Genomic DNA, 55,762 nt, shown 5'->3' on the forward strand with positions numbered 1-55,762 from the left:
GGTGTTCCCCGCGAGCGCGGGGATGATCCGAACGGTGGTCATGTCGTCTCTCCGGGATCAGGGTGTTCCCCGCGAGCGCGGGGATGATTCGTGGTGGTAGCGGCGCACGCACCAGGCGCGGCCGTGTCCCCCGCGAGCGCGGGGATGATTCGAATGGCGGCAGCGGCCAGCCGAACTCCGGCATGTGTTCCCCGCGAGCGCTGGGATGATCCGTGGAACGAGCAGCTCGCCACCTGGCACGACTTGTGTTCCCCGCGAGCGCGGGGATGATCCGGCCGCCGGCAGGATTCGGGTCACCATGCGGAGGTGTTCGCCGCGAGCGCAGAGATGATCCGGTCTGGCTCGTGCCGATCGCGATCGTCGTCGGGTGTTCCCCGCGAGCGCGGGGTCCGGCAAGGACTTCACGATGCACACGCAGGGGTGTTCCCCGCGGGCGTGGGGGTGATCCGCCTCGCGCCGGCGCCTCCACCAGGTCGCGCAGGTGTTCCCCGCTGGCGCTGGGATGATCCGGTCGTTAGCGTCGTCCACGTCCACCGCTTCCGGTGGTCCCCGCGGGCGCGGAGATGATCCGTGCGCAGCGATGTCGGCGATGCTGCGGCCGTTCGTGTTCTCCGCGACCGCGGCGCGATCCGCCCCCGAAGCAGCGGACGAACGCCAGGTAGCAATGATTCATGTGAGTGCGCACGTGACTCGGCTGCCTCGGCTCTCGGAGCGCAGTGGCTGGTTTCCCGACGCGAACGGATTGGCTTTCACGTTCACCGCGTGCAGTCCATCGTGTTCACGTTTCTACGCCACAGCTGGCAGCGAGTTGCGATCTCCTCCGTCTGCTGCTGAGCTTTATCGACTACGCCGGCGATCGACTGTCGGCGGTGCAAGGAACGCGCGATATGCTGCGCTTTTGCTGCTCGAGTGCGACCAGGTCACCGCCGGGGAGCCGGTGGACAACGATGAACGACCAAGGGTTGATACTGGTTCCGGTCGTTGACGATGCGTCTCCCAGACCGAGGTGGACCAATGGCGAAACGGAAATCCCGCGACCCGATCACCTTCACCGCCGTGCTGCGACGCCCGGCCGAACCCGAACACGCCGACTGGGCATTCCTGCGCCTGCCCGCCGCGGCCAGCGAGGCGTTGCCGAGCCGCGGCACCGTCGGCGTCGAGGGCACGCTCGCCGGCGCACGCCTGCATGCACCACTGCCGCCGGACGGACAGGGCGGGCACTGGCTGAAGGTGGACGCCGCGCTGCTCGCCGCCGGCGGCGTCGGCCCCGGCGACACCGTGGAGGTCGTGGTCGCGCCGGCCGCCGACGAACCGGAGCCGGAGGTGCCGGACGACCTCGCCGCCGCGCTCGCCGCAACCACCGCCGACGTGCGCGCCGCCTGGACCGGCCTGAAGGCCGCCCACCGGCGCGACTGGATCGACTGGATCGTGCTGGCGAAAAGGGCCGAGACCCGCGCGAAGCGCATCGCCGCGGCGATGGACATGCTCGCCCACGGCAAGCGCAAGGTCTGCTGCTTCGACCGCAGCGGCATCTACGGCGGCGGCTTCGCGGCGCCCGAGGCCGCCGCCGACTGAGCGGCTCGGCGGCGGGCCCCTCGGCGAACGCGGCTGCCGCGCCGCGGCTAGACTTCGCTCATGCCCGAACCCACCAATCGCCCGCCCCCCTCGCTGCGCCGACCGCTGCTCGCCGGTGCGGCGCTGTTCGTCGCCGCGGCGCTGGCGGCGGTCTTCTTCACCCAGTGGGTGGTGGCCAAGGGCGAGCGCCTCGAGCGCGAACGCGTCATCGCGCTCGCGCGCACCCTCGCCGCGGTGCTCGACGGCGAGCGCATCGGCGACTTGCGCGGCACCCGCGCCGATACCGGCACCGCGATGCTGGCGGCGGTGCGCGACGAACTGCGCCGCGCCCGCGCCGTCAATCCGGATTTCCGCTTCGTCTACCTGATGCGTCGCGATCGCGACGGCACCCTGGTCTTCCTCGCCGATGCCGAGGACCCCGGCTCCGCGGACTATTCGGCGCCGGGCGACCGCTACGACGGTCCGTCGGCGCAGATCCTCGGTGTCTGGGAGAGCGGGGTGCCGGCGGTGGAGCCGCCCTCGCGCGACCGCTGGGGCTACTGGGTCACCGGCCTGGCACCGGTGCGCGACGGCGAAGGCGAGATCGTCGCCGTGCTCGGCATGGACGTGAACGCGCACGAATGGCTGGCGACGCTGGCGCGGTACCGCGCGTTCGCGCTGGCGATCAGCGGCCTGGTGCTGCTGCTCATCGTCGTATTCACCGTCGGCCTGCTGCGGCAGCGGCGCGCCGCCGACCGGCTGGCGCGGATGAACGAGGACCTCGCCGCCCATCTCGGCGAACTGCAGAAGGCGCAGGACCGGCTGCGCGCGCTGTCGACCACCGACGGCCTGACCGGGCTCGGCAACCGTCGCGCCTTCGACGCCGCGATCGAGCGCCTGTGGCAGCACGCGCTGCACCACGGCGAACCGCTGTCGCTGCTGATGGGCGATATCGACTGGTTCAAGTCCTACAACGACCTCTACGGCCATGTCGCCGGCGATCATTGCCTGCAGCAGGTCGCGGAAGCGCTGGCGACCGGTGTCGAGGTCGAGGATGCGCTGGTCGCGCGCTACGGCGGCGAGGAATTCGCGGTGCTGCTGCCACGCACCGATGCCGCGACCGCCCATGCCCTCGCCGAGCGGCTGCGTGCGCGCGTCGAGGCGCTGGCGATCCCGCACCAGGGCAATCCACTGCGCGGGGTCGTCACGATCAGCCTCGGCGTCGCCACCCGGCCACCGCCGCAGGCGCCGGCGCCGGACGGGCTGGTGCAGGGCGCCGACCAGGCGCTGTACCGCGCCAAGCATGGCGGCCGCAATGCGGTCGCCGTGGACTTCGCGGCGCCCTGAATACCTCAGGCAGTGAACCGGGCGACGACCCGGCGCACCAGCGGCGCCACGACCAGCACGGTCGGAAATGCCACCGGCCACGTGGTCGCGCAGGCACGCGCCCAGCGGTAGGCGAAACCGGCGGTGATGCCCTGGTTCGTCGCGATCACGAACGCGGAGACGATCGCGACCATGATCGCCGACAGCAGGGCGGCGAACAGGATCGGGGCGTGACGTTGCGGAATCTTCATCGGTAACTCCTGGTGTTCATCGGGTGAGTTGGAGGGCGGTCGCGGCGAGGTAGAGGCCCAGGCCGAAGACGGCGTGGTTGCCGAGGCTGTGCAGGCGCGCGTGCCACGGCCGCGGCGTGCGGCGCGCGAACAGGCCGGCGCCGAGCCCGGGCTGCAGCAGCAGGAAGGGCGCGAGCACCGTGGCGACACCGGCCGCGAGCGCCGGAAGCAGGGTCGGCGCCGCCAGCCAGCCGGTGCCCGCGACGGCGACGGGCAGGGTCGCGAAGGCGACGCCGGTGACGTAGTGCAGGCCCCAGCCGAGCACGGCCTCGTGCCGGAGCGGCGTCGCGCGCGCGATCGCGTCGTGGCGGAACACCCCACGGCGGAAATGCCCCAGCCAGCGCCCGACCAGGGCGTAGTCCGGCGCCGGGACCGCGAACAGCCACCGACGGGCCCAGGTCCAGGCATCCATCGTCGCGGTGGCGCCGATGCCGACGGCGGCGGTGTGCAGCAGCAGGTCCATCGTTCGCTCCGTGATTGCCCCGGCGGGGCGGCGAGCGCACGATCGCACTTCAAGTCGACTTGAGGTCAAGGGGAATCGGCATGGATATCGCGACGGTCGCGCAACGCTCCGGATTGCCGGCGTCGACGCTGCGCCATTACGAGGCCAAGGGCCTGATCCGCGCGGTCGGCCGCGCCGGCCTGCGCCGCGTGTTCGCGGCGGACGTACTCGAGCGGCTGGCGCTGGTGTCGCTGGGGCGCTCGGCCGGCTTCAGCCTCGACGAGATCGCCGCGATGTTCGCCGGCGGCCGCCAGCCCGCGATCGACCGGACCAGACTCGCGGCGAAAGCCGACGAACTCGACGCGACGATCGCCCGCCTCGGCGCCCTGCGCGACGGCCTGCGTCACGCCGCGCGCTGCCCGGCCCCGAACCACTTCGAATGCCCGACCTTCCGCCGGCTCCTGCGCGCCGCGCAGCGGCCGGCAGGGAAGCCGCGCCCCCGGCACCCGCTCAGTCGAAGGCGTCCCTGACCCCGGGCTTCGTCAGCACGATCAAAGTGAGCACGCCGAGCACGCTGCCGAACGGGACCTGCAGGCAGTTCACCGCCGCCGCGACGATGCAGAGCGCGCGTCGCCGGCGTTCGGGAAGGCCGCGCGCGGCGAGGACGTTCAGCACGATCAGCGCATGCAGGAACACGGCGCCGAAGACGTAGGTGACGATGAAGATCCACTCGAATCCCGGCGGCATCGGTTCGCTGCCCGGCGGTGGATCGGTGAGGAAGTTGCGCACCCCTCAGAAGCTGCGGTCGCCCGACAGGATGCCGCCGAGCCCGCCGAGCACCGAACCCTCGCCGCGGCTGCCGCCCTGCTGGTAGGCGGCCTGCATCATGCGCCCGGCCATCCGCGAGAACGGCAGCGACTGGATCCAGACCTTGCCCGGTCCGGTGACGGTCGCGAGGAACACGCCCTCGCCGCCGAACAGCATCGACTTCACCCCACCGACCGGCTTGACGTCGAAGTTCACCGTGCTGGTCATCGCGACGATGCAGCCGGTGTCGACGTCGAGGCGCTCGCCGGGCGCCAGCTCGCGTTCCATGATCGTGCCGCCCGCGTGCACGAAGACCAGGCCGTCGCCGGTGAGCTTCTGCATGATGAAACCCTCGCCGCCGAACAGCGCGGTCATCACCTTCTTCTGGAAGAAGATGCCGATCTGCACCCCGCGCGCGGCGCAGAGGAAGCTGTCCTTCTGGGCGATGATCGTGCCGCCGTAGTTGCCCAGCGTCATCGGCACGATCGTGCCGGGATAGGGCGCGGCGAACGCGACCTTCGCCTTGCCGCTCGCGCCGGTATGCGAGAACACGGTCGTGAACAGGCTTTCGCCGGTCAGCAGGCGCTTGCCGGCGCCGACCAGCTTGCCCATGAAGCCGCCGCTGTCGTTCTGGTTGCCGTCGCCGAAGATCGTCTCCATGCCTACGACCGCGTCCTTGTACATCATGGCCCCGGCCTCGGCGACGGCGCTTTCGCCGGGATCGAGCTCGATCTCGACGAATTGCATGTCCTCGCCGTGGATCGTGTAGTCGATGACGTCCGCGCGCGCGGGCACGCCTGCCGGCGGCCGCGGCGGCGCCACCGGTGCCGGCATCGGCGCCCCGGCCGGGCGCAGCTCGGCGCAGGCGGCGATCGGGATCCACTCCGCGAAACCCTCGCGCCAGCAGAAGCCGTTGGGATTGCGCGCGGCCTGGGCGACGGCCTGGGCCTGGTCCAGCGGGCCCGTGGACTGGCCGTTGTAGCTGAAGAACCACTGGTGCATGGCGACTCCCTGCGAACGACGAAGCCGGCATCGCCGGTCCCGGAGGATGGTGCGTTTCCGCTGCCGCTCGGGCAAGGGCCGGGGTCCCGGTTCCGGGGGGGGGCGGCGGATGTGGCAGAATGCCGCGGTTCCGCCACCGAGCCGTCCCGTGATGCCCGAAGTCCCGCCCCGTCCGTCGCGCCGCGCCGCCGACGCCCGTGTCGCCGGGATGGCCTGACATGGCGGACAGTTCGGGCAGTCACGCGCCGCGCAGTCCCTTTCGCGCCTGGAAAGCCTTCGTCTGGTCGATGCAGGGCCTGAAGGCGACCTGGCAGGTCGAGTCGTCGTTCCGGCTCGAGGTCTACCTGCTGGCCGTGCTGCTGCCGCTGGCCCTGTGGCTGGGCCAGGACGGCGTCGAGCGGGCGATCCTGGTCGGCTCGATGCTGCTGGTGCTGGTGGTCGAGGTGATCAACTCGGCGATCGAGGCGACGGTGGACCGCGCCGGTCGCGAACACCACGAACTCGCCGGCCGCGCGAAGGACATGGGTTCGGCGGCCGTGTTCCTGGCCGACATCAACGTATTGGCCTGCTGGGCGCTGATCCTGCTGCCCCGCTGGCTGCACTCCTGAGGCATTCGGACGATGGATTGGATTTTCAGCACCGAGATCTGGCTGGCACTGCTGACGCTGTCGACGCTCGAGATCGTTCTCGGCATCGACAACCTGGTGTTCATCTCGATCGCGGTCAGCAAGCTGCCGCCGGAGAAGCGGCCGAAGGCGCGCCGATTCGGCCTCGCGCTGGCCTGCGTCACCCGCATCATGCTGCTGCTGTCACTGGCCTTCCTGGCCAGCATGCAGAACAACCTGTTCAGCCTGTTCGGCATGGATTTCTCGGTGCGCGACCTGGTGCTGATCGCCGGCGGCCTGTTCCTGCTGGTCAAGGGCACGATGGAGATCCACGACTCGGTCGAAGGCCGCGGCGAGGAAGAGGACATCGGCACCAAACCCTCGGCGGTGTTCGGCTTCGTGATCGCGCAGATCGCGATCATCGACATCGTGTTCTCGCTCGACTCGGTGATCACCGCGGTCGGCATGGTCGACAACCGCTGGGTGATGGTCGGCGCGATCCTGATCGCGGTGGCGATCATGATCTTCGCGGCGAACCCGATCGGCGACTTCATCGACCGCCACCCGACGGTCAAGATGCTGGCGCTGAGCTTCATCATCCTGGTCGGCGTCGCGCTGATCGCCGACGGCTTCGAATTCCACATCGACCGCAAGTTCCTGTACTTCGCGATGGCCTTCTCGGCCGGCGTCGAGACCCTGAACATCCTTGCCGGCCGCAAGAAACGCCGGAAACCCCTGTAGGAGCGCCTTCAGGCGCGATGCCGTTGTTTTCGGGAATAGCATCGCGCCTGAAGGCGCTCCTACAGGGATGTGCCGGAGAACGAAGATGCGCATGATCCCGACCCTCCTCGCCGCGACCCTGCTCGCGGCCTGCGACCGCCCGGCGCCCGCGCCCGGCGCCTCTCCCGCGGCCCGCGGCACGCTCGAGTGCAAGACCGGCCCCGCCCGGCGCGATTTCGGCGGCAGCACCTGGTTGATCTACGCCTGTAGCGACGGTCGCAGCGTGGTGATCACGACCCCGGCCGACCATCCGGCGCATCCGTTCCACTTCATGCTGCTGCCCGGCGGCCGCCGGCCGCAGCTGGTCGTCGAGGGCTACGACACCGACCCGTCGATCCGCCCGGCCTGGGACGCGATCGACGCCGCCCTGACGACCGACTTCGCCGCCACCCTCCACCGCGAAGCCACCGCCGCCGCCGCGGCTCCGGTCGACTGAACGGCATCGACAACGGATCACACGGATCAATGCCGATGAGCGGCTTCACGAGGTCCGCCGCACGACTTCGCGAAACCCTTCGTCGGCCTTGTCCGCGGTGATCCGGGCGAATCCGTTGTCGAAAACCTCGCCGGTGGTGCTCGTTGCCCGACGGTGGCCCGGAAGCGGGGTGGTCGGGGATAATCGGTCGCATTCCCGCCGCGCGGAGCGCGCATGACCTGGCTGCACGCGATCGACCCCCTTGCCGTCCGCCTGCCTTTCTGGCCGTACGGCATCCACTGGTACGGGATCATGTACGTGCTGGGCTTCGGATTCGCGCTGTGGTGGGGCAACCGCCGCGTCCGCGCCGGGCGACTCCCCGGGGTCGACGAGGAAGGCTTCGGCGACCTGATCTTCCACGGCATGCTCGGCGTGATCGTCGGTGGACGCCTCGGCTACGTACTGTTCTACGGCATGGAGCACGCGCTCGCCGATCCGCTGTACGTGCTGAAGATCAACGAAGGCGGCATGAGTTTCCACGGCGGCCTGCTCGGGGTGATGGCCGGTGCCTGGCTGTGGTCGCGCAAGCGCCGGCTGCATTACTTCGACACGATGGACTTCCTGGCGCCGCTGGTGCCGGCCGGACTCGGCTTCGGCCGCCTCGGCAATTTCATCGGCGGCGAGCTCTGGGGCAAGCCGACCGGTGGCGACTGGGGCGTCGTGTTCCCGGCCGCGCTGCCGCAACCCTGGTACGGCATGCCGCTGGACGCGCTGCGCGAGGCGCATGCCAGCGGCGCGCTCGACGCTTATGCCCGGCATCCGTCGCAGCTCTACCAGGCCGCGCTCGAGGGCCTGGTGATGGCGGTCGTGCTGCTGTGGTATTCGCGGCGGCCGCGGCCGCGCTACGCGGTCGCCGGACTGTTCGCGATCCTCTACGGCCTGTTCCGCTTCCTGGTGGAGTTCGTGCGCGTGCCCGACGCCGACATCGGTTATCTCGCCTTCGGCTGGCTGACGATGGGCCAGGTGCTGTCGCTGCCGCTGCTGGCGGTCGGCGCGGTGCTGCTGTGGCTGTCGCGCTCGGCGCCGACCCTGCCGGTGGTGCCACCGCAACCCGCCGCGGACGCGGCCAAGGCGGCGGGCTGATGCGCCAGTATCTCGACCTGTTGCGGCACGTGCTCGAACACGGCGCGGAGAAGGCCGACCGTACCGGTACCGGCACCCGTTCGGTGTTCGGCTGGCAGATGCGCTTCGACCTGCGCGAAGGTTTCCCGCTGGTCACCACCAAGAAACTGCACCTGCGCTCGATCATCCACGAGCTGCTGTGGTTCCTGCGCGGCGACACCAACATCGGCTACCTGCGCGAGAACAAGGTCACGATCTGGGACGAGTGGGCGGACGAAAACGGCGAGCTCGGTCCGGTCTACGGCAAGCAGTGGCGGCGCTGGAGCGGCCCGGACGGCCGCGAGATCGACCAGCTGAAGAACGTGATCGAGGAGCTGAAGCGCAATCCGGATTCGCGCCGGCTGGTGGTCAGCGCCTGGAACGTCGCCGAGCTGCCGGCGATGGCGCTGCAACCCTGCCATGCGCTGTTCCAGTTCTACGTCGCCGACGGCGAGCTGAGCTGCCAGCTCTACCAGCGCAGCGCCGACATCTTCCTCGGCGTGCCCTTCAACATCGCCAGCTATGCGCTGCTGACGCACATGGTGGCGCGCCACTGCGGGCTCGGCGTCGGCGACTTCGTGCACACGCTGGGCGACGCGCACCTGTATTCGAACCATTTCGAACAGGCGCGCGAGCAGCTCACGCGCGCGCCGCGACCGCTGCCGCGGCTGGAACTGAAGGCGGCGGCGACGGACCTGTTCACGATGGGCTTCGACGACATCGCCATCCATGGTTACGACCCGCACCCGGCGATCAAGGCGCCGGTGGCGGTCTGACGATGCTGGTCCTGGTCGCCGCGCTCGACCGCAATCGCGCGATCGGCCGCGGCAACGCGATGCCCTGGCACCTCCCGGACGACCTGAAGCGCTTCAAGGCGCTGACCCTCGGGCATCCGGTGCTGATGGGGCGCAGGACCGCCGAATCACTCGGACGCGCCTTGCCGGGACGGCGCAACCTGGTGCTGACCCGCGCCGCCGCGGCGCCGTTGCCGGGCATGGAAGCGGTGGCTTCGCTCGATGCGGCGATCGCCGCGGTCGCCGGTGCGCCGCTGATGGTGATCGGCGGCGGCGAGGTCTACGCACTGGCACTGCCGCGCGCCACGCGCATGTTCCTGACCCATGTCGACACCGCGGTCGAAGGCGCCGATGCCTTCTTCCCGGCCTTCGATCCGGCGGCATGGGCGGTGAGCGCGCGCACGCCGCATCCGGCCGACGACCGCCATCCGTTCTCGTTCGAATTCGTCGACTACGCGCGCGCCTGAGCGCCCCGTCAGTAGGCGGCGTTGCGCTCCAGCGCGGAGACCATCTGTTCGAGCAGCAGGTAGCGCACGAGCTTCCCCGCCTCGACGCGGTTGCGCAGACGGCTGCGCACCTGCTTCTGCAGGTCGGCCTCGTCGATCTCGATCTGCACCAGTTCCTGGGCGATCTGGTCCAGGCGCTTCGCATCGGCGGCGGCGATCTCGGCGACCAGCTGCATGCGCTTCTCGCGCAGCTCCCGCACCGCGGTCTGGTAGTTGTCGTAGACCGGCCAGAAGTCGGCTTCCTCGGCCGAGGTCAGGCCGAGCTGGCGGGCGACCAGCACCTGCTTGCCGGGCGCGAGCGCCGCCGGCAGTTCGGCCATCGACGGCAGCGGCGCGGCCTGGGCGACGACGGGCCCGCTCGCGGAAACGGCCAGCAGGGCGACGGCGAGCAGGGACGGGGACAGGGCGGAGCGGATCACGGGCGGCACCTCCAGGGCAGCGGTTTCACGTCGCCATTATGGTCACCATGGCGGCGGGAAGGCCGTTTTCCCGGGTTCCAGCCGACGCGCGGCATGTTGCCGGCCTCAGCCGGTCTTGCGTTCCGCCGCCACGGCGCGGCCGGTGACCTGGTGCAGGCGCAGCTCCGGGCCGAGTTCCAGGGCCGTGAGCTGGCCGCCCCAGACCGCGCCGGTGTCGATCGCGTAGATGCCCAGGCCCATGAACAGGCCGAGCGTCGACCAGTGCCCGCAGACCACGGGAAGCTCGCGCGGGGCGTGGCCCGGCACTTCGAACCACGGGTACATGCCGGGCTTCTGCGTGCCGGGCCGGCCCTTGTCCTCGAAGCCGATGCGCCCGGAGGGCGTGCAGTAACGCAGCCGCGTGAACACGTTGATGATCGCCCGCCAGCGGTCGACGCCGGTGAGCTTCGGCGACCACGCCGGCTTGTCGCCGTACATGTTCTTGACCAGCTTGAAGAAGGCGTCCGAACGCAGCTTCTCCTCGACCTCGCGGGCGCGCTGTTCGGCGATCGCCAGCGTCCACTTCGGCGCCAGCCCGGCATGCACCATCGCGAAGCCGAGCTGGCGGTCGACGTGCAGCAGCGGCTGCCGGCGCAACCAGCCGATCAGGGTGTCGGCGTCGTCGGCGAACAGCACGCGCTGCAGGTCCGGGTTGACCTTGCGCTTCTCGCCCTCGCGGCGGGCCGAGATCGCCAGCAGCGACAGGTCGTGGTTGCCGAGCACGACGGTGCTGTGCGCGGCCAGCGAATGCACCAGCCGCAGCGTTTCCAGCGACTGACCGCCGCGGTTGACCAGGTCGCCGCAGAACCACAGGCGGTCGGCGGCGGGGTCGAAGCGGAGCTTCTCGAGCAAGCGCTGCAGCGCCTCGTAACAGCCCTGGACGTCGCCGATCGCGTAGGTCGCCATCAGTGCAGCGTCCGCGGAATGGTCAGGGTGAACGGCGCTATCGGCGCCTCGAAGCGGTGGCCGTCGTCGGCCAGCATCCGGTAGCTGCCGTGCATCGTGCCGAGGGGCGTGGACAGCACCGCGCCGGAGGTGTACTCGAAGTGCTCGCCCGGCTGCAGGTGCGGCTGTTCGCCGATGACGCCCTCGCCCTCGACTTCCTGCACGCCGCCGTCGCCGTCGGTGATGATCCAGTGCCGCGCCAGCAGCTGCGCCGCGACGTCGCCGGTGTTGGTGATGCGGATCGTGTAGGCGAACACGTAGCGGCCGTCCTCCGGGACCGACTGATCCTCGAGATAGCGGCTCGCGGCGGTGACTTCGATCGCGTAGGTGGGGGCGTCCATGCCGGCCATTCTAGTCGGCTCCGTCGCGTGGTCGCGTCGCGGCGAGGTGATTGGCCAGCTGCACGAACTCCGCGACCTCGAGCTGCTCGGCGCGTGCCTCCGGGCGCAGGCCGGCAGCGGTGATCGCGGCGGCGTCGCAGACCTGCTGCAGCGCGTTGCGGATGGTCTTGCGACGCTGGCCGAAGGCGTCGCGGACGACGCGCGCGAACAGCGCGTGGTCGGCGATGCCGACGCTGTCGGCCGCCTTCGGCACCAGCCGCACGACCGCCGAATCCACCTTCGGCGGCGGCCGGAACGCCCCCGGCGGCACGTCGAACAGCGCCTCGACCCGGCAATAGGCCTGCAGCATCACCCCGAGCCGGCCGTAGACCTTGCTGCCCGGGCCGGCGGCCATGCGGTCGACCACTTCCTTCTGCAGCATGAAGTGCATGTCGCGCACCACCGCCGCGTGTTCCAGCGCGTGGAACAGGATCGGCGAGGAGATGTTGTAGGGCAGGTTGCCGACCAGGCGCAGCGCACCCTCGTCGCCGGCGAGCTTCGTGAAGTCGACCTGCAGCACGTCCTTGTGGATCACCGTCAGCCGGCCGACGCCTTCCGAGGCCTCCATCAGCGGGGTGATCAGGTCGCGGTCGAACTCGATCACCGTCAGCTCGCCGTGCTTGCGCAGCAGCGGGAAGGTGATCGCGCCCTGGCCGGGTCCGATCTCGACCAGGCGCTCGCCCGGCTGCGGATTCACCGCCAGCACGATGCGCTCGACATAGCTGCGGTCGGCGAGGAAGTGCTGACCGAGGTTCTTTTTCGGTGGCGCCTTGAACCCGGACATCAGCGCCTTCCTCCTTCCGGCCATCCCGTAGGAGCGCCTTCAGGCGCGATGCCGTGGGCGCCTTCAGGCGCGATGCTCCTGGCGCCGGCAGGCGCGATGCCGTTCAAGAGCATCGCGCCTGAAGGCGCTCCTACGGGGGGCGAACTGGCGACGCGGCGCTGCGCGAGCTGGGTGCACAGGGCCGCGGCGGCGATCAGGCTCGACGGATCGGCGTCGCCGCGGCCGGCCAGTTCCAGCGCGGTGCCGTGGTCGACCGCGACGCGCGGGTAGGGCAGGCCGAGCGTCAGGTTCACCGCGTCCTCGAAACCGGCGTGCTTGAGCACCGGCAGGCCCTGGTCGTGGTACATCGCCAGCACCACGTCGCACTGCGCCAGGCGCGGGCGCAGGAAGGCGGTGTCGGCGGGGAAGGGGCCACTCAGGCGCAGGCCGTCGGCGCGCAGCGCCGCGATCACCGGCTCGATCACCTCGATCTCCTCGCGGCCCAGGTGGCCCTGCTCGCCGGCATGCGGATTCAGGCCGAGCACGGCGATGCGCGGCAGCGCCAGCCCGAAGTCACGGCGCAGCGCGGCGTCGATGATGCGGATGACCCGGGTCAGCTGCGGCCGGGTGATCGCGTCCGGCACCTCGCGCAGCGGCAGGTGGGTGGTCGCGAGCGCGACCCACAACGTCGGGTTCGCCAGCATCATCACCACCTCGACCCCGGCCTGGCGGGCCAGCAGTTCGGTGGTGCCGGTATAGGCGATGCCGCCGGCATTGATGCTGGCCTTGTTCACCGGCCCGGTGACCAGGCCATGGAACTCGCCGCGCAGGCAGGCGGCGCCGGCTTCGCGCAGGGCGCCGATGACCGCGGCGGCGTTGGCGGGATCCGCGTGGCCAAAGCGTACCGGCGTCGCCTGCGGCACCGGCTTCACCACCAGCTCGCCGGGGCCGGCGTGCTCGCCCGGGGACAGCAGTTTCAGCGGCAGTCGCAGCGCCTCGGCGGCGGCGGTCAGGGTGGCGGGGTCGGCGAAGGCGACCAGGTCGGCGTCCGGCGGCTGCTGGGCCAGCCGGACGCAGAGTTCGGGGCCGACGCCGGCCGGTTCCCCGGGAACCAGGGCCAGGCGCGGGCGCATCACTCAGCCCGCGGGCGGCGTCGCCGGCGCGGCCGGCGCCTCGAGGCGGCTTTCGAAATAGGCCTCGGAGCGCATCTGCCGCAGGAAGCGGTCGAACTCTTCCTCCGCCTTGCGCTGGGCGATGATCTCGCGCGCCTGGTTGCGGCGGTTCTGCTCGGTGACGTCGGCCTCGCGCACGCCGTCGCGGCGGATCACGTGCCAGCCGACGTCGCTGCGGAAGGGCTGCGACAGGCCGCCGTCCGGCAGCGCCTGCAGCTGGGCCGCGACCGCGGTGCCCCAGGCATTGACCGGGAACCAGCCCATGTTGCCGCCATCGCCGCGGCTCAGCGTGTCGTCGGACTCGGCCTTGGCGATCGCCGCGAAGTCCTCGCCGTTGGCGATGCGGTCGCGCAGTTCCTGCGCCTTCTGCCGCGCGGCCTCGTCGTTGAGGGTCGGGGTGACGCGGATCAGCAGGCCGTGCGCGCTGTATTCCTGGATGGTCTGCCGGCCCGGCTCGCGGGTGCCGGCGACATGGATCAGCTGGAAGCCGCTCGGGCCGCGGATCGGTTCGCTGGTCTGGCCCGGCTGCATCGACTGGATCAGCGGCGCGAAGGCCGGCGGCAGGGCGTCGTAGGAGCGCCAGCCGAGGTCGCCGCCGTCGAGCGCGTTCGGGGCGTCGGAGTAGCGGATCGCCGCGGCGGCGAAGTCCATCTCGCCCTTGCGCAGCAGTTCGACGATGCCGTCGATCTTGCGCTTGGCGGTGGCGATCTGGTCCGGGGTCGCGCCGTCCGGCAGCGCCACCAGCAGGTTCGCCAGCTGCACCTCGGTGCCGCCGACGTCGCGCACCGACAGCAGCTGGTCGATCTCGGTCTCGCTGACCTGCACGCGGCTGCGCACGTAACTCTGGCGCATGCGCTCGATGGTCATCTCGTCGCGCAGGCTGGAGAGGAACTCCTCGTACGGGATGCCGTCCTGGGCCAGGCGCATGCGCAGCTGGTCCGGGGTCATCTGGTTGCGCTGGGCGACGCTGAGGGCGGCCTGGGCCAGTTCGGCGTCGGCGACGCGCACGCCGGATTCCTGTGCCCGCGCCAGTTGCAGGCGCATCAGCACGAGGCTGTCGAGCACCTGGCGCTCGAGCACCGGCCGCGGCGGCAGCTGCTGCGGGTTGTCGGCGTAGCGGGCCATGATGTTGTCGACCGCGCGGTCGAGTTCGCTGCGCAGGATCACGTCTTCGTCGACGACGGCGACGATGCCGTCGAGGGTGGTCGTCTGCGCCGCCGCCGGGGCGAGTGCGCAGCACAGGATCAGGAGCCCGGCCAGGGCGGATTGCAGAACGGCTTTCATGCGGTCGGACGCTCCGGCGCCGGGGGCGGCGCGATGGGGTTCAGCGGGAATAGCGGGAGTAGTCGAGGATAGCATCATCGAGCAGGCGGACCGTGTCGCGGCCGAGCCCGCCGATGCCGTTCAGCTGCAGCTCGATGTAGATCCCGGTGCGCTGTTCGCCGGTGAATTCACGGACGTATTCGCGCGCCACCACCCGCAGGGCGACGCAGCAGCTGCGCCATTCGACGCCGAGCAGGGACTCCAGGCTGGCGTGGTCGCGCAGCGACCAGTTCCAGCGGCCGAGCACGCTCCACTGCTGGCTCACCGGCAGCACGAAGGACAGGTCGGTCTGCTCGACCAGGTCCTCGCGGTAGCGGTAGGAGGCGTTCACCAGACCGCCGTCGCCGAAGCGCCACTGGCCGCGGACGGCCGACAGCGGGGTGCGCTCGCCGTCCGGGTCCCACTGGTGGGCCAGGCCGAGGTTCCAGTTCCCCGAAGGCGACAGGCTGGCCTCGACGACCCAGGCCGAGCCCTCGTCCGACAGTGCCGGGGCGCCCGGGATCGTCACCCGCGGCGGCGTGAAGTAGTGCACGCGGCCGATGCTGGCGCTGAGCCACTCGCGCCCGTCGGCGGCGCCGAGGACGCGGCTGGTCAGGGCGACGGTCACCTGGTCGGCATCGGCCTGGCGGTCGCCGCCGCTGAAGCGGTTGCTGCGGAACAGGCCGGGCCAGGACAGGGTCAGCGGCTGGGTGTCGAACAGCGGCAGGTGGTCCTGCTCGCGGTACGGCGCGTACAGGTAGAACAGCCGCGGCTCGAGGGTTTGCACCACGCCTTCGCCGCGCCACTGGAACTCGCGCTCGAAGAAGGCGCCGGCGTCCAGGCTCATCACCGGCAGGCTGCGGCTCGGGCTGTCGTCGCCGCCCGGCGGCACCAGCGCGCGGTCGAGCGAATAATGGGTATAGCGCCACGAGAATTCCGGCATCGCGTACCAGGCCGGGCCGCCGAACGGCAGCCGCAGGAAGGGCTGCAGGTCGACGCGGGTACCGTCGGCGAGGGTGTCGTGGTCGAAGCGCACCGCCTCGCCGCGCAGGCCGACCTCCAGCCAGTCGTGCAGCGGCCGCGTCCACGCGCCGCGCAGCGCCGGCAGCTCCCGGTAGGGCTCGGCGCCCGGGGCCAGCCACGGCGAGGTGATCTGCCAGTCCTGCGCTTCCAGGCTCAGGTGCCAGCCGAGGCCGCGGCCGTACAGGCCGGCGCGGCTGTTGAGCAGGGACACCGAGGTCGCCGACAGCGAATCGCCGAAGTCCTCGAAGTATTCGTCGTCGCTGACGTGGTTGAGGTCGGCGCTGGCGTACCAGTGCGCGTCGAGCGACGAGAAGTGGCGCCAGCGGAACAGGCCGCGGTCGCGGTCGGCGCGGCGGTCGTCGGGCAGCCACAGCGCCTCGACCTCGCCATGGTGGCGCGGCAGCAGGTAGCGGAATTCGCCGCCGATCATCAGGCCGCGGCGGCCGTACAGGCGCGGCGTCAGGGTCGCGTCGTAGTTCGGCGCCAGGTTCAGGTAGATCGGCTGCTCGTACTTCAGGCCGTCGTCGTCGTTCCAGCCGAGGTTCGGCGCCAGCAGGCCGGTGCGCCGGCGCTCGTCGGTCGGGAAGCGCAGGTAGGGCAGCCACAGCACCGGCACGCCGCCGAGGCGCACGGTGGCGTCGCGCGCGGTGCCCATGCCGGAGGCCTGGTCGACCTCGATGCTGCCGGCGCTGAATTCCCACTGCCGCTGCCCGGGCGGGCAGGTCGAATAGGTCGCGCCTTCGAGGCGGCCGACCTCGCCCTGCACGGTGGCGACGTCGGCGCGGCCGTTGCCGAGCTGGTCGTTGAACTGGTACTGCACGTCGCGCAGGCGCAGCGAATCCTCGGCCTGGTTGCCGTGCACGTCGCCGGCGAGGAAGCGCATCCGGCGGTCCTGGTACTTCACCTCGCCGGCGCTCTCGAAGGTCTCGCTGTCGTGGTGGTAGACCAGCTCCTCGGTGCCCAGCCAGCGATCCTGCTGGCGCAGTTCGACGGCGCCGCGGGCGGTGGTGCGGTTCTCCTCGTAGACGAAGTCGCTGGCGTCGATGTCGACCTTGTTCGACACCGGCGCCGGGCCCGTCGCCAGCGGCTGGAACAGCGGCAGCGTTTCCGCCGCGGGGCACAGCGCCCAGTCGTCGCCCGCGGACGGCACGTCGTCGGCTCGTGCGTTGCCGGCGAGCGCGAGGGCGAGGCTGAGGGAGAGCAGGCGGACCTTGGGCATCTGTCACGGAGTCCGGCGGCGCTCGTGCTTCCACGTCACTTCCCCGGCACCACTGGCGCGGGCGAGGACACGGGCGAGGACGAACAGCAGGTCGGAAAGGCGGTTGAGGTAGCGAATCGCTTCCGGGCGCACGGCTTCCAGGCGCGACAGCGCGACCGTCTCGCGCTCGGCGCGGCGGCAGATCGTGCGGGCGAGGTGGCAATGCGCGGCGGCGGCGCCACCGCCGGGGAGGATGAATTCCTTCAGCGGCGGCAGGTCGGCGTTGAAGCGGTCGAGCTGCCGTTCCAGGTGATCGACGTCGGCCGCGGTGATCGCCGCGTGGCCGGGGATGCACAGCTCGCCGCCGAGGTCGAACAACTGGTGCTGCACGGCGACCAGCAGGTCGCGCACGTCGTCGGGGAGGTCGTTCGCGAGCACGATGCCGATCGCCGAGTTCGCCTCGTCGACGGTGCCGTAGGCGGCGACGCGCGGCGAGTCCTTGCCGACCCGGCTGCCGTCACCGAGGCCGGTGCTGCCGTCGTCGCCGGTGCGCGTGTAGATCTTCGACAGGCGGTTGCCCATCGGCTCAGCGCGCCGCGGTCTCGGCGACGCCGCGCGGCAGCAGCTTCATCGCGGCCACGTGGACCATCGCGGCGATGCCGACATAGGCGACCGTCACGCCGAGGTAGTGCGGATACCAGTGGCCGAAGTTCGCCGCCCAGCCGGCGACGGTCGGCTCGGCGACGACGCTGCTCAGCCAGTAGAAGCCGCCCTGCGCGAGGAAATGGCAGACGGTGGCGCTGGCCACCACCGCCGGCAGCGCGATCATCGCGGTGCGCCAGCGCAGCGGTTCGGCGTGCCGGCGCACGTAGCTGCCGGCGGCCCACAGGCTGAAGTGCGCCGGGATCAGGAACCAGTAGCCGGGCGACACGCAGTAGTGGCTCCAGAACGGAATGCCGGCGCTGCCGATCACCGCCCAGTCGACCAGCACCGCCACCGCCATCAGCGCCGGGAAGGCCCAGCGCAGGCTGTCGCGCAGCCAGAAGCCGGCAGCGAAGAACACCGCCCAGGAGGCGTCCGGGACGATGCCGAAGTGGTGCAGGCGGGTCGCCGCCATCACCAGCGCGAGCGCGGTGAAGACGGCCAGGCGGGAACGGGTCGCTCGGGTCATGTGGGGGCTTCCGTGAGGCAGGCCGGCATTCTAGCCGACGCGTGGGCGGCTATCATCGGCACGATGAAAGACGCGCGCGTGCACGACATCCTGGTCCTCGGTGGCGGTCTGGTCGGCAGTGCGCTGGTGTGTGCCCTCGACGGCAGCGGTCGCGACGTCGCCCAGGTCGAGGCGAGCCAGCCGGCCACCGGTGCGCCCGGCTTCGACGAGCGCAAGCTGGCGCTGGCGCAGGCGAGCCTGAACGCGCTGTCGGCGCTCGACGTGCTGCCGCGGCTGGCGACGCCGCCGGCGCCGATCCGCCGCATCCACGTCAGCCGCGCCGGCGATTTCGGCAGCGTGCGCCTGGACGCGGCCGCCTTCGGTCACGAACACTTCGGCGGCGTCGTGCTCGCGCGCGAGCTCGGCGCCGCGCTCGAGGCGCGGGTCGCGCAGGTGTCCGGGCTCGGCCGTTACCGGCCGGCGAAGGTCGTCGCGGTGCGGCCGTCGGCCGATCTGCCGGAAGTCGACATCGAACGCGACGGTGCGCTGACCACCTTGCGCTGCCGCCTGCTGGTCGCCGCCGACGGCAGCCGGTCGCTGGCGCGGGCCGCGCACCGCATCGACGCCCGTGAACACGATTACGGCCAGACCTTGTTCGTCTGCAGCCTGGTCGCCGACCGCGCGCCCGACGGCAGCGCCTGGGAGCGCTTCAGCGAACAGGGGCCGGTGGCGCTGCTGCCGATGCACGGCGGCCACTACGGCGCGATCTGCGGCGTCGCCAGCCAGGACGCCGGGCGCGTGCGGGCGATGGGCGACGACGCCTACGCCGACTATTTCCAGCAGCGCTTCGGCTGGCGCGCCGGCCGCATCCGCCGCGTGGGCACCCGCAGCGCGCACCCGCTGGTCGCCGTCATCGCCGAACGGCTGACGGCGCCGCGCTTCGTGCTGGTCGGCAATGCCGCGCAGACCCTGCATCCGATCGGCGCCCAGGGCTTCAACCTCGGCCTGCGCGATGCCCTGACCCTGGCCGAGGCACTGGCGGCGCAGGATCCCGCGCGTGCCGATCCCGGCCGCGCCGAGGTGCTGCAGCAGCACGAGGCCCACCGCCGCGAGGACCGCCAACGCACGCTCGCGTTCAGCGACGGCCTGGCGCGCGCCACCGCGAACCCGGCGCCGGCGATGCACGTGCTGCGCTCGCTCGGCCTGGCCGCGCTCGGCAGCGTGCCCGGGCTCGGCGCGGCGCTCGCCGCCGGCGCGATGGGCTACCGCGGGCAGGTGCCGGCGCTCGCGCGCGGAGCGGGCCGATGAGCCGCCGCCGCCCGCTCGACCTGGTGGTGATCGGCGCCGGCGTGGTCGGAACGACGGCGGCATTGGCCGCCGCGCGCGACGGCCTCGAGGTCGCGCTGGTCGAGGCGCACCCGCCGAAGCCGTGGTCGGCCTCCGACCCCGACCTGCGGGTATTCGCTTTCGCGCCCGACAATGCCGCGCTGCTGGCCGACCTCGGCGTCTGGCCGCAGGTGCTCGCCGCCCGCGCCCAGGCCTACCGGACGATGCGCGTCTGGGACGCCGCCGGTGGCGGCGAACTGGTCTTCTCCGCGGATGCGTTCGGCGCGCCGCAGCTCGGCCACATCGTCGAGAACGGCCTGCTGGTCGACCGCCTCTGGGCCGCGGCCGGGCAGGAAGCGCGGCTGCAGCGGCTGTGCCCGGAACGCCTGGCGGGAATCACCCAGGATGCCGAGGGCGTCGATGTCGAACTCGCCGGCGGCCAGCGCCTGCGCGCGCGCCTGGTGCTCGGCGCCGACGGTGCCGCTTCGCGGGTGCGCGAACTCGCTGGTTTCGCGGTCGATCGCCACGACTACGGCCAGCGCGGCCTCGTCGCCTTCGTCGGCACCGAACGGCCGCACGGGGACACGGCCTGGCAACGCTTCCTGCCGGGTGGCCCGCTCGCCTTCCTGCCGTTCGCCGACGGCCGCTGTTCGATCGTCTGGTCGCTGCCGGACGCCGAGGCCGAGCGCCTGCTCGCGATCGACGAGGCGGGCTTCCTGCGCGAGCTGACCCGCGCCTTCGACGCCCGCCTCGGCGAGGTCACGTCGGTATCGGCGCGGGCGGCGTTCCCGCTGCGCCGGCAGCTGGCGAAGGACTACGTCGCCGGCCGCGTGGTGCTCGCCGGCGACGCCGCCCACGTCGTGCATCCGCTGGCCGGGCAGGGCGTCAACCTCGGCCTGCGCGACGTCGCCGCACTGCGCACGACCTGGCGCGATGCCCGCGACCGCGGCAGCGATTTCGCCGCCGCGCACCGGCTGGCGCGCTGGGAACGCAGCCGCCGCAGTGAGAACACCGCCGCCGCGCACGCCTTCGACGGCATCAACCGCATCTTCAGCAGCGACGCGATGCTGCCGGTGCTGCTGCGGGGCCACGCCCTGGGACTCGCCGACCGCCTGCCGCTGTTCACGCGGATGCTGTGGCGGCGCGCCGCCGGGCTTTGAAGCGAACGGAGCGCGGCTGGAAAAGAAAGAGCCCGGGTTTCCCCGGGCTCCGAGTCACGCCACGCCGAAGCGATCAGCGGCGGTTCTGGCACTCGAGCAGGGCTTCGCTCGTGATGGTCCAGACCTTGTCGCCGCAGAGGCGCACGTTGCGCATTTCGCAGACGTCGCTGTCTTCGTCGATCAGCTTGATGTCGTAGTTGCCGCAGGACACGCCGTGCAGGCGCAGGGTGCCGCCGGCCTCGAGGATGTCGCTTTCCAGCTGGTCCGGACCCCAGTTCGGGTCGTTCGTCGAGGACAGGTACAGGTAGTGGATGTCCCACAGCGACTGGTTGCGGATGCGAAGCTCGGCGGCCGTCGCGGACGTGCACACCGCGGCCAGCGCCGCGGCGATGAGCCAACGTTTCATCTGGTGTTCCCCTGGTTCGGTGCCGCCGGCCGATTCCGGCGTCGCCGCCTATTGACGCACCGGGCCGGGAAAAAGACAACGCCGAGTTTCAGGCGGCCCCGGCAGGGCCGCCCGGCAGGATTTTCAGCGTTTCAGGCCGCCTCGGCCCGGGTCTTGCGCGGGCCTTCGCGCAGCGCAGTGCGGACCGCCGCGATCACCAGCTCGACTTCCTCTTCGGTCACCGCGAAGTGCGGGGTGAAGCGCAGCGAGTTGGTGCCGCCGTGGATCACGCCGATGCCGCGCTCGCGCATGTACTCCTCGATCGAGTCGCTGCCGTAGCACTTGAAACCGGGGTCGAGTTCGCAGCTGAACAGCAGGCCGGTGCCCTGCACCTTGGTGATCAGCCCGCCGAGCTCGTCCTTCAGCGCCAGCAGGCGCTGCACGAACTGGCGGCCACGCTCGCGGATGTTGCTGCGCAGCTCCGGCGTCAGCTGGCCGAGCACCGTCGCGGCGATGTCGAGTGCGCGCGGGTTGCCGGTCATCGTGTTGCCGTAGACGCCCTTGCGGTAGATCGCCGCGGCGCGCGGGGTCGCGGCGACCACGCTGAGCGGGTACTGGCCGCCGTTGAGCGCCTTCGAATAGGTCTCCAGGTCCGGCGCTTCCATGCCCTCGAAGCCCGGGTAGTCGATCACCGACAGCACGCCGTGCGCGCGCAGGCCGGCCTGGATCGAGTCGACAAGCAGCAGGCTACCGTGCGCCTTCGTCAGTTCGCGCGCGAGCGCATAGAACTCGACCGGCACCGCCCGGCCCGGATCGCCTTCGCCCATCACCGGCTCGAGGAACATGGCCTCGATGAACCAGCCGTTGGCATCGGCATCGGCGAACACCTGGCGCAGCTGTTCGAGCGAGTAGGGCTCGACGGTCAGCAGGCTGGTCTCGTCGCGGAAGCTGGCGAGGTGGTCCAGGTAGGCCTTGCGGGTGGAATCGGAATAGATCGCCGGGCGCTCGGTACGGCCGTGGAAGGCGCCCTTCACCGCGAGGCGCTTGACGCTGCGGCCGGCGTGGCGGGCGCCCGCCTCGGTCATCGCCTTGGCGTTGATGTCGACGATGCGGGCGGCCAGCGACACCGCCTCCGAGCCCGAGTTCAGCGCCATGAAGCGCTCGTAGGGGCAGCCGCCGCGGCTGTGGCCGATCTCGGCGCGCATCGCGCGGTCGAAGCGCAGCTGCGACAGCGACGGGGTCATCACGTTCGCCATCACCTGCGGCGCCGCCATCGCGGCGAGCACCGGCGCCGGCGTGTGCCCGAAGCCGAGCATGCCGTAGCCACCCGAGTCGTGCAGTACCGCGCCCTTCAGCGTGATCACCCAGGGGCCTCGCGCCGCCAGCGCGACGTACGGGTTCACCGCATCGTCCGGATAGAAGTTCACGAAGCCCGCCTGCACCGCCTCGATCTGCGCCTGCTCGTCGAGCTCCAGCAGTTCGGCGAACTCGCCGGCGATGCGCGCATGCGCCTCGACCGCGGCGGCGACGGCGTCGCGCAGGTCTGGGAAGCGCTCGCCGAGGCGCCGCACGGTGGCGTCGTCGAGGCCGGAAGTGCGGATCTTGCCCGCGTGCGAACGCAGGGGCTTGAGCTGGTCGATCAGGGTCATGGCGGGTCTCCGGGAGCGGCGCGAGCCGCAGTGGCGCAAGCGCAGTCGGCTCGCGCTCTGTGTAGTGAAATCAACGACTTGCGGCCGATTCTACCATCCTCGGGGGGGCGGGGCGAGGGGCGCCTGACGAATGTCACGCGAACCCGTGACGGCATCCACTGACCGCGAAAGCCGCCGAAGCCGAGAGTGCGCGGCCAGGAGGTGGCACATGAACGGGATGGATCGATCGATGCCGCTGGCCGCACTGCGCGGGGCCGGCAAACGTTACGGGGCGGTGCGGGCGCTCGACGGCGTCGGGCTGGAGGTGCGCGCCGGCGAGGTGCTGGCGGTGCTCGGCGCCAACGGTGCCGGCAAGACCACCGCGCTCGGCCTGCTGACCGGCCGCATCGGCTGCGACGAGGGTAAGGCCGAACTGTTCGGTCGCGACCCGCGCGACCCGCTCGCGCGCCGCGGCATCGGCGTGATGCTGCAGGACACGCAGCTGCCGGACACGCTGCGCGTCGACGAGCACGTGCGGCTGTTCTCGAGCTATTACGGCGATCCGCGGCCGCTCGCCGAAACCCTGGCCCTGGCGGGGCTAGAAGCGCTGGCGAAGCGGCGCTACGGCGCGCTGTCGGGCGGCCAGCAGCGGCGCGTGCAGTTCGCGCTGGCGATCTGCGGCCGGCCGCCGCTGCTGTTCGTCGACGAGCCCACGACCGGACTGGACGTCGAGGCGCGCCGCGCCTTCTGGCAGGTGCTGCGTGCGCTGCGCGCCGGCGGTACCGCGATCGTGCTGACCACGCACTACCTCGAGGAGGCCGATGCGCTGGCCGACCGCATCGTGTTGATGGCCGGTGGCCGGGTGCTCGCCGACGACAGCCCGGCGGCGCTGAAGGCGCGGGCGAGCGCCCGCCGCGTGCACGGATTCAGCGCGCTGGCGCCGGAAGATCTGCGCGCCTGGGACGGCGTGCGGACGGTCGCCATCGGCGATGACGGCCGCCTCGACGTGAGCTGCGACGATGTCGAGGCGCTGCTGCGCCGCTGGTTCGCCGCCGATCCGCAGCTGCACGGCCTGGAAGTCCGCCAGCAGAGCCTCGAGGACGCCTTCCTGCACCTGACCGCGGCACCCGCCGCACGCCACGACGAGGTGAGCGCATGAACGCCACGACCCTTGTCATCCCGGCCGGCGCCGGCCGCCCTTCGCTGCTGCGCATCCACCTGCTCGAGGCCTGGTACGAATTCCTGAAGGTGCTGCGGCAGCCGGCGTTCGCGCTGCCGACGCTGTGTTTTCCGGTGATCTTCTACCTGGTGTTCGCGGTGCTGGTGCCGGGCGAGTGGGGCGGGCTGCACAAGGCCGCCTACCTGATGGCGACCTACGGCGCCTTCGGCGTGATCGGTCCGGCCCTGTTCGGCTTCGGCGTCGGCCTCGCGATCGAGCGGCAGCAGGGCTGGCTCGAGCTCAAGCGGGTGTCGCCGATGCCGGTTTCGGCCTACTTCGTCGCCAAATTCGCGATGAGCATGGCCTTCGGTGCCGTCGTCACGGGGCTGCTGGCGCTGTGCGCGACCGCGTTCGGGGGCGTCGAACTGAGCGCGGCACAGTGGCTGAAGCTGCTCGCCGTGCTGCTGCTCGGCACGCTGCCGTTCTGCGCGCTCGGGCTGTTCATCGGCACGCTGGCGAAGGGCGAGGCCTCGGTCGCGATCGTCAACCTGGTCTACCTGCCGATGGCGCTGCTGTCGGGGCTGTGGATGCCGCTGTTCGTGTTCCCGGCCTTCGTGCAGAAGCTCGCGCTGGTCTGGCCGGCCTGGCACCTCGGCCGGATGGCGCTCGGGGTCGTCGGCCAGGCCCAGGACGTGGACTACGGCCTGCACGCCGGCGTGCTGCTGGCGACCGCGCTGCTGTTCCTGTCGCTGGCCGCGCTGCGGCTGCGCGCGAAGTGAGGGCCGGCCATGAGGCCCGCGAAATCAGTGGAAATCCGCTAAGGTCGCGCCGACTCCCGTGCCCCGCAGGACCCGCATGACCGCCCGCCTGAGCACCGAGAAGCCGGCGCCGCCGGCGCATCGCCCGGCGATCGAGCTCGCCTACCTGGTGTTCGTGTTCCTGCCGCTGTTCTTCTGGCCGCAGCATCCGGCGCGGGCGCTGTGGACCAGTCTGCTCGCGGTCGCGCTGTTCGTGCCGATGTTCGTGGCGTTCCATCGCGACCCGGTGCGCTGGCGCGGACTGATCGCGGTGGTCGCCGCGCTCGGCTTCGCGCTGATCCCGCTCAATCCCGGCGGCAACACCTTCGTGATCTACGCGGTGGCGATGGCCGGCGTCGTGCTGCGGCCGCGCACCGCGGTCGCGCTGGCGATCGCGCTGCTGGCGGCGACGGCGGCCGAGTTCGTATTCGTGATGCCGAACCTCGGCCTCGCGCTGGGCTACATCGTGATGATCTCGGTGATCGCGAGCCTGGTGCTGGTCGGCGTGCTGGTCGAACGCGATCGCACGCGCAGGAATGCCGAGCTCAAGCTGAGCCAGGAGGAGGTCGCGCGGCTGGCGGCGCTGGCCGAGCGCGAACGCATCGGCCGCGACCTGCACGACCTGCTCGGGCACACGCTGTCGGTGGTCGCGCTGAAGTGCGAGCTCGCCGGCCGTCTGGTCGGGCCCGATCCGGACGCGGCGCGCCGGCAGATCGGCGAGGTCGAAACGGTGGCGCGGCAGGCGCTGGCGCAGGTCCGCGAGGCGGTGGTCGGCATCCGCGCGGCCGGGCTGCAGGCCGAGCTGGCGGCGGCGCGGCTGGCGCTGCTGTCGGCCGAGATCCGCCTCGACCAGCAGCTGGCCCCGGTGGAGCTTCCGGCCGCGGTGGAGTCCACGCTGGCGATGGCATTGCGCGAGGCGGTGACGAACGTGATCCGGCATGCGGGTGCGCGCCGCGTCGAAGTCGAACTGCGCGCCGACGCCGGGGGTATGCGTCTGGCCATCGCCGATGACGGCCGCGGCGGCGTCGGCCGGGCCGGCAACGGTCTCGCCGGAATGGGCGAACGGCTCGCCGCGCTGGGGGGCGCCCTCGAAATCGACAGCCCGCCGGGCGGCGGCACCCGGCTGCTGCTGCGTCTGCCGCCGACGGCGCTGACCCTTGCCTCGGGGACGTACCCCGTAGGAACGGGGACGGACCCCGTAGGAAAGCCGTCGTGATCCGCATCGTGCTCGCCGAGGACCAGGCGATGGTGCGTGGCGCCCTGGCCGCCCTGCTGGGCCTCGAGGGCGACCTGCAGATCGTCGCCGAGGCCGGCGATGGCGACGCCGCCTGGCAGGCGCTCACCGCGCACCGGCCCGACCTGCTGGTCACCGACATCGAGATGCCCGGCATGACCGGCCTCGACCTCGCGCTGAAGCTGCGCGATGTCGACCTGCCGACCCGCGTCGTCGTACTGACCACCTTCGCCCGCGCCGGCTATCTGCGCCGCGCCCTGGACGCCGGCGTGCGCGGCTACCTGCTGAAGGATGCGCCGGCGGCGCAGCTGGCGGCGGCGCTGCGCAACGTGCACGCCGGCGGCCGCGCGATCGACCCGCAGCTCGCGGTCGCCGCCTGGGGCGAGGAGGACCCGCTCAGCGAACGCGAACGCCAGGTGCTGCGCCTGGCCGGCGAAGGCATGAAGAGCGCCGACATCGCCCAGCGCCTGCACCTGTCGCAGGGCACCGTGCGCAATTACCTCTCGGAAGCGATCGGCAAGCTCGGCGCCGGCAACCGGATCGAGGCGTACCGGACCGCCCGTGCGCGTGGATGGCTTTGACGGGCAGTTCGTGGTTCGTACGAGGTACGAGGCAGGAAAGGCAGCAGCGGCGGGCTTCTGACTACCTCGTACCTCGTACGAACTACGAACTACGCTTTCCGCGATAATGCGCCCCCCGAACCGGCCGCATTCCGTGAAGAAGAGCGATTTCCGCTACGACCTGCCGCAGGAACTGATCGCGCAGCAGCCGCTGCCCGAGCGTTCGGCGGCGCGCATGCTGGTGGTCGGGCCGGACGCGCCACCGTATGCGGACCGGCAGGTGCGCGACCTGCCGGATTACCTGCGCCCGGGCGATTTGCTCGTTTTCAACGACACCCGGGTGATCCCGGCGCGGCTGCACGGCGCCAAGGAGAGTGGTGGCCGGGTCGAGGTGATGATCGATCGCCTGCTCGGCGGCCACGAGGTCATCGCCCAGGTGCGCGCGAGCAAGTCGCCGAAGGCCGGTGGCCGCATCGTGCTCGACGAGGGCACGGCGATCGAGGTGCTCGGCCGCGAGGGCGAGTTCTACCGTCTGCGCTTCGACACCGCCGAGCCGCTCGAGGAACTGCTGCAGCGCGCCGGCCGGCTGCCGCTGCCGCCCTACATCGAGCGCGAGGCGGAGGACGCCGACCGCGAGCGCTACCAGACCCTGTTCGCGCGCCACAGCGGCGCCGTCGCCGCGCCGACCGCCGGCCTGCATTTCGATGCGCCGCTGCTGGAAGCGCTGCGCGCGCGCGGTGTCGAATTCGGGCATGTGACCCTGCATGTCGGCGCCGGCACCTTCCAGCCGATGCGTGCCGAATCGGTGCACGAGCATGTGATGCACGCCGAATGGCTGAACGTCGGCGCCGAACTCTGCGCCCAGGTCGCGAAGATCCGTGCCGCCGGCGGCCGCGTGATCGCCGTCGGCACCACCGTCGTGCGCGCGCTGGAAACGGCGATGCGCGACGGCGTGCTCAAGCCCTTCGCCGGCGAGACCCGCATCTTCATCTTCCCCGGCCAGCGCGTGCGCAGCATCGATGCGCTGCTGACCAACTTCCACCTTCCCGAGAGCACCCTGCTGATGCTGGTGTCCGCCTTCGCCGGCCGCGAGCGCATCCTCGCCGCCTATGCGCACGCGGTGCGCGAGCGCTACCGCTTCTTCAGCTACGGCGACGCGATGCTGCTGTTTCCCCCCGCCGCCCCTGTTCCTCCTGTAGGAGCGCCTTCAGGCGCGATGGACGGTTCGCGAAACGGCATCGCGCCTGAAGGCGCTCCTACAACGGGAGGATCGCGATGAGCCGGATGGCATTCGCGCTGCTGGGCACGGACGGCGCCGCCCGCCGCGGCCGGCTGACGTTCCCGCGCGGCACCGTGGAGACGCCGGCGTTCATGCCGGTCGGCACCTACGGCACGGTGAAGGCGATGCTGCCGGAATCGGTGCGCGACACCGGCGCCGAGATCATCCTCGGCAACACCTTCCACCTGTGGCTGCGCCCCGGCATCGAAGTGATCGCGGCGCACGGCGGCCTGCACGGCTTCTGCAAGTGGAACGGGCCGATCCTCACCGACAGCGGCGGTTTCCAGGTCTGGTCACTGGCGAAGATGCGGAAGATCACCGAGGAGGGCGTCGCCTTCGCGGCGCCGACCGACGGCAGCCGCGTCTTCCTGTCGCCGGAAGTGAGCATGCAGGTGCAGCGCGCGCTCGACTCCGACATCGTGATGATCTTCGACGAGTGCACGCCGTATCCGGCCACGCACGAGGTCGCGAAGAAGTCGATGGAACTCAGCCTGCGCTGGGCCGGGCGCAGCAAGCGTGCCCACGAAGGCAACGACGCCGCGCTGTTCGGGATCGTCCAGGGCGGCACCCATCACGACCTGCGCGCGCGCTCGGCGGCCGGACTGATCGACATCGGCTTCGACGGCTATGCGGTCGGCGGCCTCGCCGTCGGCGAACCGGCCGAAGAACGCGAGGCGACGCTCGAGGCCCTGTGCCCGCAGCTGCCGGCCGACCGGCCGCGCTACCTCATGGGTGTCGGCAAGCCCGAGGACATCGTCGAGGCGGTCGCGCGCGGCATCGACATGTTCGACTGCGTGATGCCGACGCGCAACGCCCGCAACGGCCATTACTTCGTGCGCGGTGGCCAGGTGCGCATCCGCAACGCGAAGTACGAGCACGACCTGCGCCCGATCGAGGAGGGCTGCACCTGCTACACCTGCCGCAGCGGCTATTCGCGGTCCTATCTGCGCCATCTCGACCGCTGCAACGAGATGCTCGGGTCGATGCTCGCCACGATCCACAACCTGCACCACTACCAGCAGCTCATGCGCGACATCCGCGCCGCGATCGACGCCGGCACCTTCGCCGAGTTCCGCGCCGCGTTCCACGCCACGCGCGCGACGGGCTCCGGCTAGCCGCTCGCGCTGCCCCGGCCTCCGCGGGTACGTCGCCCGGCCTGCGCGGGTACGTCGCCCCGGCCTGCGCGGGTAGGTCGCCCCGGCCTCCGCGAAGGTCACGAGCTTTTTTCCTCCGCGCGGCTCAGAAAAAACTCGTGGCCTTCGCGGAGGACGGGGCCGATTGGCCGGGCGGCGGGCCGGGGATCGACCGGCGTCAGCGCCCGCGACGAGCGAAGCCCGATGCGTTGGCGGCGTGTTCGCGGACACACCCCCTGCCGGCGACCGGGCTGCCACGGCGGCGATCGGGCCAGCCAGCGGTGACCGCGGAGCCTGCATCGCGGTGAGCGGGCGTCCCGGACATCGCCGCCGGGAACCTCATCCGGATCACGACTCGGCGTGTGCCGGGCCGAACGTGGCCGGAGGCGCCGGCGTCCGCGACCTTCGCGGCTTCGTTGCGGCGTCGGTCTTCGGACCCGTAACGCGCGCGGCGGCGCCGCGCCGCGCCGCAGGCGCGCGACCGTGGCCGAAGGACTGGCAAGCGGCGGAGCGGGGGGAGGGGGCGGCGGCGCAGTTCGGCCCGGCACATGATCGAGGCTCCGCTCGTGGCGCGATTCCCGTACCTCCAGGGACGGGACGCACCCTTCCTGCATCGAAAGCACCGCGGTCACCGCTGGCTGGCGCGATCGCCGCCGTGACGCCCCGGTCGCCGGCATGGGGCGGGTCCGCAGAGGCGCCGCCAACGCATCGGGCGACGCCCGTCGCGGGCGCTGATGTGGGTCGGTCCCCGGCGCGCCGCAGAAAACCGGGCCTGGGCGACGTAGCCGCAGGCCTGGGTGGGACAGGCGAGGGGCCCGGGCGAGTGGGCGGGGGTGTGGCATACTTGCCCGCTTGTTGTCGCCTTGGGAAGTGCAAGTCCATGAGTTTGCTCGATTTCCTGATTTCCCCCGCCGCCGCCGCCCCGGCCGCCGGCACCCCGCCCGGTGGTGGCCTGCTGGGCTTCGCGCCGCTGATCATCATCTTCGTGCTGATGTACTTCATGATCATCCGCCCGCAGAGCAAGCGCGCGAAGGAGCATCGCGAGATGGTCTCCAAGCTCGCGAAGGGCGACGAGATCCTGACCACCGGCGGCATCGCCGGGCGCATCACCGATGTGGGCGACGACTTTGTCACCGTCGAGGTCGCCGAAAAGGTCGCGATCAAGGTCCAGCGCGGCGCCGTTTCGGCGGTGCTGCCGAAGGGCACGTTGAAGGCCGCCTGAGCCACCCCCATCCGATCCACCCTCGGCCCTGACCGGGCCGCTACCGGTTGTCGCCCATGCTTCAGTACTCCACCTGGAAATACGTGGTCGCCGCGATCGTGATCGCGCTGTCGGCCCTGTACTCGCTGCCCAACCTGTATCCGAAGGAACCTGCGGTGCAGGTCGCGCTGAACCGGGGCACCGCCGACGCCGGCACCGTGGAGCGGGTACGCTCCGCACTGACGGCGGCGCAGGTCGCGACGACCGACATCGCGATCGAGGACGACAAGGTACTGGTGCGGGTCGCCGACGCCGAATCGCAGACGAAGGCCAAGGACGCGATCGACGCCGCCCTCGGCGACGAGTTCACGGTCGCGCTGAGCCTGGCCTCGACGGTGCCGTCGTGGCTCGACTCGCTCGGCGGCAAGCCGATGTCGATGGGTCTGGACCTGCAGGGTGGCGTGCACTTCCTGCTGCAGGTCGACCGCGAGGCGGCGATCGAGAAGCGCGCCAACGGCTTCGTCGAGGAGATCTCGGCGCTGCTGCGTTCCGGCGGCTACTCCTACCAGAGCGTCGCCCGCAACGGGAACGGCGTGGTGGTCCAGCTCGGCGAGAACGAGAGCACGGACCGCGTCCGCGCCGCGCTCGGGCGCGAGGTGCCGGAACTGGTCGTCGAGACCAGCACCGCGCAGCCGGGCCGCATCGTCGCGACGATGCCGCCGGCGCTGATCGACCAGATCATGAGCGACGCGATCGAGCAGAACCGCACGACGCTCGACAACCGCATCAACGCCCTCGGCGTCGGCGAGCAGGTGATCCAGCGCCAGGGCGAGGATCGCATCGTCGTGCAGCTGCCCGGCGTGCAGGACACCACCGGGGCCCGCCGCATGATCGGCGCCACCGCGACCCTCGAATACCGGCATGTGGTCGCCGAGGGCGTGCAGGCGATGGAAGCCGCGCGCACCGGCGTTATCCCGCCGGGCGCCAGGCTCTACTACATGCGCCAGCGCGCGCCGGACGGCAGCCGCATTCCGATCCTGCTGTCGTCGCGCGTCATCGTCTCCGGCGACCAGCTGGTCAACGCCACCTCGCAGTACGACGGCCAGAGCGGCACCCCGTCGGTCGCGATCGAACTCAACAACGCCGGCGGCAACCGCATGCTGGCGCATACCCGCGACCACGTCGGCCAGCAGATGGCGGCGGTCTACATCGAGACGATCCCGGAAGTGCGGGTCGTGAACGGCGAGGAAGTGATCACCTCGCGCACCGAGGCCGAGGTCATCAACGCCGCCCGCCTGATCGGCGTGTTCGGCAAGAACTTCCAGACCACCGGCCTCGACAGCATGACCGAGGCGACCGAACTGGCGATGCTGCTGAAGGCCGGTTCGCTGGCGGCGCCGATGGTGATCATCGAGGAACGCATCATCGGCCCGAGCCTCGGCGCCGAGAACATCGAGCGCGGCCTCACCGCGGTGTTCTGGTCGTTCGGCTTCGTGCTGATCTTCTTCCTGATCTACTACAAGATGTTCGGCATCGTCACCAACCTGGCGCTGCTGCTGAACCTGCTGATGGTGATCGCGGTGATGTCGGTGATCGGCGCGACCCTGACATTGCCCGGCCTCGCCGGCATCGCCCTGACCGTCGGCATGTCGGTCGACGCCAACGTGCTGATCAACGAACGCATACGCGAAGAGCTGCGCAACGGCATGACACCGCTGACGAGCATCGTCAACGGCTACGACAAGGCCTCCGGCACGATCGCCGACGCCAACGTCACCGCGCTGCTCGCCGGCCTGGCGATGGCGGTGTTCGGCTCGGGCCCGATCCGCGGCTTCGGCGTCACCCTGATCATCGGCATCCTGACCTCGATGTACACCGCGGTCTCGGTGTCGCGCGGCATCGCCACCCTGATCTACGGCCGTCGGCGCAAGCTGACCGGCCTGGCGATCTGACGGAACTGCAGGAGCGAACGTGGAACTGTTCCCGTCCAACAGCAACATCAAGTTCATGTCGGCGAGCAAGCCGGCGATGGCGATCTTCTTCGTGCTCGTGCTGGTCGCCTTCGTCGGCCTGGCGACGAAGGGCTTCAACTACGCGCTGGACTTCACCGGCGGCACCGTCGTCGAGATCGCGTTCGAGAAGCCCGCCGACGTCGAGGGCGTGCGCGAGCGCCTCGAGGCCGCCGGCTACTCCAGCCCGATCGTGCAGACCTTCGGCGCCGGCGACGACCTCGTGATCCGCCTGCAGCCGCCGGAAACCGACGACGAGCGCCCGCTGGAATCGGCGCCCGCGAGCGAGAAGGTCGGCGCCGCGATCCTCGCGGTCGCACAGACCGCGGATAATCCGGGCAAGGTCGTGCGCAGCGACTTCGTCGGTCCGCAGATCGGCAACGAGCTGGCGCTCAACGGCATCTACGCCGCCGTGTTCGTGGCGCTGGGCTTCCTCGCGTACATCGCGATCCGCTTCGAGTTCAAGTTCGCGGTCGCGGCGGTGGTCTCGACCCTCGGCGACATCGCCCTGGTCTGTGGCTGGTTCGCGTTCAGCCAGCACGAGTTCGACCTGACCGTGCTCGCCGGCGTGCTGTCGGTGATGGGCTTCTCGATCAACGACAAGATCGTGGTCTTCGACCGCGTGCGCGAGAACTTCCGCCTGCTCAGCAAGCTCGAGCCGAAGGAAGTGCTGAACCGCTCGATCAACCAGACGCTGTCGCGTACGGTGATCACCTCGTTCGTCGCCTTCCTGACGGTGCTCGCGCTCTATCTGTACGGCGGCAATTCGCTGACCGGCATGGCGGAGTCGCAGATGATCGGCATCGTGATCGGCACGCTCTCCTCGATCCTCGTCGCCTGTCCGCTGCTGCTGGCGCTCGGTGTCACCAAGCAGGACCTCCTGCCCAAGGCCCGCGCCGACCTCGACGCCGAACTCGCCCGCCGCCCGTAAGCGTTTCCCTCGGCGCATTGTTGGTTCATCGGCCCGGCCTCCGCGCAGGGCACGAGCTCTTTTCCTCCTCGCGGCTCGGAAAAGACTCGTGTCCTGCGCGGAGGCCGGGCTCGTTGCACGTCGGCGCCGGGGGAAATGCTTTCGCCGGCTTTTGCCTGGCGCGGGCGGGTTCAGCTTCGACGCGTCGGGTCGATTGATTCGGCGGGCGTCTTTCCGGATCTTCGTAGCGGCGTCGCGCCTGCAGTCGTCGGCGCGGAAGCGTGCTCGCCCGGCTTCGTCACCGGGAACCAGTTCCGGCTCACGACCCGGCGGGTGCCGAGCCGAACGCGGACGCGGCGCCGGTGTTCGCCGCGATCCTGCTCCGCCCGTTGTCGGGCTTCGGCAACGACGTAGAAGCCGGGCCGCATCAACCGGCGCGCGCCGCCCGGCATCCGAAGACCGACGCCGCAGCGAAACGGCCGACCCCAGCAAGCCCGCGCCATCGGCCGCGTTCGGCTCGGCACTCCACGAGTCGTGATCCGAATGAAGTTCCCGGCCCCGAAGCCGCAGCCCCGCTTCTCACGCCAGAGCAGCGGCGAACGCAGGCAGCAAGTCGGGGCCGCCGCCATTTCCGGATGGTCACAGGGGCGCCGGGCGCAGCCCGACACCGCTACGGGTTCCGCCTGCAGCACGCGCGCGCTGCGCGCCTCTGGAGCGGCGAGGAGATCCGGCCGCGGCGACCGTGCGGGCCGCAAGTTTTTTCCGAGCCACGCGGAGGAAAAAAGCTTGCGGTTCGCGCGGGCGGCGCGGGGACGCCCCGCACCCGCTCCAGACCGCAAAGCGCGAAAGCGGGAATCAGACGGAGAAGGCCGCGGTGTAGCCGGAAGCGGTGAGGGACTTCTGGAGCGCGTCGGAGAGCTTGAGATTGCCGGCGACGATCTGCGTCGAGGCGCCGGTCGTGAGCAGCCGCTCGCTGCGCCCGAGGAAATCGCAGACCCGCCCGCCGGCCTCGCGCACGATCAGCATGCCGGCGGCGATGTCCCAGGGCTTCACCCCGGCCTCGAAATACCCGTCGACCCGGCCGCAGGCCACGTAGGCCAGGTCCAGCGCGGCCGAACCGGTGCGGCGCACGTCCTCGGCCTCGGCGAGCAGGGCCTCGATCGCCGCCAGCTGCGGCGCCAGTCGCGCACGCTCACGCGGCGGGAAGCCGGTGACCAGCATCGCGCCCTTGAGGTCCTTGCGCTCGCCGATGCGGAGCTTCTTGTCGTTGAGCAGGGCGCCGGAACCGCGCGAGGCGGTGAACAGCTCGTTGCGCAGCGGGTCGAAGATCACGCCGTGGATCGGCTCGCCGTTCTCGACGACGGCGATCGACACGCAGAAATGCGGGAAGCCGCGCAGGAAATTCGAGGTGCCGTCCAGCGGATCGATCACGAAGGTGTAGCGGCCCTTGCCCATCGCCCCGGATTCCTCGGCGAGGATCCCGTACTCGGGGAAGGCGCGGCGCAGCTCGCGTATGATCTCGGCCTCGGCCGAGGCGTCGACTTCGCTGGCGTAGTCCTGCTTCGACTTCTCGAAGACGTTCAGCGCGTCGAGCTTGCCGACGTGGCGCAGGATCAGGTTGCCGGCAGCACGGGCCGCCTTGACCATGACGTTGACGACAGGTTTTTGCATGGGCCCGTCCGGATGACCGCTGGATTGGATGAAGAACGAAGGGCCGGTCGAGCCGGCGCCGCGCAAGGATAGCAGGTCACCCGTGAGCGGAACCCGCGAAAGCATGAATACCGATCCGGACGGAACGCTGCCGCGGGTCCGCATCGTCCTGGTCGGCACCCAGCACCCCGGCAACATCGGCTCGGCGGCGCGGGCGATGAAGACCATGGGCCTGTCCGAGCTGCACCTGGTCACGCCGGAGCGTTTCCCACACCCCGAGGCCGTGGCCCTGGCGGCCGGGGCCGACGACGTACTGGACGCGGCCCGGGTGCAGTCCGACCTCGATGCCGCGCTGGCCGGTTGCCACCTCGTGATCGGCACCAGCGCCCGCCGTCGCCACGTGCCGCTGCCCGAGCACGGGCCGCGCGGGGCGGCCGCGGCCCTGGTCGCCGCGGCTGCCCGTGGTCCGGTGGCCCTGGTCTTCGGCCGTGAGCGCACCGGCCTGGAGAACCAAGAACTGCAGCGCTGCCACGCGACGGTGACGATCCCGACGAATCCGGACTACAGCTCCCTGAACCTGGCGGCCGCCGTGCAGGTCCTGGCTTACGAGCTGCGGCTGGCGGCGCTGGCGCCGGTCGGCGAGGGCCTCGCGACGATCGCGCCGGTGCCGGTGGCCCCGCCCGGCGAGGACGAGGAGCCGCCGGCGACCATCGACGAGCTCGAGCGCTATTTCCGCCACCTGCACGCGGCCCTGGACGCGATCGACTTCCACAAGGGCAAGTCGCCGGACCGGGTGATGGCGCGGCTGCGCCGGCTCTACCTGCGCGCGGCGCCGGACCGCCGTGAGCTGCGCATCCTGCACGGCATCCTCGCCGACACCGAGCGCATGGCCCGGCTCGCCGGCGAAGGCGAGGGCGGCTAGCGCGGTTTTCACGCGGCGAATACAGTAGCCGCGTCCCGTACGAGTTCCCCCCGCCCTCGTGACCCCGCGCAATTCCGGCCTCTTCCGAGGCGCGATCCGCCGGCTGTGCCTCCTCCTCGCGATGGCGGCGGCGCTGCCGGCGTCGGCCGCCGATGGGGTGCTGGTGCTCGGCCGCATCAGCGACGACCCGCGCCAGCACCACGAACAGCTGCAACCGCTGCTCGATTACGTGGTGCCGCGCATGGAGTCCGTCGGTATCCGCGAGGGCCGCGTGCTGATGGCCCGCGACCCGCAGCAGATGATGAGCTACCTGCGCCGCGGCAAGGTCGACTGGGTCACCGAGACGCCGGCGATGGGGCTGCTGCTGGTCGACCGCGCCGGCGCCCGGCCGCTGCTGCTGACCGAACGCTCCGGCTCGCGCGAATACCGCAGCGTGATCTTCACCCGCCGCGATTCCGGCATCACCGACATCGGCCAGCTGCTCGGACGCACGATCGCCTTCCAGTCGCCGGCCTCGACCAGTGCCTACGTGGTGCCGGCGATGGACCTGCTCGAACGCGGCCTGCCGATGAGCCTGATGGTGTCGCCGATGGAAGGCGCGGATCCGGGCAGCGTCGGCTACGTGTTCGCCAACACCGACACCAACCTCGCGGCCTGGGTGCACACCCGCCTGGTCGACGCCGGTGGCTTCAGCGACCAGGACTGGGAATCGCTGCAGCGGATGTCGGAAGCCTTCCGCCGCGACCTCGTGATCATCCACACCAGCGAACCGGTGCCGCGGGCGATGGAGATCGTCGCCGGCGGCATGGACCCGCGGGTGGCCGAACGCCTGCGCGAGGTGCTGCTCGGCGCCAGCAGCGACCCGCAGGCGCGCGAGGCGCTGCGCCAGTTCTTCCGCACCACCGGCTTCTACGAGAGCGACGCCTCCACCGACGCCGCCCTCGACCAGCTGCGGCGCGGCTCCCGCCGCGTCCGCGAGGCGCTGGAATGAAGGGCGCGCCGAGGCTGGGCCTGCGTGGCGAGATGCTGCTGCTGATGGCGGCGATCCTGCTGCTGGTGACGGCCCTGTTCGCCGGCCTGTGGTGGCACGAGAAGCGCAGCAATGCCGATGCCCGCGAGCTCAGCGCCGGCGCCGTGCGCGAACTGACCCGCGAGGGCCTGCTCGGCCGCGGCCAGACGCTGTCGAGCCAGCTCGCCGACGCCGCGACGAACCCGATGTACTACATGGACCTGGCGACGCTCGGCGAACTGGCGCGGGCGACGCTGCGCCAGCCCGACGTCGTCTACGTGATCATCCACGACGCCGACGGCCAGGTCGTGCACGACGGTTCCGGCGACATACCGGCCTTCGGCCAGCCGATGTCCGACCCGATGGCCTTCGAGGCGCTGAACGCCGACGGCGTGCATGCGCAGTGGAGCAGCAAGCTGCTCGACGTCGCGGCACCGATCCGCATCGGCGGCCAGCGCATCGGCGGCGTACGCGTCGGCCTGTCGCGCGACAACGCCACGGCCCGCGAGCGCGACGTGCTCGAGCCGCTGGCGCAGCGCCTGCAGGCGGCGAGCAACGAACACCTGGTCGGCCTGCTGCTCCTGCTCGGCTGCCTGGTGTTGCTGGGGCTCGGCGCCACCGCGCTGTTGCAGCGGCGCATCGTCCAGCCGATCACCGGCCTGGCCGAGGCCGCCGCGCGCATCGAGCAGGGGCGCTATGCCGAGGTCGACGTGCATTCCGACCGCCGCGACGAGATCGGCGAGCTGGTGCGCGCCTTCGCGCGGATGAGCGAGGCGGTGGCGCGGCACGACCGCGACATCCGCCGCATGGCCTATACCGATTCGCTGACCGGCCTGGCCAACCGCCTGGCCTTCCGCGAGAGCCTCGACGAGCGCCTGCTGACGATGCAGGCCAGCAGCGGCGAGCTGGCGCTGCTGTTCGTCGACCTCGACGACTTCAAGCGCGTCAACGACACCCTCGGCCACGAGGCCGGCGACGACGTGCTCGGGCAGCTGGCGATGCGCATCCGCCTGGCGGTCGAGCGCATCGGCGGCAACACGGCCGAGATCGCCCGGTTCGGCGGCGACGAGTTCATCGTGCTCTACCTCGCCGAGGACATCCGCAGTGCCTCCGGTCGCCTGGCCGAGGAACTGATCGAGGAGATCCAGCGGCCGCTGCTGCTGCACGGGCGCCAGGTCTTCCTGGGCGCCTCGGTCGGCATCACCCTGTTCCCGTTCGACGCGACCTCGGCCGGGCAGCTGCTGAAGAACGCCGACATCGCGATGTACCAGGCGAAGCTGGCCGGCAAGGGCTGTTACCGCTTTTACAGCAAGGCGATGGACCAGGCGGTCGAACGCCGTGTCCGCCTCGAGGAGGAGCTGCGCGGCGCCTGGGAACGCGGCGAACTGAGCGTGCATTACCAGCCGATCTTCCGCCTCGCCGACGGCCGCCTGATGGGCGCCGAGGCGCTGTGCCGCTGGGACCACCCGCGCCTGGGCGTGGTGCCGCCGTCGGTGTTCATCGAGGTCGCCGAGCAGAGCGGCCTGATCGAGGCGCTCGGCCGCAACGTGCTGCAGCAGGCCTGCCGCGACGCCGCGAGCTGGTCGCAGCCGGGCCAGGAGAAGCCCTTCGTGTCGGTCAACATCTCGCCGCGGCAGCTGCGCACCGGCGACCTCCCCGACGTCGTCGCCAGCGCCCTCCGCGCGACCGGCCTGCTGGCGGAACAGCTGCACCTGGAACTCACCGAGACCGCCGTGCTCGGCGACGAGGTGCAGGCCAGCGCCCTGCTGTCGCGGCTGCGCGCGACCGGCGTCAAGGTCTGGCTCGACGACTTCGGCACCGGCTTCTCCGGCCTCAGCCACCTGCGCCGCGTGCCGGTCGACGGGGTCAAGATCGACCGCAGTTTCGTCGCCGACGTGCTGCGCGATCCCGACGATCTCGCGTTGACCTCGGCGATCATCGCGATGGCGCATTCGCTCGGCATCACGGTCGTCGCGGAAGGCATCGAGGCCGAGGGGCAGTACGAGGTCCTGCGCGAGCGCGGCTGCGACCAGGGCCAGGGCTTCTGGCTCGGCCGCCCGATGCCCGCGCCGGAGATCCTGCGCAACTTCGCCGAGTAGGTTGCCGGCCGCGCGGTGGCGTACGCCGCCGGCCTGGGCGCGCGACTGAAATCTTTTTTTCCTCCTCGCGGCTCGGAAAAAAACTTTCAGCCGTCGCGCCGCGTCCGCCCGGTTTCCATCGCCGACCGGACCCTGCAAGGCAAAGCCGCGCAGGATCCCCGGCACGACCATCGCCCGCGAGCCAGAAGCGTCGCGAGCGACGAGCAATCCCGATCGCGCGCGCCCGCGCCACGCGCGTGTCGTCGCATGCGTCCCCGCGCTTCCCCCACAACGCCGCGCCGCAACCTCCCCGACGAGGGACCCCCGAACACCATCGCCGGCCTGATCTCCCCACGTCATCCGCACGCGATCACCGCAACCGCCGGCGCCGTGTCACGGCCGGGGCGTGACGGCCAACAGCTTTTTTCCGAGCAACGAGGAGGAAAAAAAGCTGTTGGTCGGCGCGCCCGAGGCCGGCGACGACAGCATCCGGCGCGGGGCGCGCGAAGCGCGTCAGAAGAAGTCGGCGACCAGGGTGGCGATGGTGCCGGACATCAGGGCTACGACGATGAGTTCGGCGATGCCGAGCGCCCACGCGATGGCCATCATCCGCCCGTCCCGCTCGATCAGCGCGATGCAGTAGAAGAGCAGGACGAAACCGAAGGGGTAGTTGGTGGCGGGCAGCGGCAGCGCCAGCAGGACGCCGAGCAGGACCAGCAGCAGACCGGTGAAGGCGCGCGCGAGCGGGTGATCGATCAGCACCCGGGTGCGCGGGTGGGTCAGCTTCTCGAGCCAGCCCAGCACGCGCGCGGTGCGTTTCTGGAAGCTCTGCATGAAGCGCCGCGACAGCGGCCGGCGGGCGATGAAGCCGGCGACCCACGGGTGCTCCATCTGCAGCATCAGCTGCACGCCGATCAGCGACACCAGCGGGCCGCTGATCGCGCCGGCGCCGATCGGCAGCGGCACGAAGGCCGGCAGCAGCACGATCAGCAGGAAGACGCCGAAGGCGCGTTCGCTGAAGCGGTCGAGCAGGTCGCCGATCGTGAAATCGGCGTCGCCCTCGTGGCCGGCGACGTCCTCGATCAGGGCGCGCGTGCTGAGTTCCATCGCCGCCGCCTACGCGGCCGCTTCCGCCGGCAGCCGGGAGACCAGCAGCTTGTCGATGCGCGCACCGTCGAGGTCGACCACTTCCATACGCCAGCCACTCCAGTCGAAGCTTTCGCCCGCATGGGGGATGCGGCCGAACCGGGCGATCACCATGCCGGCGGCGGTGTGATAGTCGTGTTCGTCCTCGCCCGGCAGCGCCTCCAGCGCCAGCAGCTCGCGCAGTTCCTCGGTCGACAGGCGGCCGTCGACGAGGAAGGAGCCGTCGGCGCGGGTCACGACCAGGCCGTCGCCGCTGGCGGCGTCCTCCTCGCTGGTCTGCACCCGGCCGAGCACCGCGTCGAACAGGTCGTTGGCCGAGACCATGCCCTGGATGTCGCCGTACTCGTCGACGACCAGGGCCAGGGTCTGCTGTTCCTCGCGGAAGATCTCCAGCAGCTTCAGGGCGTGGGTCGATTCGGACACGAACAGCGCCGGGCGCAGCTCGCGGAACAGGTCGGGCTTCTCCTCGCCGCGGGCGATCAGGCCGGTCAGCGACTTCACCTCGAGGATGCCGAGCACGTCGGTGTCGCTGCCGCGGTAGACCGGGTAGCGGGCGTACGGGGTCTCGCGCATCGCCGCGAGGTTCTCCTCGATGTCGGCGGCGGCATCGAGCCAGACGATGCGGGTGCGCGGCGTCATCAGGCCGGCGGTGCTGCGGTCGCCGAGGCGGAGCACGCGGTTGATCATCCGCTGCTCGTCGGCCTCGATGACGCCCTGCTCGGTGCTCTCGGCGACCAGCAGGCGGATTTCCTCTTCCGAGACCTGGCCGGCGGCGGTGCGGTTCAGGCCCAGCACGCGCAGGATCGTGCGCGTGCTCAGGCTCAGCAGCCAGACGAAGGGGCTGGCGATCCGCGCTACCCAGGACAGCGGCAGCGCGACGCCGCCGGCGATCTTCTCCGGCGCCAGCAGGGCGATGCGCTTGGGCACCAGTTCGCCGAGGATGATCGAGAAGTAGGTGATGATCGCGACCGCGGCGCTGGTGCCGAGGGCCTGGTTGACGTCGACCTCGAAACCGAGGCCGGCCAGCCAGGCCTGCAGGGCGTCGCCCACCGGGAAACGTTCCAGCCAGGCGGCGATGCGGTTGCCGATGCTCTCGCCGCCGAAGATGCCGGTCAGGATGCCGATCGAGGTGATGCCGACCTGCACGGTCGAGAGCAGGCGCTCCGGGTGTTCGGCCAGTTCCAGCGCGGTCCTCGCGCGGCGGCTCTGCTGGGCCAGCTGGCGCAGTTTCGGCTTGCGGGACGTGACGACGGACATCTCCGACATCGCGAAGAAGCCGTTGATCAGGATCAGCAGCAGGACGATCGAAAGTTCCAGGGTCATGGGCGCCGGCAGAGCCGACCGGGGTCTCCGAAAGGGGGAATGGCAGGGCGTGAACTATGCCACAGGGCGCTCTTCACCCCGGTCGTGACTCGCCGTGGGCGAAGCCGGACGGGTTAAACTTGCGCCCCCCGGGGCCGGGCCACCGGCCAGTCACAGGATCGCGCGCATGTTTTCCCTGCAAACCATCTTCGGCAAAGGCGACAAGTTCTACGGCCTCCTGGAGGCCAGCGCCGCTGCCGCCCGCGAGAGCGCGCGCGCCCTCGGGGAGCTGCTGGCGACGCCGCCGGCCCAGCGTTCGCTGGAGAAGTTCAAGCTGGCCCGCCAGCGCGAGAAGAACCTCGCGGCGCAGATCAGCGAGGAGCTGGTCAACACCTTCGTGACCGCGATGGAGCGCGAGGACATCGAGGCGCTGAGCAATGTCCTCTACAAGATCCCGAAAGTGATCGAGAAGTTCGCCGAACGCTATGCCTTCGCGCATGAACGCGTCGGCGACGTCGACTTCGTGCCGCGTGCGGCGATGCTCGAGCGCGCCTGCGCCGTGCTCGAGGAGATGGTCGGCCTGCTGCGCAAGGGCATGGCGCTGGAGACCACCAAGGCGCTGAACGACAAGCTGCAGGCGATCGAGGCCGAGGCCGACCGGCTGATCCTCGAGCTGTACCGGGAAGCCTATTCGGCCGAGACCGACCCGATGCGCTACCTGATCCTGAAGGACCTGTTCGAGATCCTCGAGAAGGCCATCGACCGCTGCCGCGACGCCGGCAACGTGATCTACCAGATCGTCCTGAAGAACGCCTGAGCCATGTCGACCGCGCTGCTCCTGGTGCTGGTCGTCATCCTGACGGCGCTGGTGTTCGAGTACATCAACGGCTTCCACGACACCGCGAACTCGATCGCGACGGTGGTGGCGACCAAGGTGCTGACCCCGACCCAGGCGGTGATGCTGGCGGCGTCGATGAACCTGGTCGGCGCCCTGATGGGTACCGCCGTCGCCAAGACCATCTCCGAGGGCATCCTCGACGCCCAGGTCGTCGAGATCAGCTCGCAGCTGATCATCTGCGCGCTGGCAGGCGGCATCGTCTGGAACCTGATCACCTGGTTCTTCGGCCTGCCGTCCTCGTCCAGCCATGCGTTGATCGGTGGCCTGGTCGGCGCCGGCCTGGCCGCCGGTGGCAATGACCTCAACGCCCTGATCTGGTCGCAGACCGCCGAGACCTGGACCCAGTCCAAGGGCATCCTGTGGAAGGTGCTGGTGCCGATGGTCACCTCGCCGGCGATCGGCTTCGTGCTCGGCCTGGTGGTGATGGGCGGGCTGATGGCGGTGATCAGCTCGATGAACGGGGCCGGTGGCTGGCTGGCACGGATCTCGCGCCCGCGCTGGGTCAACGCGCTTTTCGGCAAGGCGCAGATCGTCAGCGCCGCCTACATGGGCTGGGCGCACGGCACCAACGACGCCCAGAAGACGATGGGCATCATCGCGCTGGCCCTGATCGGCGCCGAGGCGGCGGGCACGCTCGACGACCTGCCGGCCTGGCTCGCGTTCCTGCATCCGGGCGAAGGGGACGGCATCGCCACCTGGATCATCGTCACCTGCGCGCTGGTGATGGCCGCCGGTACCGCCGCCGGCGGCTGGCGCATCATCAAGACGCTCGGCCACAAGATGGTGAAGCTGCACCCGATCCACGGCTTCGCGGCCGAGACCAGCTCGGCGACGGTGCTGTCGCTGGCGGCGCATTTCGGCATGCCGGTGTCGACCACCCACAGCATCTCGACGGCGATCATGGGCGTGGGCTTCGCGAAGAACCCACGGGCGCTGAAGCTGCGGGTCATCGAGCGCATCGTCTGGGCGTGGATCCTGACGATTCCGGCGGCCGGCCTGATCGCATGGCTGATGTTCCGCGGCCTGCGCGCGCTCGGCTGGGCCTGAGCCGGGCCCTCACGGCGCCCTCCGCGCGGGCGGTGCTGCTCGCCGCCGGGCCGCTGCTGTTCCTCGCCGGCCTGCTGGCGACGCCGATCCTCGCCCACCTGCTGCCCAGGCCGCTGGCGCAGACGCTGGCCCTCTGGCTGCTGCCGCTGGGCCTGGCGGCCGTGGCTGCGCGGGCGCTGCGGCAGCGGGCCGCCGACCTGCTCGCGATCGGCTGGGGCGCGCTGCTGCTGGTTTTCGCCGGGCCGCTGCCGGTGCTGGCCACCGTGGTTCTGGCCGCGGCGGCGCTGGTGCTCGGGCATGCACTGCTGCCGCGGCGGCCGCCGGAGTTGCGGATCGCGGTCGGGCTGGCGCTGGTCGCGGGCGCGCTCGGCTGGCTGCTGGCGCTGCCGGTGCACCGGGCGATCGTGTACTGGCCGCTGCTGCTGGCGCTGGCCGGCTGGCGCTGGCGCCTGCTCGCGACCGAGGCGCGTGCGCTGACGGGCGGCTGGCGGGTGGCGGTCGATGCCGCGCCCGGCGCGGCGACCGTGGCGATCGCCACACTGGGCCTGCTGAGCACGGCGGCCTGGCTGCCGACCCTGGAATTCGACGACGTCGTCTATCACCTGGCGCTGCCGGCGCAGCTGCAGCAACTCGGCGCCTACCGCTTCGACGCGCAGTCGCAGATGTGGGCGCTGGCGCCGTGGGGCGGGGACGTGTTGCACGGCGTCGTGCAGGTGCTCGCCGGCGGCGAAGGGCGGGGCGCCCTCAATGCGCTCTGGCTGCTGCTGCTGGCGACGCTCGGCTTCCGGCTCGTGCGCGCGGTCGGCGAGGACGCCGCCGGTGGCTTCGCCGGGGTGGCGCTGATCGCCTCGGTGCCGACGCTGCTGTGGCTGGTCGGCGGCATGCAGGCCGAACTGCCGTCCGCTGTGCTGGCGATGGCGATCGCGCTGCAGCTCGCGGTGCCGCCGGGAGAGCGCGGCGGATGCGGCGACGGCGGCGAAGGCGAGCGCCGCCGGCTGTTCGCGCTGGCGGTGCTCGCCGGTGGCCTGATGACCATCAAGGCCAGCAATGTGCTGCTGGCACTGCCGCTGGCGAGCTGGTGGCTCGCGGTGGCCGCGCGCCGCCTGCCGTGGCGGTGGCTGCCGGCCGGCCTGGGCGTGCTGCTGCTGGTGGGTGGGTCCAGCTACGTCTTCGCGTGGGGGCTGAGCGGTAACCCGCTGCTGCCGCTGTTCAACGACGTGTTCCCGAATGCGATCGCCGGCGGCAGCGGTCTGGACCGGCGCTGGCTCGTCGGCTTCGGCCCGGATCTGCCGTGGCGGATCGCCTTCGAGACCGACCGCTATGTCGAAGCCTTCCCCGGCGGTGCCGGCTTCCTGCCGGTCGTGCTCGCCGGCGGCGCCGTCGCCGCGCTGGCCATGCGGCGGACGCGCGCGCTGGCGCTGGCGGCGATCGCCGCCTGGGTGCTGGCGATGCTGCCGATGCAGTACGCACGCTACGCGCTGCCGGCCAGCCTGCTGCTGGTGCCGGCCCTGGTCGCGGGAACCCGGGCGCTGGCCGGTGGCCGCGCCGGAATGGCGATGCTGGGCCTGGTGCTGGTGGCGAACCTGGCCTTCTTCGCCAACGGCTCGTGGATCTGGCGCGCCGGCGCGGTGAAGCGGCTGCTCGACCCGCGCGACGGCGGCGTCGTCGGAATCCACCGGGACTTCCTGCCCGAACGCATGCTCGGACCGCTGCTGCAGGGCCGCGACGACGTGCGCCTGCTGGTCGTCGGCCCGGAGCCGGCGATCGCCGAATTCGGCGGCCGTGCCTTCGCCGGCTCGCGCTACGACCTCGAACTCGCGGCGGCGATCACCGCGGCTGCGGAAGATGGCTCAGCCGCGGCCTGGTCGGCGCTGTTCGTGGAGTTCGGTTTCACCCACCTCAGCCTGCGGCCGGGGCTGACCCCGTCGCTCGATGCCGCGCTGCCGGCGATCGGCGGCGAACCCGAGGCGGCGCTCGGGGTGATCGAACTGTGGCGGCTGCCGGTGGCGCCCGGGGCGCGCGACCTGATGCGCGAGCGGGACGGCAGGCGCGCGTTACCGCTGCCGGCAGGCAACAGCGATCGCGGCTGAAGCCGCTCCTACAAGGGGGCGGGTGGGGTCAGAGGAGGTCGCCGCCGGCGGAGAGCATCTTCTCCATCTGGTCGCCGAGGCCGCCGATCTCGAGCACGAGACGGTCGATCTCGGCGGCCGTCAGGGTGTCGTAGGGACGGTTCTCGCAGAGCTGCAGATAGGGCACCGAATCGAGTTCGCCGAGCGCGAGATAGCCGACCCGGCTCTGCCAGTTGAAGGACAGCATCCTGCGCGCATCGATGCCCGTCATCGGCGCGATCACCGTGCTGACGCGCAGGTACGGACGCTCGTCCTCGCCGACCAGTTCCGACAGGAAGATGCTCTGGTGGCGCTTGCCGCCGTTGAGCGAAAGCTGCACGCAGACGAGGTAGGGCTCGCTCGCGGTGAGCTTGTACTTGCCCTGGAGGAAGCTGCGGATCGACTCGAAGTTCTGCATGGCGGCATCGTCGGGCGTTCGCGGGTCGCTATTCTAACCGCATGCCACGCCAGCCGACCCCGCCGAAAGGCCGCGATTCCCGCGCCGCGATCCTCGCCGCCGTGCGCGCGGTGCCGGCCGGCGCGGTCGCCGGTTATGGCGAGATCGCCCGTCGCGCCGGCCTGCCCGGGCGTGCCCGCCTGGTCGCCCGCATCCTCGCCGAGGGCGGCGACCCCGGACTGCCCTGGCACCGCGTGCTGCGCAGCGACGGCCGCATCGCCTTTCCGCCCGGCAGCGAAGGCTATGACGAACAGGTGCAGCGGCTGCGCGCCGAGGGCGTGGCGGTCGAAGCGGGGAGGGTGCGGGGACAGCGCGCGGCGGCGACGCTCGACGAACTGCTCTGGAAGCCGTGAGGACAGAAACGAGAAACGAGGAACGAGAAACGAGTAGGAGCGGCTTCAGCCGCGATCGATCCAACGCGCGCAAGCGCGCGTCCGCGCCACAAGGCGCGGGCCTTCACTCGTTTCTCGTTCCTCGTTTCTCATTTCTCGCTTCTGTTCCCACGGCTTCGGGCAAACTATCCCGACCTCCCGCAAGGCCCCACCCATGCCCCCGATCCCCCCGCTGACGATGAAACTGCTCTGGGCGGTCGCGGCGATGCTGATCCTGCCCTATGCGCTGCCGCCATCGATCCTGGTGCAGATGGTCATGTGGCCGCTCGGGGACTGGGTGTTCGGGGTCGACAGCGGCCAGGCGCTGCCGTCGTTCATGCCGTGGCAGCTGCTCACGCACGTGCTCTACAACCCCGGCGTCGGTGGCGTGCTGTTCGTCGGCCTGACCCTGTTCTTCTTCGGTTCCGCACTGGAAGCGACCTGGGGCGAACGGCGTTACGGCCTGTTCCTGCTCGCGGTCGTGATCGGTGGCGGCATCATCGAGCTGCTGGTGCTGTCGATCTGCGTGCGCGCCGGCTGGACGCCGTTCCATCCGGTCACCGGTGCCAGCGCGGTGATGTACGGCATCCTGTTCGCCTGCGCGTATCTCGATCCGAACCGGCGCGTGATGCTGTTGATCCCGCCGATCCCGATGAAGATGTGGGTGCTGGTCGCGGTGTTCACCGCGCTCGAACTGCTGTTCGGCATCTTCGGCTCGATCAACGGCGTCGCCCACGTCGGCTTCCTCGGCGGCATGCTCGCCGCGTGGCTGCACATCCGCTATTGGCGCGGCCAGCCGCCGTTCCGCCCGCGCGGCCCGAAGCGCCCGAACCTGCGCTCCGTGAACTGATCGAGATCGTAGGAGCGGCTTGTAGGAGCGGCTTCAGCCGCGATCCCTACCTCCTGAACTGCAGGAAATCCGGACTCGCCACCAGCCGCAACGCATCCAGCCGCGGCCGCGCCGTCGGAATCGCCGCGAGCACGGCCTCGCGCTCGGCCTCGAGCGCGGCGATCTCCTCGGTGCGCACGCCCGGATTGACGCGGGCGAGGGCGCGCAGGCGGGCGACGCCCGCGTCGAGCGCCGTGCGCGCGGCCGCCAGCGCGGTGTCGATGCGCGCGGCCGCGGCTTCGGCGGCAGCGGCGCGGGCCGCCTCGAGCATCGGCGGCACCAGCGCCGCGAGCACCTTGCGCTGCGGGCCGAGGTCGAACACGCGGTCGCCGGCGCGGTGGCGTGCGCGTTCGCCGGGCGCGAAGTCGGGGCGGCGCTGCAGCTTCGTGTCGATCGCGACCGCGACCGGCGCCGGCGGCAGCCAGCGGGCGATGTCCAGCCCCGGCGGGGCGACGCATTCGAGCACGTGTAGCGCTTCCAGGATCACCGTGCGCGGCGGCAGCGCGTCGTCGACCAGCAGGGCGGCATTGCCGGTCTCGCCCGACAGCAGCAGGTCGAGCGCCGACAGCAGCAGCGGGTGGTCGTCGCGCAGGTAGAGCAGGTCGTCGCGGGACAGCGCGAGTTCGCGCTGCAGGGTGGCCTGGCGAGGCCCGGACTTGAGTTCCTCGAAGCCGTCGACGGTCAGGTGCTCGGGATCCAGCAGCCACATCCCCGAAGACAGCGGCTCGTGGTGCACGCCGAAGGCCTCGAGCAGGCGCAGCGGGAAGTCGTCCATCGCCGCATGCGCATCGTCGTCGCGCAGCGCCCGCAGCAGGGCGTCGTCGCCGGCGCGGCGGCTGCCGAGTTCGAGCAGGCGGTCGCGGCCCTCGGCGATGATCCGCGCCAGTTCGGCGTGCTTCGCGCGGCTGCGCGCGATCAGTTCCGACAGCGCCGGTTCGCGCGCCTCGGCATCGGTCGCGGCCAGCTGCAGCAGTTCGGCGGCGAACGCGCGCAGCAGCTCGCGGCCGTCGGCGAGCACGTTGCGGAACGCGTCCAGGCCTTCGTGCAGCCAGCGCAGCAGCACTTCCTGGGCGCTGCCCTCGACCGCGGCCACATGCAGGTGCACATCGCCGCGCTGGCCGATGCGGTCGAGGCGGCCGATGCGCTGTTCCAACATGTCCGGATGCAGCGGCAGGTCCCAGAAGATCAGGTGCTGGGCGAACTGGAAGTTGCGGCCCTCGGCGCCGATCTCGCTGGCGACCAGCAGGCGCGCGCCTTCCGGATCGGCGAAGTAGGCGGCGTTGCGGTCGCGCTGCAGCAGGTTCATGTCTTCGTGGAAGCGGGCGACGGCGATGCCGCTGCGCAGGCGCAGGGCTTCCTCGAGGGCCTGCACCTTGGCGCGCGAGCGGCACAGCAGCAGCGCCTTCGCCGGGGCGATGGCCTCGAGCAGGGCCAGCAGCCAGTCGGTGCGCGGATCGCGGGCGAAGTCGTGCGCCGGTTCGTCGTCGGTCTCGCCGGTGTCGTGCGCGAACTCGGCGCGCAGGCGGCCGAGCACGGTCGGGTCCTCCGGCGCCGGCAGCGACTGCAGGTCGACGAGTCGGCGCGGGAAGCCGCCGACCCCGGCGAGGGCGCCGTCGTCGTCGCCGGTGGCGCGGCGGTTGCGCACCATCACCCGGCCGGTGCCGTGGCGGTCGACGAGGTCGGCGAGCAGCGCCTCGCGCGCGCTGCGGTCGCGGACGTCGTCGTCGGCGCCGTCGCCGCCGGCGATGTGCACGAGCCGCTGCGCCAGCGTCTCGCCGTCGTCGCCGAACAGGGCCGCCAGGTCCTGCACGTCCTGCGCGGTCAGCGCTTCGCCGCCGGCGAGCCGCCCGGCCAGCGCCGACAGTTCGACATAGCGGGCGGACTCGGCGCGGAAGGCCTCGAGATCGGTGTAGCGCGCCGGGTCGAGCAGGCGCAGGCGGGCGAAATGGCCGCCGAGGCCGAGCTGTTCCGGGGTCGCGGTCAGCAGCAGCAGGCCCGGCGTGCGCCGGCTCAGCGCCTCGACCAGGGCATAACCCGGACTGACGAATTCCGGCGTCCACACCAGGTGGTGCGCCTCGTCGACCAGCAGCAGGTCCCAGCCGGCGGCCAGCGCCTGCTTCGCGCGCTTGTCGTGCGAGGCCAGCCAGTCGACCGAGGCGATCACGCACTGGTCGTCCTCGAACGGGTTGGCTTTCGGCTCGGTGAGTTCCAGCGACTCGCAGCGCTCCTCGTCGAAGATCGCGAACGCCAGGTTGAAGCGACGCAGCAGCTCGACGAACCACTGGTTGACCAGCGATTCCGGCACCAGCACCAGCACCCGCCGCGCGCGGCCGCTGGCGAGTTGCTGGGCGGCGATCAGGCAGGCCTCGATCGTCTTGCCCAGGCCCACCTCGTCGGCGAGCAGCAGCCGCGGCGGCCGCCGTTCGGCCGCCATCGCCGCGACCCGCAGCTGGTGCGGGATCAGGTCGATGCGGGCGCCGAGCACGCCCCAGCCCGGATGCGCGCGCGCGTCGGCGCGGCGCTGCAGGCACTCGCGGCGGAATTCGAACTGGTCGTTGCGGTCGACGCGGCCCGACAGCAGCCGCGAATCGGCCTGCGACACCGGCTGCTCGGCATCCAGCTCGCCTTCGGCGTGCACGCGGCCGCCGGCGTGGTAGTGGATCAGCGTCTCGCGCAGTTCGGCCTGCTCGACGACGAGCTCCTCGCCGCCGATGCGCACGCGCTCGCCGGGGCGGAACACCGCCCGCAGCAGCGGCGCCGAGCCGAGCGCGTACATGCGCACGACGCCGCTGCCGGTGAAGACGATCTGCACCTGGCGGCCCGCGAGCCGCAACACCGTGCCCAAGCCGAGTTCGGGCTCGGCGCTGGAGAACCAGCGCTGGCCGGGAGCGAACGCGTTCATCTCAGCGCCACAGCGCGACCTGTTGCGCCGGCGGCCGCACCATCGCCTGGCCGGCCCTGCAGCCATAGGCCTCGGCGAAGGCGGGCAGGTTCGACAGCGGCCCGTTGACCCGCCACTTCGGCGGCGCGTGGTCGGTCGTGGCCTGGGCGCGGGCGAGCGCGGTCGGCTCGTCCTGGCGCGCCCAGATCGCCGCCCAGCCGGCGAAGAACGCCTGTGCGTCGGCCGGGCTCACCGGCCCCTGCGCGTTCAGCGCCGCCCAGGCGATCTCGACGCCGGCGAGGTCGGCCTGGTTCTGCACGAAGCTGCGGGTGGCATTGACCTTGGTCGCGCCGCCGGCGGCGGAATAGGCGCCGTACTGCGCCAGCAGCGGGGTGACGCGCTGGTTCCAGGCGGCGGCATCGGCGCCTTCGAAGCCGGTGAGGCCGATCATCATCTGCTGCGCGATCAGCGCACCGAGACCGCCGTAGCCGGCGGCATTGCCGCTGTCGTCGAGCAGCGGCGTCTGCAGCGCGGCGGCGGTAACGACCAGGCGGTTCTCGGCCGGCATCAGCGCCACCAGCGGCTGCCACTGTTCGGCCGGCCACGCGAACTGCGCGCGCACCGGCGCGTACTTCATCAGCCAGCGGCGCAGGTGCAGCACGTTGCCGACGAAGTCGTCGCGCTCGAACTTCAGCTCGGCGAACACGTTCTGCGGCAGGTCGCGGCCGACCTGGATGTTCATCGTGCGCAGGCGCTCGGCAGCGCGGGCGCGGCCTTCCTCGCTGAGCCACGTCGCATTGCCGACCGCGGCGACGGCGGCGGTGCGCACCGCCTCGGCGATCTCGCGGCCGCGCTGCTGGCGCGGCAGCGGCAGGAAGCGTTCGACGTACACGGCGTCGAGCAGCTCCGGCACATGCGCCTCGAGCAACTGGCGCGCACGCACGACCCGCGGCGTCGACTGGTCCTGGCCCGAGAGCTGGGCGTCGTAGAGCTGCAGCCACGGCTCGCGGAAACCGCGGCCGAGCGCCGGCGCCAGGTCGCGGGCGATCTGCGCCCGCAGGTACACCTTCCACTGTTCCGGCGGCAGCGTCTTGATCAGGCGGTCGACCGTGGTCAGGAAGGCCGGACCGGCGATCGCCACGTAGTCGGCACGCAGCCCGTGCGCCTGCAGCAGCGCGCGCAGGTCGAAACCGCCGGCGACCTTCTGCGCCTCGTCGATCGCCAGGATCTGGAACGGGGTGCCGGTCGCGGTGGCCTGCGCCAGCTGCAGCTCGATGGTCGCCACCTGCGCGGTCTGCGCCGGCAACTGCGCCTCCGGCGCGCCGAGCTGGCGCAGCCAGGCGCCGAGCGCCTGCCCGTACTGCTGGCGGATCGTCGCCGCCTCGGCGTCGGCGGCCGTGTAGAAGGCGGCATCCGGCAGGCCGATGCCGCCGGGCGCCAGCTGCGCGTAGGGGCGGCCAGTGACGTCGCGCAGCACCTTCACGTCGACCAGCACCGGGAAGCCGGCAGCGTGCAGCGCGGCGATCGCCGGGCCGATGTCGCGGGTGCGGCGGATGCGGTCGACGATCGCCAGCAACGGCTGCAGCGGCTTGATCCCGGCGGCCTCGATCGCCGCCTCGTCCTGGGCGCTGGCGAAGAAATCCGCCAGTTCCGCCCCCACCGCCGCACCTTCCGGCGCCGTCGTGCCGTTGAGGATCTGGTCCCGCTGCGCCATCCCGGCCGCATTCAGCTGGTTCCAGCGGCTGTAGCGCTCGGTCCCCGCCGGCAGCGGATTCGCCGCCAGCCAGCCCGCATTGACGTGACCGTAGAAGTCCGTGCACGCCGCCGGCGGCGCCGGCGCCCGCTGCGCCGCGACGGCACCGGTGGCGAGGGTCAGGAGCAGGGCGGCAGCGAGGCGGGCTTTGGGCATCGGGGGTCGGGACGGAGGCGGTGGGGTCGGGATTCTAGCCCTCCGGCGGTGAAGCGAGTAACGAGTGGAGAGCAACGAGTAACGAGTGAAGGCGCCCGGGCGGGGCCCGGGAAGGGCAGGGCGGCGATTCAGTCGCGCAGGCGGCGACGGTAGGTCGTCAGCAGACGACTGGTTTCGTCGACAAGGCCGAGGGCCGACGGCGTGCTCGCTTCATGCAGCCAACCCAGGCGAATGGCGAGGAGCAATTGGGTGTGAAGTTCGGCGAGCGAACCCTGCGCGATCGCCAGGAAGTTCGCCTTGTCGCGCCGCGACTCCCGCGTCCAGCCTTCCGCGATGTTCGACACCACCGAAACCGCGGCGCGCGTCAACTGCGCGCGCAGGCCGTATCGCTCGAAAGGCGGGAGCGATGCCGCCAGCCGATAGCACGTTTCGGCCAGGTCGAAGGCCTTCTGCCAGATGATCGCGTCACGATAGTGCATGTGATCGACGATGCCGGAACCGCACAACGGCGCGAATGAGCAAGCCGCGCGCCGAATGGTACGAATTCCCCTCGACCCACCACGGCCCACAAGCCACGCCCCCGCTGGCGCAGCCAGCGAGCCCCCACTCGTTACTCGTTACTCTCCACTCGTTCCTCCAAAAAACAGCGGCCCGAGTCTCCCCGGGCCGCCGAAGAAGTCGAACGGAGCGACGAGTTACCAGATCCGCACCGCGCTCTCGCCGTCGCGCACCATCGCGCTGCCGGCCTCGCAGCCGAAGGCGGCGGCGAACTGCGGCATGTTCGACGGGGCGCCGATCGCGCGGAAGTTGCCCGGGGCGTGCGGGTCGGTGACCAGGCGCACGCGCAGGTTCTCCGGCGCGTAGTTGCGGCGCCACACGGTGGCCCAGTTCAGGAAGAAGCGCTGGTCCGGGGTGTAGCCGTCGATCTCGCCGACACGCTTGTTCTCCAGCTCGCGCTGTAGGGCGTCGTAGGCGATCGCGAGGCCGCCGAGGTCGGCGATGTTCTCGCCGAGGGTCAGGTTGCCGTTGACCGGCAGGTCGTCGATCGAGCGGTACTCGTCGAACTGGCGCACGAGCTGGCCGGTGCGCTCCTTGAAGCCGGCGGCGTCGGCCTCGGTCCACCAGTTCACCATGTTGCCGGCGGCGTTGAAGCGGGCGCCCTGGTCGTCGTAGCCGTGCATCATCTCGTGGCCGATCACCGCGCCGATGCCGCCGTAGTTCAGGGCGTCGTCGGCGTTCACGTCGAAGAACGGCGGCTGCAGGATCGCCGCCGGGAACACGATCTCGTTGGCCAGCGGGTTGTAGTAGGCGTTGACCGTCTGCGGGCTCATGCCCCATTCGCTGCGGTCGACCGGCTTGCCGATCTTGGCGATGTTCCAGCGGTAGTTGAACTCGTTGGCGGCGATCACGTTCGCGAGATAGCTGGTGCGGCTGGTCTCGAGGCCGCTCCAGTCACGCCACTTGTCCGGGTAGCCGATCTTCGGGGTGAACGCGGCCCACTTCTCCAGCGCCTGGGCGCGGGTCTCGTCGCTCATCCACGCCAGGTTCTCGAGCCGCGCTTTCAGCGCCGCGCTGAGATTGGCGACCAGCTGCTGCATGCGTTCCTTGGCTTCCGGCGAGAAGGCCACGCGCACGTATTCCTGGCCCAGCGCCTCGCCCATCTGGCCGTTGATGGTGTTGAGCACGCGCTTCCAGCGCGCCTGCAGTTCCTGCTGGCCGTTGAGGGTCTTGCCGTAGAACTCGAAGTTGGCCTGCACGAAGGCGCTCGACAGGAACGGCGCGGCGCCGTCGACGGTCTTGAAGCGCAGGTAGGCCTGCCAGGTCTCGACCGGCACGTCGGCCAGCATCGCGTTCACGGCCTGGTGGAACTGCGGCTGCGCCAGCGAGAACTTCGCCGGGGCCTCGAGGCCCTGCGACGCGAAGAAGTCGCTCCACGGGAAGTTCGGCGTCATCGCGTCGGCGTCGGCGACGCTCACCGGGTTGTAGTACAGGCCGATGTCGCGCGACAGCTCCTCGCTGGAGTTCGAGGCTTCGGCGAGGCGGGTCTCGAACGCCATCACCTGCTGCGCCTGCGCCGCGGCTTCCTCGGCGCTGCTGCCGGAGAGCTCGAGGATGCGGGCGATATGGGCGACGTAGGCCTCGCGGATCGCCGCCTTGTCGGCGTCGAAGTAGTAGCCCTTGTCGGGCAGGCCGAGGCCGGCCTGGGTGGCGTAGGCGATGTTCATCGACGAATCGGCGAAGTCGGCCTCGGCGCCGAAGCCGAACACGTAGCCGTTGCCCTTGGCGTACTGGCTGCGCAGGAAGCCGGCGATGGACTCCGCGCCGTCCAGGCTGGCGATCTCGTCGAGGATCGGCGACAGCGGGGCGATGCCGGCGGCCTCGATCGCCGCCTCGTCCATGCCGGTCGCCCAGACGTCGCCGATCAGCTTGGCGGTGCCGGTGGCGTCGCTGCGGGCGCCGAGCTGCTCGGCGAGCTGGTGCTGGATCTCCAGCGAACGCTCGGCCAGCGACTCGAAGCTGCCCCAGGTCGTGCGGTCGCCCGGCACCGGGTTGGCGGCCAGCCACTTGCCGTTGACGTGCGCGTTGAGGTCGGTGCAGACGTCGACGGACGGATCGACGTCGGCGGCACTGAAGGAAATGCTCGGGGTGGTCGCGGTGACCGTCGGCGCGGCATCGGCCGGCGCGGCGGCGACCGCGGCGGGATCTTCCTTGGCCGGGCAGCCGGTCAGGACGGCGGCGATCGCGACGGCGAGGCCGAGGGGCTTGAGGATTCGGTTCACGAGACACTCCAGGCCCGGGCGGGCCGTTCGATACGGGAAAGGGGCCGGCCGGCGGCCGGGCGTCCCGATTCTCCGCCGGTCGGGTGGGGGCAGCATAGCCCGGAGGTCATGGGGGCGAGGAACGAGTGGAGAGTAACGAGTAACGAGTGGGAGGCCGCGCTGTACGGGCTCCGGCGAGGTTCGTCCGGCCCTGGCTGCGGGCGATGGAGACGATGAGGCTCGGATGTCTGACGGCAGATCTTTTCGTTCGGCCGGATCGAGCAGAGTCCCCGACGCTCACTCTCCGATATCGACCTCGACCGCCGCCGACACCACCGACCCGTGCCGCACCCGCAGCGTGTAGTTGCCGGCGTGCGCGAACGCCTCCGGCCCAAGGACCCGCGACACGCCCAGGCCGCTGCCGGCCGCGAGCGTGAAGCCGTCCTCGTCCTCCGGCCCCGGCAGCGGTGCCAGCGTCGTCACCGTGCCGTCGGGCGCCCGGCGCCCACCGCCGACGCGAACGGCAATGCGACCAATGCCCTGCGCGCGACCGTGTTCACTTACGACCTGACCCGGGTGGACACCCCCGATTACATGGCGCGCTGGGGCTCGGGCCATCGCGGCAACGGCGACAGCTATCCCAACGAGTACCACCGTCCGCAGGTGAAGGCGGTCATCCACCAGCAGGGCGAGACCTTCACCAACGAGATCGAGGACTTCGACCGCTTCGCGCTGCCGACCCGCGTCACGCGCCACAGCAGCCTCGGGTTCTCCCGGACCGACCTCACCGACTATCTGGACGACAGCAACACGGCGTCGAAATGGGTGGTCGGGCTGGGCGCCCGTTCGACCAATGTGGACCTCGGCCTGGTCACTGCCGAAACGAGCTATCACACGGCCTCGCTGCTGCCGCACCAGAGCTTCTGGCCGCACCTGGTCACCAACGTCGCGCCGGACGTGCAGCAGACCCTGACCTGGTACGCCAATGGCGAGCTGCACACGGTGAAGGACGGCAACGACAACCTCACGACCTTGTCGGACTGGTACCGCGGCGTGCCGCGCGCGATCGACTACCCGGACGGCACCGACCACGCGGCGCTGGTGAATCCGCTCGGGCAGATCACCCGCATCACCGACCAGAACGGCTGGGCGACGAACTACACGTACGACGCGCGGGGCTTGCTGGCCAGCATTGCCTACCCGACCGGCGACAGCGTCGCCTGGAACACGACGACGCTGGACTTCGTGCGCACGACGTCCACCGAGTACGGCCTGCCGGCCGGCACCTGGCGGCGGACGGTCGCCACCGGCAACGGCCGCAAGGTGACGTGGTTCGACGCGCTCTGGCGGCCGGTGCTGACCCGCGAGTACGACACCGCGAATCCGACCGGCACCCAGCGCTTCAACGCGACGGTCTACGACGACAGCGGCCGCCCGGTGTTCAGTGCCTACCCGCGCGCGACCGCGGCCAGCCTCGCCAGC

General features: G+C 71.1%; 51 protein-coding genes and 2 pseudogenes (1 of these 53 cut by a window edge). 29 read left to right on the forward strand and 24 right to left on the reverse strand.

The window, feature by feature from the left end; translation table 11 throughout:
• Nucleotides 1-1,014: 1,014 nt before the first annotated feature.
• Entirely contained in the window at nt 1,015-1,575 is a 561-nt protein-coding gene (locus K311_RS0112630; protein WP_026817608.1) for a YdeI/OmpD-associated family protein, read from the forward strand.
• Nucleotides 1,576-1,635: 60 nt separating this feature from the next.
• On the forward strand, nt 1,636-2,901 hold the full coding sequence (locus K311_RS17865) for a sensor domain-containing diguanylate cyclase (RefSeq protein ID WP_051240123.1): 1,266 nt from the start codon (nt 1,636-1,638) through the stop codon (nt 2,899-2,901).
• Nucleotides 2,902-2,906: 5 nt separating this feature from the next.
• On the opposite strand, the gene K311_RS0112640 is transcribed toward K311_RS17865, so the two are convergent.
• Both K311_RS0112640 and K311_RS0112645 read right to left on the reverse strand, forming a co-directional pair.
• Nucleotides 2,907-3,131: a DUF2798 domain-containing protein gene (locus K311_RS0112640; RefSeq protein WP_026817609.1), complete on the reverse strand. Its 225-nt coding sequence runs from the start codon at nt 3,129-3,131 to the stop codon at nt 2,907-2,909.
• A 16-nt stretch (nt 3,132-3,147) separates the two neighbouring features.
• A complete protein-coding gene (locus tag K311_RS0112645; RefSeq protein WP_026817610.1) occupies nt 3,148-3,633 on the reverse strand; it encodes a DUF2938 domain-containing protein in 486 nt (161 codons plus the stop codon).
• A gap of 80 nt (nt 3,634-3,713) precedes the next feature.
• Between K311_RS0112645 and K311_RS0112650 the strand changes: the two genes are divergently transcribed.
• Complete coding sequence (locus K311_RS0112650) at nt 3,714-4,142, forward strand: helix-turn-helix domain-containing protein (RefSeq protein WP_043797856.1); 429 nt, start codon at nt 3,714-3,716, stop codon at nt 4,140-4,142.
• Here the strand turns inward: K311_RS0112650 and K311_RS16935 are convergent.
• Complete coding sequence (locus tag K311_RS16935; RefSeq protein ID WP_051240125.1) at nt 4,123-4,401, reverse strand: hypothetical protein; 279 nt, start codon at nt 4,399-4,401, stop codon at nt 4,123-4,125. The two genes, K311_RS0112650 and K311_RS16935, sit on opposite strands and share 20 nt — an antisense overlap.
• Nucleotides 4,402-4,404: 3 nt before the next feature.
• On the reverse strand, nt 4,405-5,421 hold the full coding sequence (locus K311_RS0112660) for a TIGR00266 family protein (RefSeq protein WP_026817612.1): 1,017 nt from the start codon (nt 5,419-5,421) through the stop codon (nt 4,405-4,407).
• Between the two features lie 218 nt (nt 5,422-5,639).
• Between K311_RS0112660 and K311_RS0112665 the strand changes: the two genes are divergently transcribed.
• The 6 genes from K311_RS0112665 to K311_RS0112690 all read left to right on the forward strand — a co-directional run bounded on the left by K311_RS0112665 (nt 5,640) and on the right by K311_RS0112690 (nt 9,643).
• Nucleotides 5,640-6,029, forward strand: a complete 390-nt coding sequence (locus K311_RS0112665; protein ID WP_026817613.1) for a diacylglycerol kinase — start codon at nt 5,640-5,642, stop codon at nt 6,027-6,029.
• Between the two features lie 12 nt (nt 6,030-6,041).
• Nucleotides 6,042-6,767: a TerC family protein gene (locus tag K311_RS0112670; protein ID WP_026817614.1), complete on the forward strand. Its 726-nt coding sequence runs from the start codon at nt 6,042-6,044 to the stop codon at nt 6,765-6,767.
• A gap of 91 nt (nt 6,768-6,858) precedes the next feature.
• Nucleotides 6,859-7,242 carry a hypothetical protein gene (locus K311_RS0112675; RefSeq protein ID WP_026817615.1) on the forward strand — a complete coding sequence of 128 codons (384 nt, stop codon included), beginning with the start codon at nt 6,859-6,861 and terminating at the stop codon, nt 7,240-7,242.
• A gap of 213 nt (nt 7,243-7,455) precedes the next feature.
• Entirely contained in the window at nt 7,456-8,364 is a 909-nt protein-coding gene (gene lgt, locus K311_RS0112680) for a prolipoprotein diacylglyceryl transferase (protein WP_026817616.1), read from the forward strand.
• Nucleotides 8,364-9,158 (forward strand): thymidylate synthase, encoded by a 795-nt coding sequence (locus tag K311_RS0112685; RefSeq protein ID WP_026817617.1) that lies wholly within the window; start codon nt 8,364-8,366, stop codon nt 9,156-9,158. Before lgt ends, K311_RS0112685 begins: the two co-directional genes overlap by 1 nt.
• A gap of 2 nt (nt 9,159-9,160) precedes the next feature.
• Nucleotides 9,161-9,643, forward strand: coding sequence for a dihydrofolate reductase (locus K311_RS0112690; RefSeq protein WP_026817618.1), 483 nt, complete (start codon nt 9,161-9,163; stop codon nt 9,641-9,643).
• Between the two features lie 8 nt (nt 9,644-9,651).
• Here the strand turns inward: K311_RS0112690 and K311_RS0112695 are convergent, their stop codons facing one another.
• The 9 genes and pseudogenes from K311_RS0112695 to K311_RS0112735 all read right to left on the reverse strand — a co-directional run bounded on the left by K311_RS0112695 (nt 9,652) and on the right by K311_RS0112735 (nt 18,094).
• Complete coding sequence (locus K311_RS0112695) at nt 9,652-10,101, reverse strand: hypothetical protein (protein WP_154659558.1); 450 nt, start codon at nt 10,099-10,101, stop codon at nt 9,652-9,654.
• Between the two features lie 105 nt (nt 10,102-10,206).
• A complete protein-coding gene (locus K311_RS0112700) occupies nt 10,207-11,046 on the reverse strand; it encodes a symmetrical bis(5'-nucleosyl)-tetraphosphatase (RefSeq protein ID WP_026817620.1) in 840 nt (279 codons plus the stop codon).
• Nucleotides 11,046-11,426: a Co2+/Mg2+ efflux protein ApaG gene (apaG, locus tag K311_RS0112705; RefSeq protein ID WP_026817621.1), complete on the reverse strand. Its 381-nt coding sequence runs from the start codon at nt 11,424-11,426 to the stop codon at nt 11,046-11,048. The genes K311_RS0112700 and apaG overlap by 1 nt, the downstream gene beginning before the upstream one ends.
• A gap of 10 nt (nt 11,427-11,436) precedes the next feature.
• A complete protein-coding gene (gene rsmA, locus K311_RS0112710) occupies nt 11,437-12,249 on the reverse strand; it encodes a 16S rRNA (adenine(1518)-N(6)/adenine(1519)-N(6))-dimethyltransferase RsmA (RefSeq protein ID WP_154659559.1) in 813 nt (270 codons plus the stop codon).
• 152 nt (nt 12,250-12,401) lie between these two features.
• A pseudogene (gene pdxA / locus K311_RS16940) lies at nt 12,402-13,361 on the reverse strand (4-hydroxythreonine-4-phosphate dehydrogenase PdxA); the annotation flags it as partial.
• Nucleotides 13,362-13,364: 3 nt separating this feature from the next.
• Entirely contained in the window at nt 13,365-14,684 is a 1,320-nt protein-coding gene (locus K311_RS0112720) for a peptidylprolyl isomerase (RefSeq protein WP_026817623.1), read from the reverse strand.
• 40 nt (nt 14,685-14,724) lie between these two features.
• The gene (gene lptD / locus K311_RS16945; protein WP_051240127.1) at nt 14,725-16,944 is read right to left on the reverse strand and encodes an LPS assembly protein LptD; all 2,220 of its coding nucleotides are present in this window, start codon (nt 16,942-16,944) and stop codon (nt 14,725-14,727) included.
• Between the two features lie 3 nt (nt 16,945-16,947).
• Nucleotides 16,948-17,505 (reverse strand): cob(I)yrinic acid a,c-diamide adenosyltransferase, encoded by a 558-nt coding sequence (locus K311_RS0112730; RefSeq protein ID WP_026817624.1) that lies wholly within the window; start codon nt 17,503-17,505, stop codon nt 16,948-16,950.
• 4 nt (nt 17,506-17,509) lie between these two features.
• Nucleotides 17,510-18,094: a hypothetical protein gene (locus K311_RS0112735; RefSeq protein WP_026817625.1), complete on the reverse strand. Its 585-nt coding sequence runs from the start codon at nt 18,092-18,094 to the stop codon at nt 17,510-17,512.
• Nucleotides 18,095-18,157: 63 nt separating this feature from the next.
• Here K311_RS0112735 and ubiH point away from each other — a divergent pair, with 63 nt between their 5' ends.
• Both ubiH and K311_RS0112745 read left to right on the forward strand, forming a co-directional pair.
• Nucleotides 18,158-19,381, forward strand: coding sequence for a 2-octaprenyl-6-methoxyphenyl hydroxylase (gene ubiH / locus K311_RS0112740; RefSeq protein ID WP_026817626.1), 1,224 nt, complete (start codon nt 18,158-18,160; stop codon nt 19,379-19,381).
• A complete protein-coding gene (locus tag K311_RS0112745) occupies nt 19,378-20,559 on the forward strand; it encodes an FAD-dependent oxidoreductase (protein ID WP_026817627.1) in 1,182 nt (393 codons plus the stop codon). Before ubiH ends, K311_RS0112745 begins: the two co-directional genes overlap by 4 nt.
• Before the next feature lie 73 nt (nt 20,560-20,632).
• Here K311_RS0112745 and K311_RS0112750 read toward each other — a convergent pair whose 3' ends face one another.
• Nucleotides 20,633-20,965: a hypothetical protein gene (locus K311_RS0112750; protein WP_026817628.1), complete on the reverse strand. Its 333-nt coding sequence runs from the start codon at nt 20,963-20,965 to the stop codon at nt 20,633-20,635.
• Nucleotides 20,966-21,096: 131 nt separating this feature from the next.
• On the reverse strand, nt 21,097-22,593 hold the full coding sequence (locus K311_RS0112755; RefSeq protein ID WP_026817629.1) for an aminotransferase class III-fold pyridoxal phosphate-dependent enzyme: 1,497 nt from the start codon (nt 22,591-22,593) through the stop codon (nt 21,097-21,099).
• Between the two features lie 208 nt (nt 22,594-22,801).
• On the opposite strand from K311_RS0112755, the gene K311_RS0112760 reads away from it, so the two are divergent.
• The 9 genes from K311_RS0112760 to secF all read left to right on the forward strand — a co-directional run bounded on the left by K311_RS0112760 (nt 22,802) and on the right by secF (nt 32,875).
• Entirely contained in the window at nt 22,802-23,731 is a 930-nt protein-coding gene (locus tag K311_RS0112760) for an ABC transporter ATP-binding protein (RefSeq protein WP_026817630.1), read from the forward strand.
• A complete protein-coding gene (locus K311_RS0112765) occupies nt 23,728-24,510 on the forward strand; it encodes an ABC transporter permease (RefSeq protein WP_026817631.1) in 783 nt (260 codons plus the stop codon). The genes K311_RS0112760 and K311_RS0112765 overlap by 4 nt, the downstream gene beginning before the upstream one ends.
• A gap of 76 nt (nt 24,511-24,586) precedes the next feature.
• Nucleotides 24,587-25,744 (forward strand): sensor histidine kinase, encoded by a 1,158-nt coding sequence (locus K311_RS16950; RefSeq protein WP_051240128.1) that lies wholly within the window; start codon nt 24,587-24,589, stop codon nt 25,742-25,744.
• On the forward strand, nt 25,741-26,343 hold the full coding sequence (locus K311_RS0112775) for a response regulator transcription factor (protein WP_026817632.1): 603 nt from the start codon (nt 25,741-25,743) through the stop codon (nt 26,341-26,343). The genes K311_RS16950 and K311_RS0112775 overlap by 4 nt, the downstream gene beginning before the upstream one ends.
• A 106-nt stretch (nt 26,344-26,449) precedes the next feature.
• Nucleotides 26,450-27,601 carry a tRNA preQ1(34) S-adenosylmethionine ribosyltransferase-isomerase QueA gene (gene queA / locus K311_RS16955; RefSeq protein WP_081683456.1) on the forward strand — a complete coding sequence of 384 codons (1,152 nt, stop codon included), beginning with the start codon at nt 26,450-26,452 and terminating at the stop codon, nt 27,599-27,601.
• Nucleotides 27,598-28,716, forward strand: coding sequence for a tRNA guanosine(34) transglycosylase Tgt (gene tgt, locus K311_RS0112785; RefSeq protein WP_026817633.1), 1,119 nt, complete (start codon nt 27,598-27,600; stop codon nt 28,714-28,716). Before queA ends, tgt begins: the two co-directional genes overlap by 4 nt.
• A gap of 898 nt (nt 28,717-29,614) precedes the next feature.
• Entirely contained in the window at nt 29,615-29,956 is a 342-nt protein-coding gene (yajC, locus tag K311_RS0112790) for a preprotein translocase subunit YajC (RefSeq protein WP_026817634.1), read from the forward strand.
• Between the two features lie 56 nt (nt 29,957-30,012).
• The gene (secD, locus tag K311_RS0112795; RefSeq protein ID WP_026817635.1) at nt 30,013-31,887 is read left to right on the forward strand and encodes a protein translocase subunit SecD; all 1,875 of its coding nucleotides are present in this window, start codon (nt 30,013-30,015) and stop codon (nt 31,885-31,887) included.
• A gap of 55 nt (nt 31,888-31,942) precedes the next feature.
• The gene (secF, locus tag K311_RS0112800; RefSeq protein ID WP_154659562.1) at nt 31,943-32,875 is read left to right on the forward strand and encodes a protein translocase subunit SecF; all 933 of its coding nucleotides are present in this window, start codon (nt 31,943-31,945) and stop codon (nt 32,873-32,875) included.
• An 834-nt stretch (nt 32,876-33,709) separates the two neighbouring features.
• On the opposite strand, the gene K311_RS0112805 is transcribed toward secF, so the two are convergent.
• Nucleotides 33,710-34,525, reverse strand: a complete 816-nt coding sequence (locus tag K311_RS0112805) for an inositol monophosphatase family protein (protein WP_026817637.1) — start codon at nt 34,523-34,525, stop codon at nt 33,710-33,712.
• Between the two features lie 103 nt (nt 34,526-34,628).
• Here K311_RS0112805 and K311_RS0112810 point away from each other — a divergent pair, with 103 nt between their 5' ends.
• From K311_RS0112810 to K311_RS0112820, 3 genes are all read left to right on the forward strand, one after another.
• On the forward strand, nt 34,629-35,426 hold the full coding sequence (locus tag K311_RS0112810; protein ID WP_026817638.1) for an RNA methyltransferase: 798 nt from the start codon (nt 34,629-34,631) through the stop codon (nt 35,424-35,426).
• Between the two features lie 121 nt (nt 35,427-35,547).
• Entirely contained in the window at nt 35,548-36,417 is an 870-nt protein-coding gene (locus K311_RS0112815) for a phosphate/phosphite/phosphonate ABC transporter substrate-binding protein (protein ID WP_051240134.1), read from the forward strand.
• Nucleotides 36,414-38,534, forward strand: coding sequence for a putative bifunctional diguanylate cyclase/phosphodiesterase (locus K311_RS0112820; protein ID WP_026817640.1), 2,121 nt, complete (start codon nt 36,414-36,416; stop codon nt 38,532-38,534). Before K311_RS0112815 ends, K311_RS0112820 begins: the two co-directional genes overlap by 4 nt.
• A 492-nt stretch (nt 38,535-39,026) precedes the next feature.
• Here K311_RS0112820 and K311_RS0112825 read toward each other — a convergent pair whose 3' ends face one another.
• Nucleotides 39,027-39,620: an exopolysaccharide biosynthesis protein gene (locus tag K311_RS0112825; protein ID WP_051240130.1), complete on the reverse strand. Its 594-nt coding sequence runs from the start codon at nt 39,618-39,620 to the stop codon at nt 39,027-39,029.
• 9 nt (nt 39,621-39,629) lie between these two features.
• Nucleotides 39,630-40,982 carry a hemolysin family protein gene (locus K311_RS0112830; RefSeq protein ID WP_026817642.1) on the reverse strand — a complete coding sequence of 451 codons (1,353 nt, stop codon included), beginning with the start codon at nt 40,980-40,982 and terminating at the stop codon, nt 39,630-39,632.
• Nucleotides 40,983-41,148: 166 nt separating this feature from the next.
• On the opposite strand from K311_RS0112830, the gene K311_RS0112835 reads away from it, so the two are divergent.
• Genes K311_RS0112835 through K311_RS0112845 form a run of 3 tightly spaced genes read left to right on the forward strand, consistent with a single transcriptional unit; the run spans nt 41,149 to nt 44,996 of the window.
• Nucleotides 41,149-41,778 carry a DUF47 domain-containing protein gene (locus K311_RS0112835; RefSeq protein ID WP_026817643.1) on the forward strand — a complete coding sequence of 210 codons (630 nt, stop codon included), beginning with the start codon at nt 41,149-41,151 and terminating at the stop codon, nt 41,776-41,778.
• A gap of 3 nt (nt 41,779-41,781) precedes the next feature.
• The gene (locus K311_RS0112840) at nt 41,782-42,906 is read left to right on the forward strand and encodes an inorganic phosphate transporter (RefSeq protein WP_026817644.1); all 1,125 of its coding nucleotides are present in this window, start codon (nt 41,782-41,784) and stop codon (nt 42,904-42,906) included.
• A 32-nt stretch (nt 42,907-42,938) separates the two neighbouring features.
• Nucleotides 42,939-44,996: a hypothetical protein gene (locus K311_RS0112845; RefSeq protein ID WP_154659560.1), complete on the forward strand. Its 2,058-nt coding sequence runs from the start codon at nt 42,939-42,941 to the stop codon at nt 44,994-44,996.
• Nucleotides 44,997-45,024: 28 nt separating this feature from the next.
• Here K311_RS0112845 and K311_RS0112850 read toward each other — a convergent pair whose 3' ends face one another.
• Nucleotides 45,025-45,432, reverse strand: coding sequence for a hypothetical protein (locus K311_RS0112850; RefSeq protein ID WP_026817646.1), 408 nt, complete (start codon nt 45,430-45,432; stop codon nt 45,025-45,027).
• Between the two features lie 41 nt (nt 45,433-45,473).
• Here K311_RS0112850 and K311_RS0112855 point away from each other — a divergent pair, with 41 nt between their 5' ends.
• The gene (locus K311_RS0112855) at nt 45,474-45,824 is read left to right on the forward strand and encodes an MGMT family protein (protein WP_051240133.1); all 351 of its coding nucleotides are present in this window, start codon (nt 45,474-45,476) and stop codon (nt 45,822-45,824) included.
• Nucleotides 45,825-46,017: 193 nt separating this feature from the next.
• Nucleotides 46,018-46,692, forward strand: coding sequence for a rhomboid family intramembrane serine protease (locus tag K311_RS0112860; protein ID WP_026817648.1), 675 nt, complete (start codon nt 46,018-46,020; stop codon nt 46,690-46,692).
• A gap of 46 nt (nt 46,693-46,738) precedes the next feature.
• On the opposite strand, the gene rapA is transcribed toward K311_RS0112860, so the two are convergent.
• The 5 genes from rapA to K311_RS18485 form a co-directional block, all read right to left on the reverse strand.
• On the reverse strand, nt 46,739-49,633 hold the full coding sequence (gene rapA, locus K311_RS0112865) for an RNA polymerase-associated protein RapA (protein WP_026817649.1): 2,895 nt from the start codon (nt 49,631-49,633) through the stop codon (nt 46,739-46,741).
• Nucleotide 49,634: 1 nt separating this feature from the next.
• Nucleotides 49,635-51,521 (reverse strand): M13-type metalloendopeptidase, encoded by a 1,887-nt coding sequence (locus tag K311_RS0112870; RefSeq protein ID WP_026817650.1) that lies wholly within the window; start codon nt 51,519-51,521, stop codon nt 49,635-49,637.
• A 128-nt stretch (nt 51,522-51,649) separates the two neighbouring features.
• Nucleotides 51,650-52,000, reverse strand: coding sequence for a four helix bundle protein (locus K311_RS0112875; RefSeq protein ID WP_043797893.1), 351 nt, complete (start codon nt 51,998-52,000; stop codon nt 51,650-51,652).
• Between the two features lie 216 nt (nt 52,001-52,216).
• Nucleotides 52,217-54,301 carry a M13 family metallopeptidase gene (locus K311_RS0112880; RefSeq protein WP_026817652.1) on the reverse strand — a complete coding sequence of 695 codons (2,085 nt, stop codon included), beginning with the start codon at nt 54,299-54,301 and terminating at the stop codon, nt 52,217-52,219.
• A gap of 276 nt (nt 54,302-54,577) precedes the next feature.
• Nucleotides 54,578-54,763 carry a hypothetical protein gene (locus tag K311_RS18485; protein WP_154659561.1) on the reverse strand — a complete coding sequence of 62 codons (186 nt, stop codon included), beginning with the start codon at nt 54,761-54,763 and terminating at the stop codon, nt 54,578-54,580.
• A 69-nt stretch (nt 54,764-54,832) separates the two neighbouring features.
• On the opposite strand from K311_RS18485, the pseudogene K311_RS0112890 reads away from it, so the two are divergent.
• Nucleotides 54,833-55,762 (forward strand): annotated as a pseudogene (locus K311_RS0112890) (RHS repeat protein) (its annotated part continues 927 nt past the right edge of the window); the annotation flags it as partial.

The organism is Arenimonas composti TR7-09 = DSM 18010 (genome assembly GCF_000426365.1).
Taxonomy (GTDB): domain Bacteria; phylum Pseudomonadota; class Gammaproteobacteria; order Xanthomonadales; family Xanthomonadaceae; genus Arenimonas; species Arenimonas composti.

Excerpts from the sequence above, each read along its gene's own strand:
- K311_RS0112630 (WP_026817608.1), top strand. The coding sequence starts at position 1,015 with ATGGCGAAACGGAAATCCCGCGACCCGATCACCTTCACCGCCGTGCTG.
- K311_RS17865 (WP_051240123.1), top strand. The coding sequence starts at position 1,636 with ATGCCCGAACCCACCAATCGCCCGCCCCCCTCGCTGCGCCGACCGCTG.
- K311_RS0112640 (WP_026817609.1), bottom strand. The coding sequence starts at position 3,131 with ATGAAGATTCCGCAACGTCACGCCCCGATCCTGTTCGCCGCCCTGCTG.
- K311_RS0112645 (WP_026817610.1), bottom strand. The coding sequence starts at position 3,633 with ATGGACCTGCTGCTGCACACCGCCGCCGTCGGCATCGGCGCCACCGCG.
- K311_RS0112650 (WP_043797856.1), top strand. The coding sequence starts at position 3,714 with ATGGATATCGCGACGGTCGCGCAACGCTCCGGATTGCCGGCGTCGACG.
- K311_RS0112660 (WP_026817612.1), bottom strand. The coding sequence starts at position 5,421 with ATGCACCAGTGGTTCTTCAGCTACAACGGCCAGTCCACGGGCCCGCTG.
- K311_RS0112665 (WP_026817613.1), top strand. The coding sequence starts at position 5,640 with ATGGCGGACAGTTCGGGCAGTCACGCGCCGCGCAGTCCCTTTCGCGCC.
- K311_RS0112670 (WP_026817614.1), top strand. The coding sequence starts at position 6,042 with ATGGATTGGATTTTCAGCACCGAGATCTGGCTGGCACTGCTGACGCTG.
- K311_RS0112675 (WP_026817615.1), top strand. The coding sequence starts at position 6,859 with ATGATCCCGACCCTCCTCGCCGCGACCCTGCTCGCGGCCTGCGACCGC.
- lgt (WP_026817616.1), top strand. The coding sequence starts at position 7,456 with ATGACCTGGCTGCACGCGATCGACCCCCTTGCCGTCCGCCTGCCTTTC.
- K311_RS0112685 (WP_026817617.1), top strand. The coding sequence starts at position 8,364 with ATGCGCCAGTATCTCGACCTGTTGCGGCACGTGCTCGAACACGGCGCG.
- K311_RS0112690 (WP_026817618.1), top strand. The coding sequence starts at position 9,161 with ATGCTGGTCCTGGTCGCCGCGCTCGACCGCAATCGCGCGATCGGCCGC.
- K311_RS0112700 (WP_026817620.1), bottom strand. The coding sequence starts at position 11,046 with ATGGCGACCTACGCGATCGGCGACGTCCAGGGCTGTTACGAGGCGCTG.
- apaG (WP_026817621.1), bottom strand. The coding sequence starts at position 11,426 with ATGGACGCCCCCACCTACGCGATCGAAGTCACCGCCGCGAGCCGCTAT.
- rsmA (WP_154659559.1), bottom strand. The coding sequence starts at position 12,249 with ATGTCCGGGTTCAAGGCGCCACCGAAAAAGAACCTCGGTCAGCACTTC.
- K311_RS0112720 (WP_026817623.1), bottom strand. The coding sequence starts at position 14,684 with ATGAAAGCCGTTCTGCAATCCGCCCTGGCCGGGCTCCTGATCCTGTGC.
- lptD (WP_051240127.1), bottom strand. The coding sequence starts at position 16,944 with ATGCCCAAGGTCCGCCTGCTCTCCCTCAGCCTCGCCCTCGCGCTCGCC.
- K311_RS0112730 (WP_026817624.1), bottom strand. The coding sequence starts at position 17,505 with ATGGGCAACCGCCTGTCGAAGATCTACACGCGCACCGGCGACGACGGC.
- K311_RS0112735 (WP_026817625.1), bottom strand. The coding sequence starts at position 18,094 with ATGACCCGAGCGACCCGTTCCCGCCTGGCCGTCTTCACCGCGCTCGCG.
- ubiH (WP_026817626.1), top strand. The coding sequence starts at position 18,158 with ATGAAAGACGCGCGCGTGCACGACATCCTGGTCCTCGGTGGCGGTCTG.
- K311_RS0112745 (WP_026817627.1), top strand. The coding sequence starts at position 19,378 with ATGAGCCGCCGCCGCCCGCTCGACCTGGTGGTGATCGGCGCCGGCGTG.
- K311_RS0112750 (WP_026817628.1), bottom strand. The coding sequence starts at position 20,965 with ATGAAACGTTGGCTCATCGCCGCGGCGCTGGCCGCGGTGTGCACGTCC.
- K311_RS0112755 (WP_026817629.1), bottom strand. The coding sequence starts at position 22,593 with ATGACCCTGATCGACCAGCTCAAGCCCCTGCGTTCGCACGCGGGCAAG.
- K311_RS0112760 (WP_026817630.1), top strand. The coding sequence starts at position 22,802 with ATGAACGGGATGGATCGATCGATGCCGCTGGCCGCACTGCGCGGGGCC.
- K311_RS0112765 (WP_026817631.1), top strand. The coding sequence starts at position 23,728 with ATGAACGCCACGACCCTTGTCATCCCGGCCGGCGCCGGCCGCCCTTCG.
- K311_RS16950 (WP_051240128.1), top strand. The coding sequence starts at position 24,587 with ATGACCGCCCGCCTGAGCACCGAGAAGCCGGCGCCGCCGGCGCATCGC.
- queA (WP_081683456.1), top strand. The coding sequence starts at position 26,450 with ATGCGCCCCCCGAACCGGCCGCATTCCGTGAAGAAGAGCGATTTCCGC.
- tgt (WP_026817633.1), top strand. The coding sequence starts at position 27,598 with ATGAGCCGGATGGCATTCGCGCTGCTGGGCACGGACGGCGCCGCCCGC.
- yajC (WP_026817634.1), top strand. The coding sequence starts at position 29,615 with ATGAGTTTGCTCGATTTCCTGATTTCCCCCGCCGCCGCCGCCCCGGCC.
- secD (WP_026817635.1), top strand. The coding sequence starts at position 30,013 with ATGCTTCAGTACTCCACCTGGAAATACGTGGTCGCCGCGATCGTGATC.
- secF (WP_154659562.1), top strand. The coding sequence starts at position 31,943 with ATGTCGGCGAGCAAGCCGGCGATGGCGATCTTCTTCGTGCTCGTGCTG.
- K311_RS0112805 (WP_026817637.1), bottom strand. The coding sequence starts at position 34,525 with ATGCAAAAACCTGTCGTCAACGTCATGGTCAAGGCGGCCCGTGCTGCC.
- K311_RS0112810 (WP_026817638.1), top strand. The coding sequence starts at position 34,629 with ATGAATACCGATCCGGACGGAACGCTGCCGCGGGTCCGCATCGTCCTG.
- K311_RS0112815 (WP_051240134.1), top strand. The coding sequence starts at position 35,548 with ATGGCGGCGGCGCTGCCGGCGTCGGCCGCCGATGGGGTGCTGGTGCTC.
- K311_RS0112820 (WP_026817640.1), top strand. The coding sequence starts at position 36,414 with ATGAAGGGCGCGCCGAGGCTGGGCCTGCGTGGCGAGATGCTGCTGCTG.
- K311_RS0112825 (WP_051240130.1), bottom strand. The coding sequence starts at position 39,620 with ATGGAACTCAGCACGCGCGCCCTGATCGAGGACGTCGCCGGCCACGAG.
- K311_RS0112830 (WP_026817642.1), bottom strand. The coding sequence starts at position 40,982 with ATGACCCTGGAACTTTCGATCGTCCTGCTGCTGATCCTGATCAACGGC.
- K311_RS0112835 (WP_026817643.1), top strand. The coding sequence starts at position 41,149 with ATGTTTTCCCTGCAAACCATCTTCGGCAAAGGCGACAAGTTCTACGGC.
- K311_RS0112840 (WP_026817644.1), top strand. The coding sequence starts at position 41,782 with ATGTCGACCGCGCTGCTCCTGGTGCTGGTCGTCATCCTGACGGCGCTG.
- K311_RS0112850 (WP_026817646.1), bottom strand. The coding sequence starts at position 45,432 with ATGCAGAACTTCGAGTCGATCCGCAGCTTCCTCCAGGGCAAGTACAAG.
- K311_RS0112855 (WP_051240133.1), top strand. The coding sequence starts at position 45,474 with ATGCCACGCCAGCCGACCCCGCCGAAAGGCCGCGATTCCCGCGCCGCG.
- K311_RS0112860 (WP_026817648.1), top strand. The coding sequence starts at position 46,018 with ATGCCCCCGATCCCCCCGCTGACGATGAAACTGCTCTGGGCGGTCGCG.
- rapA (WP_026817649.1), bottom strand. The coding sequence starts at position 49,633 with ATGAACGCGTTCGCTCCCGGCCAGCGCTGGTTCTCCAGCGCCGAGCCC.
- K311_RS0112870 (WP_026817650.1), bottom strand. The coding sequence starts at position 51,521 with ATGCCCAAAGCCCGCCTCGCTGCCGCCCTGCTCCTGACCCTCGCCACC.
- K311_RS0112875 (WP_043797893.1), bottom strand. The coding sequence starts at position 52,000 with ATGCACTATCGTGACGCGATCATCTGGCAGAAGGCCTTCGACCTGGCC.